General features: G+C 29.6%; 51 protein-coding genes, 2 rRNA genes and 2 pseudogenes (2 of these 55 cut by a window edge). 3 read left to right on the top strand and 52 right to left on the bottom strand.

Translation table 4 applies throughout. The annotated features are described in order from the left end of the window. The 19 genes from infB to ptsP form a co-directional block, all read right to left on the bottom strand. Window positions 1-135: the 5' end (the start) of a translation initiation factor IF-2 gene (gene infB, locus NMG77_RS00475; RefSeq protein ID WP_255045880.1), read on the bottom strand. It extends 1,713 nt beyond the left edge of the window; only the first 135 of its 1,848 coding nucleotides appear in the window; it begins with the start codon at window positions 133-135; its stop codon lies beyond the left edge, outside the window. Beyond that, window positions 128-397 (bottom strand): YlxR family protein, encoded by a 270-nt coding sequence (locus NMG77_RS00470; protein ID WP_255045879.1) that lies wholly within the window; start codon window positions 395-397, stop codon window positions 128-130. The genes infB and NMG77_RS00470 overlap by 8 nt, the downstream gene beginning before the upstream one ends. Before the next feature lie 13 nt (window positions 398-410). Beyond that, window positions 411-2,291 (bottom strand): transcription termination factor NusA, encoded by a 1,881-nt coding sequence (gene nusA / locus NMG77_RS00465; RefSeq protein WP_255034756.1) that lies wholly within the window; start codon window positions 2,289-2,291, stop codon window positions 411-413. A gap of 98 nt (window positions 2,292-2,389) precedes the next feature. Continuing rightward, window positions 2,390-5,782 carry an AAA domain-containing protein gene (locus NMG77_RS00460; RefSeq protein ID WP_255034755.1) on the bottom strand — a complete coding sequence of 1,131 codons (3,393 nt, stop codon included), beginning with the start codon at window positions 5,780-5,782 and terminating at the stop codon, window positions 2,390-2,392. Window positions 5,783-5,803: 21 nt separating this feature from the next. Continuing rightward, window positions 5,804-10,312 carry a PolC-type DNA polymerase III gene (locus NMG77_RS00455; protein ID WP_255045877.1) on the bottom strand — a complete coding sequence of 1,503 codons (4,509 nt, stop codon included), beginning with the start codon at window positions 10,310-10,312 and terminating at the stop codon, window positions 5,804-5,806. 17 nt (window positions 10,313-10,329) lie between these two features. Further along, window positions 10,330-11,148 carry a site-2 protease family protein gene (locus tag NMG77_RS00450; protein WP_255045876.1) on the bottom strand — a complete coding sequence of 273 codons (819 nt, stop codon included), beginning with the start codon at window positions 11,146-11,148 and terminating at the stop codon, window positions 10,330-10,332. A gap of 3 nt (window positions 11,149-11,151) precedes the next feature. Beyond that, complete coding sequence (locus tag NMG77_RS00445) at window positions 11,152-12,258, bottom strand: NAD-dependent epimerase/dehydratase family protein (RefSeq protein WP_255034752.1); 1,107 nt, start codon at window positions 12,256-12,258, stop codon at window positions 11,152-11,154. 19 nt (window positions 12,259-12,277) lie between these two features. Beyond that, window positions 12,278-13,429 carry a phosphatidate cytidylyltransferase gene (locus NMG77_RS00440; RefSeq protein WP_303623526.1) on the bottom strand — a complete coding sequence of 384 codons (1,152 nt, stop codon included), beginning with the start codon at window positions 13,427-13,429 and terminating at the stop codon, window positions 12,278-12,280. Further along, a complete protein-coding gene (gene frr, locus NMG77_RS00435; protein WP_255045875.1) occupies window positions 13,429-13,980 on the bottom strand; it encodes a ribosome recycling factor in 552 nt (183 codons plus the stop codon). Before frr ends, NMG77_RS00440 begins: the two co-directional genes overlap by 1 nt. A 9-nt stretch (window positions 13,981-13,989) precedes the next feature. After that, window positions 13,990-14,700 (bottom strand): UMP kinase, encoded by a 711-nt coding sequence (pyrH, locus tag NMG77_RS00430; RefSeq protein ID WP_255045874.1) that lies wholly within the window; start codon window positions 14,698-14,700, stop codon window positions 13,990-13,992. Between the two features lie 20 nt (window positions 14,701-14,720). Next, window positions 14,721-15,599, bottom strand: coding sequence for a translation elongation factor Ts (gene tsf / locus NMG77_RS00425; protein WP_255034749.1), 879 nt, complete (start codon window positions 15,597-15,599; stop codon window positions 14,721-14,723). A gap of 48 nt (window positions 15,600-15,647) precedes the next feature. Continuing rightward, a complete protein-coding gene (gene uvrA, locus NMG77_RS00420) occupies window positions 15,648-18,497 on the bottom strand; it encodes an excinuclease ABC subunit UvrA (RefSeq protein WP_255034748.1) in 2,850 nt (949 codons plus the stop codon). Continuing rightward, window positions 18,497-21,112, bottom strand: a complete 2,616-nt coding sequence (locus NMG77_RS00415) for a hypothetical protein (protein WP_255034747.1) — start codon at window positions 21,110-21,112, stop codon at window positions 18,497-18,499. Before NMG77_RS00415 ends, uvrA begins: the two co-directional genes overlap by 1 nt. An 8-nt stretch (window positions 21,113-21,120) precedes the next feature. Further along, the gene (locus tag NMG77_RS00410) at window positions 21,121-21,450 is read right to left on the bottom strand and encodes a thioredoxin family protein (protein ID WP_255034746.1); all 330 of its coding nucleotides are present in this window, start codon (window positions 21,448-21,450) and stop codon (window positions 21,121-21,123) included. Continuing rightward, window positions 21,437-23,398 carry an FtsK/SpoIIIE domain-containing protein gene (locus NMG77_RS00405; RefSeq protein WP_255045873.1) on the bottom strand — a complete coding sequence of 654 codons (1,962 nt, stop codon included), beginning with the start codon at window positions 23,396-23,398 and terminating at the stop codon, window positions 21,437-21,439. Before NMG77_RS00405 ends, NMG77_RS00410 begins: the two co-directional genes overlap by 14 nt. Window positions 23,399-23,415: 17 nt before the next feature. Next, window positions 23,416-25,143, bottom strand: a complete 1,728-nt coding sequence (locus tag NMG77_RS00400) for a ribonuclease J (RefSeq protein ID WP_255045872.1) — start codon at window positions 25,141-25,143, stop codon at window positions 23,416-23,418. Between the two features lie 79 nt (window positions 25,144-25,222). Continuing rightward, complete coding sequence (rpsO, locus tag NMG77_RS00395) at window positions 25,223-25,495, bottom strand: 30S ribosomal protein S15 (RefSeq protein WP_255034743.1); 273 nt, start codon at window positions 25,493-25,495, stop codon at window positions 25,223-25,225. 435 nt (window positions 25,496-25,930) lie between these two features. Beyond that, window positions 25,931-26,476: a sigma-70 RNA polymerase sigma factor region 4 domain-containing protein gene (locus NMG77_RS00390; protein WP_255034742.1), complete on the bottom strand. Its 546-nt coding sequence runs from the start codon at window positions 26,474-26,476 to the stop codon at window positions 25,931-25,933. Between the two features lie 81 nt (window positions 26,477-26,557). Then, on the bottom strand, window positions 26,558-28,294 hold the full coding sequence (gene ptsP / locus NMG77_RS00385) for a phosphoenolpyruvate--protein phosphotransferase (protein ID WP_255045871.1): 1,737 nt from the start codon (window positions 28,292-28,294) through the stop codon (window positions 26,558-26,560). 79 nt (window positions 28,295-28,373) lie between these two features. On the opposite strand from ptsP, the gene NMG77_RS00380 reads away from it, so the two are divergent. Continuing rightward, entirely contained in the window at window positions 28,374-29,189 is an 816-nt protein-coding gene (locus tag NMG77_RS00380) for a hypothetical protein (protein ID WP_255045870.1), read from the top strand. On the opposite strand, the gene NMG77_RS00375 is transcribed toward NMG77_RS00380, so the two are convergent. The 4 genes from NMG77_RS00375 to lysS form a co-directional block, all read right to left on the bottom strand. Then, on the bottom strand, window positions 29,145-30,200 hold the full coding sequence (locus NMG77_RS00375) for a hypothetical protein (protein ID WP_255045869.1): 1,056 nt from the start codon (window positions 30,198-30,200) through the stop codon (window positions 29,145-29,147). The two genes, NMG77_RS00380 and NMG77_RS00375, sit on opposite strands and share 45 nt — an antisense overlap. Window positions 30,201-30,308: 108 nt before the next feature. Beyond that, a complete protein-coding gene (locus tag NMG77_RS00370; protein WP_255045868.1) occupies window positions 30,309-31,058 on the bottom strand; it encodes a DUF2470 domain-containing protein in 750 nt (249 codons plus the stop codon). Window positions 31,059-31,069: 11 nt separating this feature from the next. Then, a complete protein-coding gene (locus NMG77_RS00365; RefSeq protein WP_255045866.1) occupies window positions 31,070-32,203 on the bottom strand; it encodes a J domain-containing protein in 1,134 nt (377 codons plus the stop codon). A gap of 83 nt (window positions 32,204-32,286) precedes the next feature. Then, complete coding sequence (gene lysS / locus NMG77_RS00360) at window positions 32,287-33,765, bottom strand: lysine--tRNA ligase (RefSeq protein ID WP_255034736.1); 1,479 nt, start codon at window positions 33,763-33,765, stop codon at window positions 32,287-32,289. A 94-nt stretch (window positions 33,766-33,859) separates the two neighbouring features. Here lysS and NMG77_RS00355 point away from each other — a divergent pair, with 94 nt between their 5' ends. Continuing rightward, complete coding sequence (locus tag NMG77_RS00355; RefSeq protein ID WP_255045865.1) at window positions 33,860-37,336, top strand: hypothetical protein; 3,477 nt, start codon at window positions 33,860-33,862, stop codon at window positions 37,334-37,336. 41 nt (window positions 37,337-37,377) lie between these two features. Here the strand turns inward: NMG77_RS00355 and rrf are convergent. The 26 genes and pseudogenes from rrf to rpsJ all read right to left on the bottom strand — a co-directional run bounded on the left by rrf (window position 37,378) and on the right by rpsJ (window position 54,469). Continuing rightward, window positions 37,378-37,482: ribosomal RNA gene (rrf, locus tag NMG77_RS00350) — 5S ribosomal RNA — on the bottom strand. Between the two features lie 67 nt (window positions 37,483-37,549). Continuing rightward, window positions 37,550-40,456: ribosomal RNA gene (locus tag NMG77_RS00345) — 23S ribosomal RNA — on the bottom strand. Window positions 40,457-40,852: 396 nt separating this feature from the next. Beyond that, window positions 40,853-41,818 (bottom strand): L-lactate dehydrogenase, encoded by a 966-nt coding sequence (locus NMG77_RS00340; protein WP_255034734.1) that lies wholly within the window; start codon window positions 41,816-41,818, stop codon window positions 40,853-40,855. Window positions 41,819-41,983: 165 nt separating this feature from the next. Then, complete coding sequence (map, locus tag NMG77_RS00335; RefSeq protein ID WP_255034733.1) at window positions 41,984-42,736, bottom strand: type I methionyl aminopeptidase; 753 nt, start codon at window positions 42,734-42,736, stop codon at window positions 41,984-41,986. 4 nt (window positions 42,737-42,740) lie between these two features. Then, window positions 42,741-43,388: a nucleoside monophosphate kinase gene (locus NMG77_RS00330; protein WP_255034731.1), complete on the bottom strand. Its 648-nt coding sequence runs from the start codon at window positions 43,386-43,388 to the stop codon at window positions 42,741-42,743. Beyond that, window positions 43,382-44,866, bottom strand: a complete 1,485-nt coding sequence (gene secY, locus NMG77_RS00325) for a preprotein translocase subunit SecY (protein WP_255034730.1) — start codon at window positions 44,864-44,866, stop codon at window positions 43,382-43,384. The genes NMG77_RS00330 and secY overlap by 7 nt, the downstream gene beginning before the upstream one ends. An 11-nt stretch (window positions 44,867-44,877) precedes the next feature. Continuing rightward, entirely contained in the window at window positions 44,878-45,321 is a 444-nt protein-coding gene (rplO, locus tag NMG77_RS00320) for a 50S ribosomal protein L15 (RefSeq protein WP_255034729.1), read from the bottom strand. A gap of 15 nt (window positions 45,322-45,336) precedes the next feature. Beyond that, entirely contained in the window at window positions 45,337-45,993 is a 657-nt protein-coding gene (gene rpsE / locus NMG77_RS00315; protein WP_255034728.1) for a 30S ribosomal protein S5, read from the bottom strand. A gap of 13 nt (window positions 45,994-46,006) precedes the next feature. Next, window positions 46,007-46,366, bottom strand: coding sequence for a 50S ribosomal protein L18 (gene rplR / locus NMG77_RS00310; RefSeq protein ID WP_255034727.1), 360 nt, complete (start codon window positions 46,364-46,366; stop codon window positions 46,007-46,009). A 6-nt stretch (window positions 46,367-46,372) separates the two neighbouring features. Then, entirely contained in the window at window positions 46,373-46,924 is a 552-nt protein-coding gene (gene rplF, locus NMG77_RS00305) for a 50S ribosomal protein L6 (RefSeq protein ID WP_255034726.1), read from the bottom strand. Between the two features lie 18 nt (window positions 46,925-46,942). Further along, a complete protein-coding gene (rpsH, locus tag NMG77_RS00300) occupies window positions 46,943-47,344 on the bottom strand; it encodes a 30S ribosomal protein S8 (protein ID WP_255034725.1) in 402 nt (133 codons plus the stop codon). Window positions 47,345-47,365: 21 nt separating this feature from the next. Further along, a complete protein-coding gene (locus NMG77_RS00295; protein ID WP_255034724.1) occupies window positions 47,366-47,551 on the bottom strand; it encodes a type Z 30S ribosomal protein S14 in 186 nt (61 codons plus the stop codon). Further along, the gene (gene rplE, locus NMG77_RS00290; protein ID WP_255034723.1) at window positions 47,544-48,101 is read right to left on the bottom strand and encodes a 50S ribosomal protein L5; all 558 of its coding nucleotides are present in this window, start codon (window positions 48,099-48,101) and stop codon (window positions 47,544-47,546) included. The genes NMG77_RS00295 and rplE overlap by 8 nt, the downstream gene beginning before the upstream one ends. Next, a complete protein-coding gene (gene rplX / locus NMG77_RS00285) occupies window positions 48,101-48,430 on the bottom strand; it encodes a 50S ribosomal protein L24 (protein ID WP_255034721.1) in 330 nt (109 codons plus the stop codon). Before rplX ends, rplE begins: the two co-directional genes overlap by 1 nt. 9 nt (window positions 48,431-48,439) lie before the next feature. Beyond that, window positions 48,440-48,814: a 50S ribosomal protein L14 gene (gene rplN, locus NMG77_RS00280; RefSeq protein ID WP_255034720.1), complete on the bottom strand. Its 375-nt coding sequence runs from the start codon at window positions 48,812-48,814 to the stop codon at window positions 48,440-48,442. Between the two features lie 26 nt (window positions 48,815-48,840). Then, entirely contained in the window at window positions 48,841-49,098 is a 258-nt protein-coding gene (gene rpsQ / locus NMG77_RS00275) for a 30S ribosomal protein S17 (protein WP_255034719.1), read from the bottom strand. 5 nt (window positions 49,099-49,103) lie between these two features. Further along, complete coding sequence (gene rpmC / locus NMG77_RS00270) at window positions 49,104-49,556, bottom strand: 50S ribosomal protein L29 (protein WP_255034718.1); 453 nt, start codon at window positions 49,554-49,556, stop codon at window positions 49,104-49,106. After that, window positions 49,549-49,971: a 50S ribosomal protein L16 gene (rplP, locus tag NMG77_RS00265; RefSeq protein WP_255034717.1), complete on the bottom strand. Its 423-nt coding sequence runs from the start codon at window positions 49,969-49,971 to the stop codon at window positions 49,549-49,551. The genes rpmC and rplP overlap by 8 nt, the downstream gene beginning before the upstream one ends. A 105-nt stretch (window positions 49,972-50,076) precedes the next feature. After that, window positions 50,077-50,754: pseudogene (gene rpsC / locus NMG77_RS00260) on the bottom strand (30S ribosomal protein S3); the annotation flags it as partial. Between the two features lie 107 nt (window positions 50,755-50,861). Next, window positions 50,862-51,191, bottom strand: a pseudogene (gene rplV / locus NMG77_RS00255) (50S ribosomal protein L22); the annotation flags it as partial. Window positions 51,192-51,201: 10 nt separating this feature from the next. Further along, window positions 51,202-51,465: a 30S ribosomal protein S19 gene (rpsS, locus tag NMG77_RS00250; RefSeq protein WP_255034714.1), complete on the bottom strand. Its 264-nt coding sequence runs from the start codon at window positions 51,463-51,465 to the stop codon at window positions 51,202-51,204. Window positions 51,466-51,487: 22 nt separating this feature from the next. Further along, a complete protein-coding gene (gene rplB, locus NMG77_RS00245) occupies window positions 51,488-52,339 on the bottom strand; it encodes a 50S ribosomal protein L2 (protein ID WP_255034713.1) in 852 nt (283 codons plus the stop codon). 45 nt (window positions 52,340-52,384) lie between these two features. Further along, the gene (locus tag NMG77_RS00240) at window positions 52,385-52,708 is read right to left on the bottom strand and encodes a 50S ribosomal protein L23 (RefSeq protein ID WP_255034712.1); all 324 of its coding nucleotides are present in this window, start codon (window positions 52,706-52,708) and stop codon (window positions 52,385-52,387) included. A gap of 2 nt (window positions 52,709-52,710) precedes the next feature. Beyond that, a complete protein-coding gene (gene rplD, locus NMG77_RS00235; protein WP_255034711.1) occupies window positions 52,711-53,340 on the bottom strand; it encodes a 50S ribosomal protein L4 in 630 nt (209 codons plus the stop codon). Window positions 53,341-53,378: 38 nt separating this feature from the next. Further along, on the bottom strand, window positions 53,379-54,077 hold the full coding sequence (gene rplC / locus NMG77_RS00230) for a 50S ribosomal protein L3 (RefSeq protein WP_255034710.1): 699 nt from the start codon (window positions 54,075-54,077) through the stop codon (window positions 53,379-53,381). A gap of 26 nt (window positions 54,078-54,103) precedes the next feature. Continuing rightward, a complete protein-coding gene (gene rpsJ, locus NMG77_RS00225; RefSeq protein WP_255034709.1) occupies window positions 54,104-54,469 on the bottom strand; it encodes a 30S ribosomal protein S10 in 366 nt (121 codons plus the stop codon). Between the two features lie 244 nt (window positions 54,470-54,713). On the opposite strand from rpsJ, the gene NMG77_RS00220 reads away from it, so the two are divergent. After that, window positions 54,714-55,610: a DUF5378 family protein gene (locus NMG77_RS00220; protein ID WP_255034708.1), complete on the top strand. Its 897-nt coding sequence runs from the start codon at window positions 54,714-54,716 to the stop codon at window positions 55,608-55,610. Window positions 55,611-55,642: 32 nt separating this feature from the next. Here the strand turns inward: NMG77_RS00220 and NMG77_RS00215 are convergent, their stop codons facing one another. The 3 genes in view from NMG77_RS00215 to pstA are tightly spaced (at most 6 nt apart) and all read right to left on the bottom strand, a layout consistent with a single transcriptional unit that may run on beyond the window. Next, window positions 55,643-56,329 carry a PhoU domain-containing protein gene (locus NMG77_RS00215; RefSeq protein ID WP_255034707.1) on the bottom strand — a complete coding sequence of 229 codons (687 nt, stop codon included), beginning with the start codon at window positions 56,327-56,329 and terminating at the stop codon, window positions 55,643-55,645. Between the two features lie 6 nt (window positions 56,330-56,335). After that, a complete protein-coding gene (gene pstB, locus NMG77_RS00210; RefSeq protein WP_255045863.1) occupies window positions 56,336-57,313 on the bottom strand; it encodes a phosphate ABC transporter ATP-binding protein PstB in 978 nt (325 codons plus the stop codon). Next, window positions 57,306-57,671, bottom strand: partial view of a phosphate ABC transporter permease PstA gene (gene pstA, locus NMG77_RS00205; protein WP_255045862.1) — the 3' portion only. The gene runs 1,590 nt beyond the window's last position; only the last 366 of its 1,956 coding nucleotides appear in the window; its start codon lies off the right edge, out of view; it ends in the stop codon at window positions 57,306-57,308. Before pstA ends, pstB begins: the two co-directional genes overlap by 8 nt.

Here is a 57,671-nt window from a genome sequence, read left to right as displayed (position 1 = left end):
ATCGATACTTAAAGGGTCTGTATAAATAAAAACTCCATCTTGAACACCAACCTTAACTTCTTTTAAGTAAGATTTGATATTGATCTTAGATCTCTTATCAAATGGTTTTTTATTTTTTGCCGGTTTCTTATTCATATTGACCTCGTTTCTCTAATGCGTTACTAAGATTTTCAAATTGTTCTTCTGATATCTTAGTTTTAAAGCTTCTTTGTATTAAAGCTTTGATCTTTTTATCGATTTTGAATTCATTGTCTTTTTTAAAATACACGCCACGAGCTTTAATTTTGTTTTCTTGATCAATGATTAATTGATTGTTATAAAAAACGATTCGAAACAATTGATTTTTTGGAAATTGTTTTTTACTTATCAAATCAAGTCGTAGGCTAATGTTTTTCATTTCGTGCTAAATATTATAGATCATCGAAGCTGTCCAAGCTTTGACGTTGGCTCTTCTTCTTTTTCTTATCCTTGTCTTTTTCTTTTTTATCATCTACAAGGAGAACTTTTTTGATTTCTTTTTTTGGTGTTGCTGTTACATCGATTTCGCGAATTAATTCGGTAATTGATGTATTGTCATTTTTCACGTTATCATATGCTGATTCATCAACAGCAACAAACTCAACAGATTCTTGAATCTCTTCTTTTTGTTTTTTAGACTTCTTAGAAGCTTTAGTTTCTTTTTGTTCTTGTTGAGTATTATTAGGTTCTTCTAATAATTGATCTAAATCTATATTTGCAAGTTGTTCTGAAATATCATCAGATTGTTTTTTAATAGGTTGTTCTTGAACAACATCAACTTGATTCTCTTCTTCGTTGATTAATTCTTCGTTATTTTCTTGTTCAATAACTGAAGGATCAAATTCTTCGAATTGTTTAATTTCATCGAAGCTTTCAATAGGCAAGTTCTCATCTAATACTTCGTCTGAAATTGGTTTTGGTTGATATTTACTAACGTCAATCATTTCATAACGTTGTTCTTGTGGTTCAGTGTAAATACTATCAATATCAACTTTAATATCGGCATCTGATTCAACTGCTGTTGAGTAAGCAACCAATGGAGTTTGAATTTTTTCAACTTTCTTGAATGGTTGTTTTGATGCAATTCTTGATCTTCTGTTGTTGAATTTAAATTGGTCAGCTAATACTGAATTATTAATTGGCGAATAGTTTAATGGAACGATGTTAATACCATCTTCGATAGCAACTGAGTGAGCTTTAAAATCAATTGATCAACCAGTTATGTAAGATAATAATCTAACATTGATACCAGCTCTACCAATTAAGTAAGGTAAATATTGATCTTCTACAATAATATCAACACTTTTATCTCTTTCAGAATCTTCTAAAACATCGATCCCGATGATATCAACTGGATAACAAGCATTAGCAATTAATTTAAATACATCATCATTTCAGTGGAAGATATCAATAACTTCATTACTAAACTTAACTCCAGCTGAGTGTTCAATTAGGTTTGCTGCAATTGTTTTAATTCGCATCCCGCCATCACCTAAAATTAATGTAACAGGATCAATATCAGGATTATTTGATGAAACTGCAACTTTAGTTTTTTGTCCAGCTACTCTTTGAATCGCTTTAATTTCAACAATTCCTTCTTTAATCTCAGGAATGTTTTCAGTTAGTATATGTTGTACATATTTAGCGTCTGAACGCGATACTACAAGTGGTCAACTCTTAGATTGTTCTTTGATTTGAGTTAATACAAAATCATATTCAACATCTGGTTTTAACTCTTCGTTAGGAACTCAATCTTTTTTGTAATAATAAGCATAAATACCGCCTAAATTAACTAATAAAATGTTTTGGTTGTTTTCATCTCTTTCAACAGTTCCACGAACAATTTTATTAAGTTTAGGAGTTCATTCAGATACAGCTTGTTTGTTAACTAATTCTGATAACTTTTGACGGAAATATTGCGAAATATTAGTAGCTACTACTCTTGATAAATCACTAATGCTAAGCGATCTTAAAAAATCATCGCCAACCTGAATTGTTGGGTTAGTTTTTAAAGCGTCACTTAAATGAATTTCGTTAATTTCATCAAATTCTTCTTCGCTAATAGAATTTTCAACTACTTTATATAGTTTAAAAATCTTTAATAAACCAGAATCAAAATCAATCATTACATCAATTCTTTGATCTGGATCTTCTTTAGCGCAAGCTCTAATAATTGCATCTTTTAAAATTGAACTTATTTCTTGTTTAGAAATATTTTTAGATAGAGCAACCGTCTCGATTGCTTCTAAGAAACTTTTATTATCAACACTCATGAATTAATTTAAAAAAGAAGCGACAACCTCGGGTTGTCGCTATTCATAATTCTTATCTTAATTATACAAGAAAATATTTTTATCTTAAAAGATAATTATTAATTTTCATTTTCTTTTCGAATTGATCTAGTTCCTTTATCGAGAATATCTTTAATCTCTAATAAGATTTTTTTCATATTAAGTTTTCATTCGGTAGATCAGATTGTGTAGTGTTCTCATCCACGATTTTTTAAGAAGATTTTGCGATAAACAAAGTTTTCGCTAAAATCAGCCATTCCTTTGAATTCTTTGATATCTAAATCAATTACTAGTATCGGAATATCGTCATAATAAATAACGAAATCAAAGTTGTATGATCCGTTATCAACATTTCTCTTAACTGTGAAATATTGACCAAACATTTTTTCAAGAGTTTGTTTAACTTCTTCAAAAATATCAGGCTTTTGTTTTAGTTTATCTTCAATCTCGATTGTTTGTCGATCAAATGTTGGCAAGTTATCGTTTTTAGCGGTCTTTTCGCAATAATCTAAATATTCTACGAATAATCTAGAACCTGGTGAAGACGAACCTCAACCATTATATTCGCTAGCTTTAGATGACTTGAATATTTCAATGCGATCTTTGGCTCTGGTGATTGCTACATTTAATCGATTAATTCCATTTGTGGTGCTACTAATCGGTCCATAACTAACTACTGATTTGTCATAAGCAATTGAGAAGATGATAATATCACGTTCATCCCCTTGAACGTTTTCAACCGACTTAACAAATAATCCGGTGTATTCACCATTATCATTCGTACGTTCTCTTCATTCATTGATTAATGGATCATTCAATTTATCAAGCATTAACTCAATAAGGGTTGCTTGATTTTTATTAAAAGCAACGATACCTAAAGTTTTTTTGTAATCTTCAGTTTTAGTTAAACGTTGAACGCGTGATACGATTTCTTGAGCCTCAGCAACGTTCTTACGATCTTTTCATTTACCATTAATAACATCATGAACGATAAAAGAATTCTTTTGTTTGATCGCTTTGTTCATAAAGATCAATTCACTATCATAGATATGATCATTAGTAAAAGCGATTAAATCACCAAAATTCGAACGGTAGTGATACTTTAACATCACATTAATTCTGCTTCTTTCTTTCAAGAAATGAATTAAACTGATTGCATTAACTGATTCTTCAACTTCAATTAACTCTTCATCAGGAATATGATCAAGTGCTACTTCATCATATTCTGAACGAGATGAGAAGAAACTACTTGGTTGTAATTGCTTGGTATCACCTGCAATAATATAATTCTTAGCACGATAAAGCGATGGTAATGCTCTTTCTAAAAACACTTGGCTAGCTTCATCAACTATTACATAATCATACAAGTCCTTGCGGTTTTCAAGTAAAATTGATGCTGTTTCAAATGACATTATGTGAATTTTAAACATCCGCATAATGTTTTCACGGTTAAGATTGAATCATCAATTTATATTCTTAAAAATCTTATTACGTCCTTGACGACAAATTTCTAACAATGTCTTCTTATCTTCTTTGTAAAGATCATAAAAGTTTTTAATAATCTTAGCTTTAAGATTACGTTTACACGATTGAATATAAACATCAACATCAGAGGTATAGTTTTCTTGAAGACCATCTAAAGCATTTTGTGCTCAATTTAATTTACTTAAAAAAACGCCTGAATGATTTTGCACATATCAAGAATTAAAATATTCTTTTTGACGTTTCTTAATATTAATTTCAATATTCTTTAGAATAGTTCTTTTAGTTGTTTCAGATTTATATGGTTCTAATTCAATAAACCTATTAATCTGTTGAGTTACCAACTTGCAAGATTCAATCAGTTTTTCATATGGTTTGAATAAAAAAGGAACACGGTAATGTTCTTTAACAATTCCTTTTTTAGCATATAGATGAATAGCATACATCAGTGTTCTGATGTCATCTGGATCATTTTGATAAATCTTAAGAAATGTAGAAAAAGTACTAGCTTTTCATTTGGTATCAATTTCGTTATATAAAGCAATATACTCGCGATGTTTTTCCATTCACTCTTCGCTTGTATAAGTTCTCACTCAATCATTAAATCGAACAAAATCATCGATTTTAATATGTTCAACATCCAATGGTTCAAAACCTAAAATCAAACTCAAGAAAGAATAACTATAATCACCTGAGCTGATTTCGTAGTTATATATTTTTTGGATTATGTTCGACATTTCATAATACTGTTTTAAGTAGTTTTTATCGAACTTTGCAGGTGGTGTGTTTAAAACATTATCATAATAGTTTTCCACAAAGTATTTTTCGTAATTAGAAAACTGACTATAAAATTTACCTGCTTCTTTGTTTAAATTTGGGATGTATAATGCCAGGTTTTTAAACTTTCCTAAACGGTTATATACAACTTCCATTGCTGTCGCTTTTTCTGTAACAAACAATGCAGTTTTATTTCTAAGAGCAATATTAATTAAAATATTCAGGATCGTCTCAGACTTCCCTGTGCCAGGAGGACCTTCGATAACAACATCACCTTCAAGAGCATGTTTAACAGCTAATTGTTGATAAAAATCTAAATGCGATACTAAATAAATATCACTTAATGAATATTCATTAGCAAACTTTTCGTGGTTGAATAAAAGGTCTTTTTTATTATTAAAAGTTTCATCAATAGCACCTGGATCATTAACCAATATTTCTGTAAAATCTTTTAATAATTTATCGCCTTTTACGTCAAAAACACCTAAAACAACATTATTTAAAATATTGTTTACAGCGCCATTTTCACTTCATTTTTGAACGAACTCTTTTTTAGTTATATTTTGAAAACGATAAAGTTCGTTCGTTGGCATTTTTTTAAATCCAATATCTAAGGATCTAAAGATCTCAATTGCTTGATCAACATCTAATTTCGATTGATCATAATTGTTTTCAAACAAGATTCCTCGCTTATTTGTTTCAACAGCAAGTATTGTTGTGTTAATTAAGAATTCTGACCTATTGATTGATAAAATAATTTTTTGATACTGATTAACTTGTTTTAATTCAACTTCTGCGTATAATAACGGCGCTTTATAGCTATCACCTCATTGGTTACAACCTTCAATAATTGGCAAACCAATAAATAATGAAGCATCACCTGTTTCTCTTTGTTGTTTCTTAATTTTTTTATGCAACTTACTAAATTCATTTGTATAGTACTTATACAATTCTCTAGAATTATCAAATTCAAAAAGTCGCATCGCATCTTCATCAGATAATTCTTTTAGTTTTTTTAAATCTAATTCTAAATGATCGTTGCTATTAAGATATGTAATGATCCCTTTTATTGAGAGATCAAAGATATTAGAAGTAGCCTTTAGTAATTCTGCAATATCCATTATAGAACTACTAGTAGAACCAATTCAAAAGCTCTTTGATTTAGTTTTATCGTTAATAAGTCGATTCTTTAATCAAGTTCAATCAGAAGCCATAAATTTTTATTATTATATATTTTAGTATAACCGAATTTTTTCATCCGGCTTCAAGTCGCCAAATACTTTGTACTCAGTGAAATAATCCCAGATTTTTTTTGATAATTTACATCTTGTTTTTAAATCTGCTTGAGATTTAAAAGCGCTTTCGTTACGACTTTTAACAATCAGTTTAGCAATTTCTTCACCTAGTCCTGGTATTACATTAAATGGTGGATAAATTTTGTTATTTTTAACGACAAAATTTAATGCATCTGAATGTTCTAAACTTACTTGTTCTAATTTAATATTACGTTGCAACATTTCAATATACACTTCATAAGTTGATAAAAGATCTTTTTCTTTTTCGGTAACTTTGAAAGCGGCATTAGTATTATTTCGTCGTGATTTTTCAATTCGTGTTGATATATCTTTATACAAGCGCATAACTTCATTAATGCCACCAGTAACACAAGGAAGAATATCATGTTCTTTGATTTTAAATGAAAAGATTGCGGCATAAAAAGCTGAGGGATGATGCACTTTAAATCACGCAATTTTTCACGCCATTAAAACATAAGCTGTTGCATGGGCTTTAGGGAACATATACTTAATTTTGTTACAAGAATCAATGTAGTCTTCAGATACCTTAAATTCTCGCATGATTTCTTCGTATTGAGGTTTTAACTTCTTACCCTTACGCACATCTTCCATAATGCTAAATGCGATTTTTTTATCGATACCAATCGAACTTAAATAAGTCATAATATCATCACGACAAGCAATAACTTCATTAAGCTTATAGTTCTTTTCAAGAATTAGATCAGCAGCATTGCCAGCTCAAACATCTGTTCCGTGACTTAAACCAGAAACTCTAATTAAATCAGCAAAAGAAGCTGGTTTAGCTATCTTTAAAATGTCTCTTGTAATTTTAGTACCAAACTCCGGAATACCTAAAGCACCTGTCGCATTCGCTAAAATGTCGTTACCACTAAAATCTAAACAATGTTCTAAATTAAATAATGATAAAACATCTTTATCATTATTAGGAATATCTTCTGCTTTAACATTAGTTACATCATATAAAAACTTAAGAATTGTCGGGTCTTCTTGAGATAAAATATCTAGTTTTAATAAAGTATCATGAAGGTATTCATATTTAAAGTGAGAAGTTTTTCAATTAGAACTTTTATCATCTGCAGGATAGTTAATTGGACAAAAATCTTCAATTTCCATATCCTTAGGAAAAACTAAAATACCTCCAGGGTGTTGTCCTGTTGTTCTTTTGATTTCAGTTATTTCGCTAGCATACCAATCAGTTAAACGATCGATATCTTCAGGTCGATTTAGTTTTTCGAAATAATCGTACACGAATTTGCGTGCAGTTTTTTCTTGCATGGTTGAAATCGTACCACTTCTAGCTGTGTGCGATTCACCAAACATTTCCTTAACATAATCATGAGCTTTTAATTGGTAAAGACTTGAAAAGTTTAAATCAATATCAGGAATCTTTTCTCCATTGAACCCCATAAACGAGGCAAACGGAATATTGTGCCCTTCACCTTTCATTTCCCCATCGCAAGAAGGATTAATACAAGGTTTATTAACAAGATCGTATCCGTCATCAATATCATTAATAAACTCGGTTTTTTTACACTTTTTGCAATAATAATATGGTTCTAATGGATTAACTTCTGAGATACCAGCTAATAACGCTACAATTGATGATCCTACTGAACCTCTCGAACCAACAATATAACCATCATCGTTAGATTTTTTAACTAGTAAATGTGCTAATCAATAAACAATTCCATAACCATTACCAATAATTGCATTTAATTCATATTCAATTCTCGATTTAATGATTGGATCAATTTGTTGACCAAATAATTCATCAGCTTTATCCCATACTAATTTTTGTAGTTTTTCATCAGATCCTTCAATCTTTGGTGGATGTAATTTTTGAGGGTATGGCAATAATTTATCGTCATCAAATAATTGCGAGATTTTCGCTCCATTTTGATGAATTAGTTTAGCTAAAATATTTGGTTCCTTGATGAAGTTAAAATCATTATAAACTTCCATTTTCTTACGTATATGTAAGTATGGTGTAATTAGTTCTCTTCTATTTTTATCTTCTAGTTCACGATCATAGAAATGGTGCAATCTTTTACCGGCCATCTCTGTGGTAATTAAGCAGTCATAAAATTTCTTCTGTTCTTTTCTTAAATAATGCGCTAAAGAACTAAATGTATATAAGATGTTTTCTTGTTCGCAGATCTTAATAATTCTATTAATAAGATCATAAACATGTTCTTGTTCAATATTACCTTTTGAAATTTCTTTTCTAAATAAAGAAGGTAAGGGAATCTGAACAAAATTATGATTTTTAATGATTTTTACAAGATTTTCTTCTGTGTCATATTTAGCAGCATGCACAATGTGACCATTAAGCGGATGAGATGAAACCAAAATATCGTCTTCGTATTTTTTAATATCAGATCAAAATAATTTAGGGGTTCCATAAAATTGATCTGTTGATGCTAAACTAACAAGTTTATATAATGCTTTCAAACCTTTTTGGTTCTTTGCGTATAATAATGCCTTTCTAGCCCGAATACGGTTAAATAAATTTTCATTTAATAAAGAATTAGATTCTTCTTGATCGTTTGAATCTGTTTTTTTGTTAACTTTTAAATTAGCAATATCATTAACTAATTTTTGTTTATCGTTTAAATCTAATAATGATCTTCAATTCTTAGCATAAACATTACTAAGCATAGCTATCAAACATTTAGATAAAACTTCGGTATCGTAATTAGCTCTGTGAGCTGCTTCCTTGTCATATTCGACATCTAGTTTTTTTGATAAGTTTTCTAGACTATATCTTTGATAACGGTATAGTTGATATGCTAATCTTAGGGTATCAAGCATTGGGTTATCAAGCTTGCCTAAATTGTATTTATCAAGTTTAGTATTAACTCAAATAAAGTCGAAATCAATACCGTTGTGAGCAACTAAAACATCGTTTTTTTGGATGAAATTCATGAACTGGTTAAGAACAGTTTTTTCATCTTCAGCATCAGCTAGATCGCTATCTTTTATCTTAGTCAAGTTTGTAGTTAATTCTGATAACGGTTTTTCATTTTTAATGAATTTTTCAAACTTATCTAGGACAGTAAATTCTAGTTGATTATTTGTTTTGTTAAGCGATGTTTTAATTCTTGTTGCACCGATTTCAATAATTTGCTCATAATAAGCATTTAAACCAGTTGTTTCAATATCATAAACAACAAAAGTAAGATCTTCAAGATTAAGATCTTTGTTGTTTTTTACAATAAATTCCGTATCATCAAAGACATCAATTTCCAATCCATAATGAACTTTGATTTCAGGGCTTAATTTAGTTTTTCATGACACTAAATCAGGGAAGGATTGTACTACACCAGTATCAGTAATTGCGATGTCTTTAATTTGATTTTCTTCGCAGAATTTTTTCAAATCATTAACATCGTTAAGTCCGTCATGAGCACTCATTTTAGTGTGAAAGAAAAATTCATGACGGTCAGTATAATCTTCTGGCGTTGGTTTTAATCATTCAGGTACATCAGCTTTTTCTAAACGTTCAATATATGTATATAATTTTTGATCGCGAGAACTTCGAACTCTTACTTGAATTTTTACTCAATCACCAACTTTAAATTGATTAATATAATCGCTAGATAAATAATTAGCATTTCATAAAGAATCAAAAATTAAAATCGCACTATCTCTATCAGCTAGTCCGATTTTAATTCTTCTAAAATTTGGATTTTCGACATAATTAATCTGATAAATTTTAGCTCATAATGTTGTTAATGAAGTTGGTTCATTTTGATCAAATTCTATTATTGGCGTAATCTCAGAACTGTCAGGAATTTTATTGTATTCAATACATTCTTCTAGACTTGGGTATTTTGGTTTTTCTTTGCTAGTAATTTTTCTTGCTTGCGTCATCACTAATTCTTTTTGTTTTTCTTTTAGTTGTTTTTTATTAGCTAATTCAAGATCAAAACGAGATGTTAGTTTAATATCATGAAAACCTAATTTATCAAGGTAATCTACTATGTCATTATTTGATTCATCAAACATTGCTTTCATGTTTTGATTAGCAAAGACAATTTCATGCGTCCTATCATCAATACATTCGATTTTTTCCAAGAAAAAAGCAGGCTTGTTTTTATAACGACATATATCCTGAATACAGTTTTGTATTAATTCAGGAGTTCATAATGATTGTTTAATAGCAAAGTTAATGAATAGATAATATTCATTATTGGTATTTGTGTATAAGTTTGTTAAGCGAACTGCTTCTTCGTATAATTCTGGTGTTAATGGTTTTTTTAAAAAAAAGACCAATTCTATGGTCCTTTTAGACTTAGAAAGAGTGTGAATTGATTCTTCTGCGTTTAGTCTTAAATAATTAAGTAGTTGCTCAGATACAGAAAAGAATTTATTAAGTCAATTGATAGTGGAATGAATATCATGAACTTTGCTTTCGGTTTTATTCATTTTATTTATCCCCTTCTCTATCCGACTATTATTAAATTAATTATACTTCCCAGCGAAACTCAGATAACTAAAACAACACCAATCATTGTTGTTCAAGTTCATACTTTTTCATTCATTTCTTTTTTAGCAATTCTTTGATAAGTATATTGAAGAATCTTTGATCCATCTAATGGCGCGATTGGTATAAAGTTGAATACAGCAGTAGCTCCATTGATCGAAATCAATGTTGTTAATAATTCTTGGTATGATGCTGTTCTTGATGAGAATTTAATAACATCACCAGCGCCACCCATAGATCCGCCTCCTGTGTTTAATCTAGGTTTTCATGCTTCATATAAAACAAATCCTTTACCAATATTAATAAAAATATCTTTAAAGAATTTTGCTATCGCTAAACTCTGACCTTTAAATATTGTTTCAAATATCGCTAAGAAAAAACCAAAGGCAAAAAAATTAAAGATAATTCCACCAACCATTATTAATATTTGTTTTCAATAAGCAACTTTTTCTAATGAATAAGTACCTTTAGGTCTAGGCATTAAATAAAAGTTGTAATTCCTAGCATTCGGATCATCAATATAGGCTTGTTTAAGTTTATCGCTTTCAAGCATGACAAAAGCTCCAGCTAAAATCATTCGAAAACTAAAAATCATCTTCTTTTTACGAAGATAAAAAGAAAATAATACAGGACCTATGCCGATTGAGAATTCTTTAATATGCACTTTAAATATTTTAGCAAAAACATAGTGCCCTAGTTCGTGAATTGTTAAAGTCACTATGATCGAAAATATTAGTATAAGAATTAGCAGAGCTAAATTTGCGTAATATGAAATCATCTTTTATTTGCTTAAATGGGAGTATTTAGTTGATATCTCTTCTTTAATTTTAAATATTAAATCGTTTATTTGCCAAATATCATCAATTTTTTTATGTTTGTAGTTTCAATAAAAATCGATAATCAATTCAGATATTTGTAAAAAATTGATTTTGTTGTTTCTAAATAAGTTTAAAGCGAATTCATTGATACAAACTAAAACAGCACCTCTTGTAGTGCTTGGATTTTTTAATATATCATAAGCAATTTTAAATACAGGATATTGTTCAAAATCAATTTTTTCAAATTTAATCTGTTTTTGATAAATATCTAACTCTCTTACAATATTATTTTTATTGTTAAATTGAGTTAGTGCTGATTGAATTGATCAACGCATATCATTTGTACTAGCGTGTAAATGAATCGAATTATCTTGATAAATAACTCCCGCATGGATTGTCGATGTTTTTTCTACTACTGGAGTAATTTTAGCGATTTGAAACAAATGATACGCTTCAACAATTTCATAAACTTTATTGATAAAAGTAGCTGAATTTATCGAAATTTCTTCACCCATATTTCAATTTGGATGATTGATTGCATCTTGATATGTAATCTTTTTTAACTCAGATTTAGGTAAATTAAAATACCTTGAACCAGATGCAGTAATAATCAATTCTTTGATCTGTTTTTTATTTGTATTTTTAATTAAATCGTACAACGAAGTATGTTCAGAATCAATTGGAAAAATATTAGTTTTAGCGTTCTTTTTGATTAAGTTTAATTGTTTACCAGCGATTATTAAAGATTCTTTATTTGCTAGTAATAAATCTTTTTTCTTGCTAAGAGTAATTAATGAAGCTTCAATTCCCGCCGAACCATTAATTGCGTTAATAACAACTTTTGGTTTAGATTTATCAATTAATTCAATTAAGTCACTTTTTATGTTTTTGTTATGTTTATTATCACTATGACATAAAACATAGCCTGGATTTAATTGATTAATAATATTTTTTGCTTCAGAATGGTTTTTATAATAAGAAAAACCAACAAGCTCATAATTCAATCGACAAATAACATCAATTGCTTGTTTTCCAATTGAACCTGTAGCTCCAAGTACTAATACTTTCATATGATTATATTTATATTAATTAACTTACAAATATTCTAAAAATCATGAAAGCAATAAACACAAAACAAACACTATCAAAACGATCTAAGATGCCACCATGACCTTTTAGTATTGTTGAATAATCCTTTATTTGGTATTGTCTTTTCACATAAGAAAAATATAAATCACCAAGAATTGAAACAATTGATAAAAAGAAAATCATTAAAGCTACAAAGAATCATCAGAATCAAACAAATCTTTGGCTTTGTCAGTAAGTTGTTAAATAATAAATGTTAGCTATTAAATTATTTGGATCAACTTTATCAAGTGTAGTTTGTGATTCAGCTGCATTTTTTATAAATATAGGAATATTATATAGCGCTGTAACAAACAACATTATTAATAATGTTGTAATTAATCCATAAATTGCTCCACCTCAAGTTTTATTAGGACTTATGTTGGGAACCATTTTGGTTTTACCAAATCTTTTACCAAATGCATAAGCAAAAGAGTCGTTCATACTTACTAATAATAGTAAGTATAAGAATGTAGTTCAACCATTATTTAATACTGTATAGGTAATTCCATAAATTCCGCAAGAGAAAAAGATTCATAATCCAAATGCGTTTATTATGTCTTTTTTGTTGAAGCGATTAACTTTTTTTAACAAGTATAAGATTAATACAAAGTGGGTTATTACCATCAACCCCATTAATCCTAAAAAACTAAAATCAACCGATCCACGGTAATTATTAAGTCATTCTAAAGATACATGAATCTTACTTGGTATATTATCAAGATCTTGATAGATATTATGAAATTGTGTAATCGCAATGTTTGTAAATGTAATAACTAAATAAAATACTGAATTTACACCGATAAACCAATAAATAATTTTCTTATTAGTCCTGTAAAAAACATCGCCAATTTCTTTAATTCCCAAAAAGAAAGCAAGGAAAATAATTAAAGTACTAAAAACACTAAATGTTGTTCTTATCAATGCATTTTTAAGACTATCAACCAGGACGCCATTTTGTATAACAGGATAAAATGGAGATCAATCGTTATTATAATCAGCTAAAGCGCTAAAAAGCATCAATAAAATATAAAAACAAACAATAACAATAGCAATCATTATTCTACTGTTCTTGTTTGTTGTTCGGTTTTTAGTTTCTTGAATTCCTACATTCATTATAGGCTTAGTAAATCTTTTTCTTTTTTAGTTAAAATTGCACCAATTTGATCAATATATTTCTTGGTAATCTTTTCGATTTCACCCTCGAAAAACTTGTTCAAATCTTTATCAGCTATCTTGTCTGATTTAAGTTTATTAAGCGTATCTCTACGAACAAATCTAACTTCTTGTTTCGCTTTTTCACCAATCGCTTTAGCTTTTTTAACGTTTTCTTTTCTATTCTCTTCAGTTAGTTGAGGTAATTTAATGCGAATCTTATCACCATCAACAACCGGAGTTAAGTTTAAATTAGCTTTTAATAAAGCAGATTGAATTGGATTTACTTGAGATTTTTCGTATGGTTTAATTAAAATTTCTCTTGGTTCAGGAATTGATAAGTTAGCCATTTCAATTAATGGTGTTAATTCGCCATAATATTCAGCTTTAACATCATCAAGAATTTTAAGGTTAGCTCTTCCTGAACGAATTTTTGATAATTCACTTTCTAGTCAAGAAATTTTAGCATCAGCTTCTTTTTCAAAAAAATCAGAATAAATTTTAAATTCCATGTTTAAAAGTTAGTTTGTAATTGTTGTGTGTTTGTTTTTATTATCAATTGTTTTAATAATCGATTGATCAGCTTCGATATTAAAGATTAATAATTTTAAATTATGATCCATAGCCAAACTAAAAGCAGTTAGGTCCATGATTCTTAATTCTTTAGCTAACGCATCTTTATAAGATATTTTCTCAATAAATGTTGCGTTCTTGTCAATCTTAGGATCAGCAGTATAAACCCCATCAACACCATCCTTGCCAATCAGCACCATATCTGCATTAATTTGAATTGCTCTTAATACAGTTGCGGTATCAGTTGTGAAATGCGAGTTACCTGTTCCACCTGAGAAGAAGGCGATTTCACAATCGTTAAATATCTCAGATAAGCTTTTTGGGTTTATTTCTTTAGTTAAACCTTTAACTTCTAAAGCTGATAAAACTTTTGTTTTTAAACCTAATGATTGTAATTTAGATTCTAAAAGCGATGAATTAATAACAGTAGCCAACATACCGATATAATCAGCCTTGTTTATTTCAACACCAAAATCCTTCGCTAATTTTCCACGAAAGATATTACCACCACCTACAATCAATCCAATATTGTATTTTGATGATAAAGTTTTTAATTGGTTAGCCAAACTATTAATCTTGTCATAAGAGTAACAATCACTGCTGTTTTTATCTTGAAGCGAAGCTCCACTAATTTTAATAATTATGTTTGGCTTTTTCATCGTCTCTTTAAACCTCAATCTTATTTCATTTGAGCTTTAACTTCGTCCGCGAAGTTGCTAGCAGCTTTTTCGATACCTTCACCAACTTCAAATCTAACAAAGCTTAATAATTGAATATTTTTAGCTTTTGCAGCTTCTAAAACAGTTTGTTCTTGGTTTATTAAGAATTTTTGGTTTACTAAACAAACTTCTTCAAGGATTTTTTGAATTCTACCTTCAACAATTTTTTCTATGAAGTTAGCTGGTTTACCTTCTGCTAAAGCTTGTGATTTAGCGATTTCTTTTTCTTTTTCGATGAAATCAGCAGCTACATCATCTTTAGAAAGGAATTTTGGATTAGATGCGGCAATATGCATAGCTACATGTTTTAAGAATTCTTTATCATCAGTTTTAGAAGTTTCAATAATTACACCAATGCGATTGTTTGAGTGTAAGTAGATACCCAATGAACTGTTAGATTGTTCTTTGATGATTTGAACTCTTCTTAAAGAAATCTTTTCACCAATAATAGCTGTTAAATGAATTTGAGTTTCAGCAACAGTTGAACCACTTGCTAATTTTAATTTTTCAATTTCAGCAACATCTGTTATTCCTGTTTCGTGAATTAAATCAATTAATTCATTAGAAAATGCGATAAATTGATCATTTTTAGTAACGAAGTCAGTTTGCGAATTGATTTCTAAAACAGTTGCTTTTTGATCAGCTAATTTTAATTTAATTACACCTTCAGATGCAACATTATCAACCTTTTTAGCTGCTTTAGCAATTCCGTTTTCTCTTAATCATTTGATTGCTTGATCGATATCATTATTAGTAGCTTCTAGAGCTTTTTTGCAATCCATAAAACCAGCTTGAGTGCTAGCTCTTAATTGTTTAATTAATTCTGTAATTGATGCCATAATTTCACTAGTACATATTATAACATTTTAATAAAAATGAACTATCTGTTAATTTTTCATAATTTTAGCTAAATATTTAGCTGTATAAGATGAATCAGTATATTTATCCACTAACTCTTGCGGCGTACCTGTACATACAACATAACCACCTTCATCCCCGCCATTAGGCCCTAGATCAATCACATGATCAGCTACCTTAATTAAATCTAAGTTATGTTCAATAACAATCACTGAATCACCATTTTCAACCAAACGATTTAAAACGATTAATAATTTTTTAATGTCGTGAGAATGAAGACCGGTTGTCGGTTCATCTAATACATAAATTGTTTTGCCAGTTGCTTTTCTTTGGAGATGTTTAGCTAATTTAATTCTTTGCGCTTCGCCACCTGATAATTCTGTGGCATTTGTTGATAATTTTAAATATCCAAGACCAACATCACACATCAATTGCAGCTTACGATAAATTGATGGAGTCGATTTAAAGAATTCCAAAGCTTCTTCACAAGACATTTCTAAAACATCGTAAATTGATTTGTTTTTATATTTAATTTCAAGAGTTGCTTCATTGTATTTCTTACCATTACAACTAGTACATTTAACATAAACATTTGGTAAAAAATGCATTTCAATACATTTAACACCATCACCTTGACAATCATCGCATCGTCCACCAGAAACATTAAATGAAAATCTTGATTTTGTATAACCTCGAGTTTTAGCTTCAATAACATTAGCAAACACTTCTCTAATGTCATCAAACACACTGACATAAGTAGCCGGATTTGAACGAGGAGTTCTACCAATTGGATCTTGAGATACTTTTACAATCTTATCAATTGAATTAATACCAATTAATGATTTATATTTGCCTACTTCAACATGCTTATTAAATAAAGCTTTTTCAATTCCGTTAACTAAAGTTTGATTAACTAAAGTTGATTTACCACTACCAGAAACCCCAGTAACCACAACAAACTTATTTAAAGGGAATTCAACATTAATATTTTTTAGATTATTAGCACTAGCACCTTTTATAATAATTTTTTGACCGTTGCCTGAATGAAGTTTTTTAGGTATTTCTATAGTTTGTTTTTTAGATAAATATTGACCAGTTAATGAATCAGGATTTTGTTTAACTTCATCAACTGTTCCAGCTGCCACAATCTTACCACCATAAATACCAGCACCAGGACCGATATCAATAAGATAATCAGCAGCTAGCATTGTATCTTCATCATGTTCAACAATAATCAAACTGTTACCTAAATTCTTCATAGAAATTAAAGTATCAATTAGTTTATCATTATCTTTTTGGTGTAAACCGATTGATGGTTCATCTAATACATACAAAACTCCAGATAGTCTAGAACCTATTTGAGTTGCCAATCTAATTCTTTGAGATTCACCACCTGAAAGCGTTGCAGCATTTCTTGATAATGTTAGATATTCTAAACCAACATTAATCAAGAAATGTAGTCGATCTAAAATTTCTTTTAGAACGAATTTGGCAATCTTAGCTCTTTCTTCATTGAATTCTAAACCTAAGATAAAATCTAATTCCTTTTTAATGTTTAGATCTGTAAATTCAACAATATCTAAACCACCTATTTTTACGCTTAATGCTGCTGGCGATAATTTTTTACCATCACAAGTTTTGCACTTTTGTTGTGATGTATATTTTGAATAATAATCACGAGCCATTGAGCTATTAGTTTCTAGATGTCTTCTCTGAATTAATTTAGCAATTCCTTCAACATAATCAAGTTTTGAACTAACACCATTTTTAGATTCAATTATGATTTCGATCGGTTCGTCTGAACCCTCTAATAAATAATTAATCTCTTTTTTGGTTAGATTTTTAATTGGTGTATCTGGATCGATATCGTAGTGTTTTATTATCGAAGAAAAACGTTGTCAATCTTGCGATGAAGTATTAACTGTATTCTTGAAATAATCAATACCACCTTCGTTAATTGATAAATTTTTATCAGGGATAATTTTATCAACATCAGGTTCAAAAGTGAAACCTAACCCCTTACAGTAATCACAAGCACCAACAGGGCTATTAAAAGAAAATAATCTAGGTTCAAACTCAGGAATATTAAACCCGCATTGATCGCAAGAATGGTTTAAAGAAAATTCATATTTGCTGTCATCTGTAATGATATGAATTAAACCATTACTTACATTTAGAGCGGTTTCAATAGCATCAGTTATTCTTAATTTTGTTTGGTTATCTTTATTTAAAACAATCCGATCGATAATAATACTAATATTATGTTTTTGGTTTTTGTCTAATTCAATTTTGTCATCAAGACTATAAACTTGACCATCAACCAAAACACGCATAAAACCTTGCTTGTGATATTTTTCGAATTCGTTTTTAAAAGTACCTTTTTGCAGTTTAACAACAGGCGCTAAAATTTGAAGTCTAGTATTTTCTTCTAAATCTAGAACTTGGTCAATAATTTGTTTAATTGTTGTGGTTTTAATTTTACCGTGACCATTGACACAATAAGCATCACCAACTCTTGATCATAATAATCTTAAAAAATCATATATTTCAGTAACCGTACCAACTGTTGATCTTGGGTTATGAGAGGTTGATTTTTGATCAATAGATATTGATGGTGATAATCCTTCAATTGAATCAACATCTGGTTTATCATTGTTACCTAAAAATTGTCTTGCATAAGGTGATAATGATTCTAGATATCTTCTTTGACCTTCAGCATAAATTGTTTTGAATGCTAAAGAAGATTTACCACTACCTGATAAACCAGTAACTACAACTAATTGATTTTTGGGGATATCAATGTTGATATTTTTTAGATTGTTTTCTCTAGCACCAACGATGCTTATATAGTTAGATGTATTTTTCTTAGTTTTTTGCATTAGAACTCTTTAGTCCCTAAGTCATTCATTAATTGGATATCAGAATCATTTAGAATAATTGCTGTTTGCGATTGATTTTGATATTTAAGTAATAATCCTTTAAACACATTGTACTCATGTTTGGTATTCAATTTAAAATTATGAACAAATAGAAGCCTTGGTAATTTTACAAATTTTGATAATAAATAAACTGTGATTGCGTCTGAACTAGATAAAAAAGAAAGGTAACTATAGTTAATTTCTTCGCTAATTCCAACATCTTTATAAGAACGGTAAAGATATAATTCAGTTAGAATTTTACGCAATTTTTTTGAATGATATTTTGTCGGTTTTCAATCAATAAATATATTGTAAATGTATTGTCATCGATTAATAATAGCTAAGTAATAATTCAACTTTGAACTAATCGTTTTAATATCAATTGCATTCTTAGTTTTTAAAAGTTTCTTTTTATATAAAACACGGTTTACTAATCGAACATTTTTATACAAGGTTTTAATCGTATTTCTTAACTTATTAAAACGATCAAAGTTCTCTCTTTTTTCATTAATTAAATTATTCGATAAATACTCTTTTTTATATTCCTCTTTTCGAACTTTATTAACTTTAATTAATTCTTTAATTGAATTGATTTTTTCTTCGATTTCTTTTTTATATTCATCTAAATTTAGTTTGATATGAGTGTTTGACTCTAAATCAGATTTAATATCTAAAAAATTTTGAACAATGTAGTTTTCATATCTGTTAGCAATAGCTGAATTAATCTTATTATTACTATCCAAATAATCTTTATATTCTTGTTTGAATTTTTCTTTTAACGTTTGACTATAACTCTTAACATCGAAATTAATCTTAGGGAAATTAGTTAAGCTATCTGTTTCAATTTCAATCTCGTCAATGAACTTTTTAATTTGACTTCAAATTAATCTTGTAGCCCAACGAATATTAATTAAATTACTATAAGAACTTACCAACGGACTCATTTGGTAAGACTTCATAAAATCTAATGTTAATTTAAAACCAAAAGCGTTAATGTAAAAAATTGTAGCTTGAATATCGTCGCGCGAAGTATTAGATAAATTTAAATAATAGCGATAAAGTTTTTTATAGCTATCAATCGAAATTTTGTAGATTGGATTTAAAACATTTTTCTTAAATTTAGAACTTCAATTACTTGAATAAACTGCTGATTGAAATTTATTGTTAAATAGGTTAAAGAAATCATTGCAATCAGGTTGTAATTTATAAAGTTTAATCGATTCTTTTAAGTTAAGTTTTAATCTTCAAAGATATAGATTTTTATGAAAAAAATCATCAAGGTATCTACCAAAATTTAAGTTGTTTTCTTCAACCAATTCAACAATTAAATTATTAATATCTTGATCACTTTTATGAAGTGATATTTTAGCAATTTTTTTAAGTCGATATCTTAAGTCTGAATATAAAAAAGCAATTTGTTTTTTAGGAACTAAATCAATTAATTTATTTGAGTCTTCAATACTATCTGCCTTTTTATTAATAATTTTTTTGGCATTATTGATAAAGTTGTTGATAATATTGATATCAAGGTGCTTAATTCATTTAATTTTTTTAATTACTTTAGATAATTCATGAGCTTTAAACCATTCAATTAAGTAGTAAATTTTATCTGTATAACTAGATTCAATAAACATTTTTGACTGGTTAAATGAACATTGTTTTTTTAAACCTTTGACGTAATTATTTAAGATATTTTTAATATCGTTTTGTTGTTTTCTTTTATTGCTTTTTAAAGTTTTTATTTCCAACTTAACGCGTTTAATTTCATTAAGTTGCTCAACTGAATATGGACCATATTTTTTATTAATTTTCAAATTAATAATGCGTTGCTTTAAATTTTTAATTTGATCATCTAAAAAATATATTTGTGAAATCTTTTCAGATGTTTTTTTAGAATTTAGCAATTGATGGTTTTTTTCATTAATCGCTTTGAAATCCTCATCATAGTTCCTTAATGAATCAACTAATTCGGTATAATTTCTTTTCAATAAATTAAAGTGACTTAAATTAATATCTCTAGCATTGTAAAACTGATCATTATATAACTTTATACTTTTTTCTAAATCAAGAAATTTATTATTATTTTCATCAAAAGTATTGAGCAATCTTTGAGCAATTACTTTTTTATGAAAACCAAATTTCGATCTTCAATAATTTAAAAACTTTTCTTTAATGTCTTTAATTAATAAACCGTTGTAAAAATTAGAAAACAAAGTAGTAATAATATTTTTATTACTAGTTAGTATTTCTTCATAATCTTTTTGATTAACATTAAGTACTAAAAGTTTAGCTTTTTTCTTAGAAAAAACTGATCGGTTAGATAAATATTTTTGGTTATCTAAATAAACTTCACCAACTAGCGGTTTGTTTGTTTTATTGAGAATTAAAAAGAGTTGATATCACGAATTGGCATGGGATGGTTTAATTTGAATTTTGTCATAATTACAAAATTTTATTTGATTAATTTCTTCTAATTTTTTTAAACCATCTTTGGTTCATGTGTAATAAAAAAGATAATGGATTTCAAAGAAAACCGGCTCGTGTTCTAAACTAAAAAATCCATTCATTAAGTCCATTTAATTACCTATATATGCTTATCTAATTCACTATTTAGTTTATCTTCAGCAATAAAATTTACGTGTTCGAATTTTTTCTCGCCGTTTTTAAATACCATATAAACTGGCACTACTTTAATTGCTCATTTATTGTCAGGATCATCTTCTGCTCAAATTTGTTCTTTATCAACATCAATTTCATAGCAATCGTATTGATCTTGTCTTTGTTCACATACTTTGTTAATGATTGGTGCGTTCATCTTACAAACACCACAATCTTCCCATGTAAATTTGACAAAAATTGGCTTTTTATTTGTTGAAATTATGTTTTCTAATTCTTTTAAACTAATGCTTTTCATAATTTGATGAGTAATGTCTCTTAATATCTTCTAATAAATAATCTTCTACAAAACAAGACAACCCTCTAGTTATCATCTCTTTAGATTTAGGATCAATAATGTAAAGATCGCCATTTTTATGTAATTTATATAAATCTTTTTTGTTGATTAATAGTTCTGATTCTTCATGCGTATCAAGTTTTAGACTGATAATTTTTCCATAACATTTGATCAGCTCTTCATCAACTAAATTAGCACCAACCTTATTAGTTACTAAAATTAAGAAAATATTGATCTTATTAGCTACTTTATAAATATACGAAATGATTTTAAAAATGTATGAAAAATCATGGTTTAAGAAATCATTAATATCGTTTATACAAATCACCATGTCTTTAATTTTTTTATCGGGATTTGTTTTGTTGTATTCATCAATTGATTCAACTTGGTTAGCTTCCAAAATCTTATTACGAAATTTAACTTCAGTCATAATTTTTTCAAAAAACTGACTGCTACCTTCAACTGAGTTAATTGTTGAATTTATTAAGTGTGGTAAATTGTTTAGTTTAGATAATTTTGAATTCGGAGAATCAACTATACATAGTTGTAAATCGTTTGGTGATTTATTAACTAATAAAGATGTGATGACCGAAAAAGTACATGCTAATTTACCTGAACCTAATCCTCCGACAATCAATAAATTTTTTTCTTTTTTAAGATCAAAATTAATTGGGTTGTAGTTATCATCAATACCGATCGCACAGTTTAATTCCGAATTATCAAAATCCCGCTTTAACATAACATCAGTTATTGATATTTTACTTTCATTAAATGCTCTAGTACTAAAGCAAACGCTGTTTCCTTTTTGATTAATGCTAACCACATTAGTTTCAAAAATATCAACTAATTCTTTATCTAAGTTTTTAATCTGTTTAATTTGTTTTCGATCAGCAAAATCAAAAGTTAAACTAACTTCAGTTGGACCACATTTTTTAACTGCTAATTCAGCTTTAATATTTTTTTCTTTAAATAACTTCTCTAGCTTGGTTACAATAATATCTAAAAAAGCTTGGTTAGCTTTTCTTTCATTGATTGATTCTTGTTTAATTTCTAAAGGTTTAATTTCTTTATAAACAGTATTATTGGCTTCTGAAAAAGAAAGTTCTTTAACATTTAGATTAGAATTTTCATAATACAGATCGTCGATCTGCTTTTCTTTAACAAAAGTTTCTTTAACAGGAGTTTCTACATTAATCGAATTAGATGTTTTTCATTTTTCATACATCGGTATGAAGTCATTGTTAATTACTCCACCTAAACTTCTAATTAATTTATTTTTTATTTTGACAAAGCCTTTTAGGTTGTAATAGAATCCAATGAAGAAAATAATGATAACAAGAAAAGTTATAGCAAGCCCAATGAAAATAATAATTGGGTATCTAACATTAATTACAACAAACAATGTATTGATTAATCCACCAGATATTAATAAAGGATTTTTAGTATTTCTGTTTCATAATCACTCACCATTTAATCCTAATGTTTTAGATCATTCAGCAAAATAAAAATCAGAAAAATACTTATCCAATCCGTTAATTTCGGCAATTTTTTTTGAATATAAAACTGCATGAATCAAACCAAGAATTATTAACACAAAGATATCAACAAATAGAATAAACAATCAAAGTCTTTTAGATCTATATGTTATTGGTGTTATTCTGGTTTTGCGAAACATTAAAGCAATAAAAGTACCAAAAAATACTAAATAAACGATGTATTTTCCTGTTCCGAAAAACAATAGATCAAAGATTGCGCCATCAATAAACTCACCAAAATATGGCGCTCTTAAGAAAACTAAAAACAGAACAATCATTAGAAACGATGCAACCGTTATTCTAACAATATGACTTTTTTTAGAATCTGATCAGGTTTTAAGTTTAGTTAGCTTTTCTGTTACTTTAGCTTTCATATCGCTAATAATTATCCTTATTGTTCTAATTCAACAACACTAGTTATTACAGCTGCGTTTTTATATAAATTTTTCTCAAAAATCTTACCAACAACCTTGCGAATTGTTTTTTTGAAATCGTTATAATCACTTACTGAAATACGCTTTTTAGGAGTTTTTTTCATTTTATCTTTCATTTCCGAAATAAATGTTGTTTGAATTGTTCGGATCTGAGTTTTGCATTTATCAATCACTTCAGTTAGCTTTTGAGCTTCCTCGCTAACTCCATAAGTTTCAATATCAATAGGATCTAAGAATTCCATCTTCTTAGGTGACATGTACATTGATAAGGTTACAACTCCGTTACAACCCATTTGAAAACGTTCAGATAAAATTGTTGATTTAACATCTTGAACACCTGCGGTATCAATACATTTAGAATTTAAATGTAATTCTTCATGTTTATTACTTAACTTACCGTTGTTAAAACTTAATATTTCACCATTATATAAGAGAATTGGTCTTTGGTATTCTTTGAAATTTCCTGTTTGATTGACAACTTCTAAATATTTAACGAATTCTTTATATAATCCTTGAATCGGAATAGCAAATTGAGGTCTTAGCAAGTTTACTAAGAACTTATGATCTTCATTAGAAGCTTTAATAGGTAATACTTCTGAACTTAAACGTTTGTAAGTTACATCACATCTAGCAATTTCATCTAAAATTTTAGCTTCGTAACTTTCAAACCCTGCAATCTTAGGAGTTAATAAGATAAATCGATCTTCTTTTTCTAAAGTAAGACGTTTATCTTCACCAGTAGCAATTTTAGCTAATTGGTTATATAAGTTATGAGGAGTACCACTAACTACAATAATTGCTTCTTTCTCGTTATTCATTTCGCTGATTGGCATCGTTTGCAAATCACGAGAACTAAACATATTTTTCTTAATGATCGTGTTAAATAAGTTTATTGAAGCTTGGCTATATACTATGAAAGGTTTTTGTTGTTTTCTTGCAATTGTTGCAGCCGTAAAAATAGCATAAACATTATCATCATAACAAGCAATAATGCTACGCCCTTTAGAATCGTTAATGAATTTCTCAATTGCTTGCTTAGAGCGATGGTTTGGACTGGTATTACTAATATTTTTACCAACCTGACCAGCCCCAACGATTAATAAAAGCACTTTTTTATTAATCATCATCTTCAGATCCATTAAATCTGAACTGAAAGTCTTATTCTTATCATTAACAAGAATGAAATCATCGATATAAACGATTAAACCATCTTGAGTATTGATGCAAAAACCATAACTATATGGAATAGAAGAAAATACTCTGAAAGGTGTAACCTTTACATTTTCATTAATTTCGAATTCTTTTAAAGGATTTAATACAACGATATTAACTGATTTTTTAAATGGTTCAAAATCTCGTTGTTTTTCCATAATACTTTCAATAATTGTTTTACCAACTAAAGAGGTATAAATGTTAAGGGTTACAGGTTTTATTGATTTTAGTAAATATAATAATGATCCTAAGTTAGATTGAGAAGGGTAACCAATAAATAACCCCTTAACTTTCTTTTTGTTAATAGCTATATATGAATAATCAGGTATTAATTGCTCTACACCTAGTAAACTATTGATCGGTACTAAGCTACCTGTATTAAATAAATAGATATCATCATTAACTTCAAGTACTGAACAGTTCTTTCCTTGTTCGTCTTGTCCGCCTAGGGTGAAAAAATTAATTTTAGCCATATCTTTGAATTAATATGAATATATCAATAAAAATAAAAAAGGCACACAATTTTGTGTGCTCCATTTACTTTTTTACGAATTAAGAATGTCTTAATTCTAGTTCTGAAATCAAGTTTCTGTAAGCATTCAAATCGTTTTCTTTTAAGTAATTTAATAAAGTCTTACGTTTTGAAACTTTTGTATAAAGACCGCGTTTAGAAATGAAGTCTTTTTTGTTTTTTAACAAGTGTTCTGTTAATAACTTAATTTCTTCTGTTAAAACAGCTACTTGTACAAAAACACTGCCAACATCTGCGTCATTTTTTTGGAATTTCTTGATGATTTCAGTCTTTTTATCTTTTGATAATGCCATTTAATACTCCGAAAAAATTAGTGTGATATTGAGAACATCATTAAAATTATATCATATTTATTACTTTTTCTAATTAACATTAATGCATTTAGAAAAGAAAAATAAGAGCAACAAGCTCTTATTTTTGAATTAGTTGTTTTTAAATAATCCTGTTTGATTAAAGACCCCGGATTCTATGATCACTCAAGATAACCCACATACTCACTACCAACATTAATTCTTGCATGCTAATGAGCTTTTATTGTTTATAGATTAGCCTTATAATTAACTATTAGCTAATTAGCAATTACGCAAAAACTGTTTTTAGTAAATTTGAGTGCTTACTAAAAAACATAATAATAACTATTGATTAATAAATAATTTTATTACTCATTAGTTCGCAAAAAACTCAATGTTTTCGTTTTCAATAGATCTTATTTATTTTAATCTAGTTTTTTAATAATTTAAGCTACTCTTTATTAAATCATTATTAATGATTTCATTTTTAAATTTGTTAATAGCATAACTTACGCGGTGTTTATCGAGTTTATGTTCTTTAACAATATCACAAATCCTGCTACCTTGTAAAAACTCAACAATAATCTTGCGTTGATTAGGTTTGAATTTCTTAAGTATAATCCTTATTTCTTGTCTAACTTCATCTAACCTTAAATAATATTCAGGGCTTTTATGACAAACAGGCGGAACGTCTTCTTTATCTGATATGTAGTTAAGTATCTTTCTTTTGTTGGTCGTTTCTTTTTTAAAAATACTAATGATATATAAAGAAACATACTTACGTATATAAGCATCAAAATTATCATTTTTTGATGGATCAAAACGTTTAGATCCATCAATTATCGCAAGCGCTGATATCTGATGTAAATCTGATGATTCAAACGGTAAAGATGAGTAGTAGTTATAAAAAATTTTACTAGCTACTTTAAATGCGTATCAATAATATTTATCGATCGCTTTATTAATGTCTATTATGTTATTCATAATTAATCCATTTTTTTGTTTAATGAATTAATTATGATTGATATTAGAATTTTAGATTATCTATTTTTTCCCTATTTTTTACTAAGAAATTTCTAAATTATTTTTTGCTAAAAATTCCTTAACTTTATCAGAAACTTCTTGTTGATTTTTCAGATTTATTACTTGATCAACTAGTTCTTTGCAATCAGAATACTTTAAATTATTAATTAATTCTTTAGCTTTTAACATTGATGAAGCAGACATTGAAAACTCTTTTAATCCCATACCTAAAAGGATCGGAATTGCTAGTGGTTCTCCAGCCATTTCGCCACACATACCAGTTCAAACATTAGATTTTAAACCACCATCAATAGTCATCTTAACGATTCTTAATAATGCAGGGTTAAGTGGTTGATATAAATAGTTAACATTCTTAGACATACGATCTACTGCAAATGAGTATTGAATCATATCATTTGTACCAATAGAGAAGAAATCAACATATTGAGCTAATATATCACTCATAATAGCGGCTGATGGAATCTCAATCATGATACCAACTAACGGTTTACCGTATTCTATTTTTCTTTCATCTAATTCTTTTTTAGCTTCTTCAAGAATTTCTTTAGCTTTTAATAATTCTTCAAGGTTAGCAATCATCGGGAACATAATTCCTAGACTACCAAATTTTGATGCTCTTAATAACGCTCTTAATTGAGTTTTAAAAATTTCAGGATTGTCATTAGTAAAACGAATTGCACGGTAACCTAAGAAAGGATTCATTTCTTCAGCAAACTTGTAATAACTTAAGTTTTTATCACCACCAATATCTAATGTTCTAATAATTACTGTTTCATTATTAGAATAATCAAGAGATTGTTTGTAAGATTTAAATTGTGTTTCTTCATCAGGTCAATTAGCTGAATCCATGTATAAGAATTCTGTACGGAATAACCCAACACCTTTAGCTCCGTATTCATTACCTTTTAGAACATCGCTTGGTTTTCCAATATTAGCAGCTACGATAACTTCATGACCATCTAAAGTAATTGCTTTAGGTGGTAAGTATTTTTTTAATTTTTCTTTGTTTTCTTCGTATTTTTCTTTTTCTTTACGAAGATTGCTAATATCAGCATCGCTTAGTTCGTTATAAACAATCCCTTTAACACCATCAATTGAAATCATATCACCATGATTAATTGTTTCAGTGATTGTTTTAAGACCTAATACAGCAGGAATTTCTAATGTTCTAGCCATGATAGCAGAATGAGATGTTCTACCACCGATGTTAGTAGCAAAACCTTTGATATATTCTTTATTTAATAAAGATGTTTCAGAAGGAGTTAAATCATCAGCTATCAAAATGACTTCGTGGTTAATTGATAATAAATCTGGTAAATCAACACCTAATAAATTAGATAAAATTCTTTTTTTAACATCACCGATATCAGATGCTCTTTCTTTTAAATAAGCATCATCAATAGCTTCAAACATCGCTTTAGTTTGATCATAAATTTTAGATAATGCTGTTGGAGCATTAGCTAAATTTTCTTTAATTTCATTTTGAATTTGATCAAACAACATTGGGTCATTAACAATATTTATGTGACCATCAAAAACGATAGCGATTTCTTCCCCTAACTTTTTAAGAGCAATTTCTTTAATTTCTTTTAATTGTTGCGAACTTTTTTCAAAAGCATTTTTAATAGATTGGATTGTTTCATCTATTTCAGATGCTGATATTTTTTTATCACTAAAGTTAAAAACCGGATTTTTAAGCACGTACGCTTGCGCTATTGCTATCCCGTTTGAAGCGCCTATACCATCGTATTTCTTCATATCAAAAATTTAATTAACAAATTAATTATATTTATTATTATATTTTTAAGCTAAAATATCAGAAATAATAAGCTCATAAATGAAGCTATCATTTGTTTTATATTTACGTAATTGTGCAAACAATTTGCAACAAACATTAGATTTATTAAAAAATGAAGAAACCATCATTTTACTCGATGAATCTGTTGATTTAACTGACCAAATACTTGAAAATAATAATATCGATAAAACGATTATTCACAAAGAAAAATTCAGAAATATTAATAACGCACTAAATTATTTATTTGAAAAATCATTAATTAAAACAGATTTTTATTATATTGTGGATGTTCGTAATATGATTAATGTTCATCTAGTTAAATCAATAAAAGACAGTTTAGTAGATAAATGTGTGTATTTCTGAAATTTAAAACGTTATCAAAACACTTATAAGCCGGTTATATTTAAGAAATTGTTTTGTGAAAATTTAGATTTTATTAATACCGTATTTTATAAAAAAGATATTCAAAAATTAGCCACAACTTCTAGTAATGAAATGACTTATTTTGAATTGTTATTTCAACACCTAGATGAAGAATTCAATTACAAATATTTAGAGCATTTTTGTTCAACAAACGAACCTGAATTATTCGATATGAAATTGCGTAAATATAATGCGGGTATTGAAGATCAATTAATAGCATTTTTAAACAAAATGATCGAGAAAAATCAACAAGAATATCTTTTACATTTTTTCGAAAATAATATAGATTTCCTTAAAAATATAACAAAGAGACATCTACGTTTTGAAATCAATCGTAAGATGTCTCTTTGGAAAATTGCTAATTGAAACTTGTGGAATTCTTATCAACTAATAACTAAGTATAAACCGTTGTTTAAGCTTGTTAAAAAGTAACGGATCACTTAACACTGCTTTCGTTTGATTAGATAGATATGAACTTGTTGTTTCATGAGTGTGTTCATGGAAAGATAAGATCAAGATTGCGATAACTAAACCTAAAGCAAACGAAATTAAAACTTTGTATCAATCGGCTGTTTTCATTGATTTGTTATGAATAAATTCTGGAACTAATTCAATGATTGCCATAAAGGTGATAATTACACCTCCACTAGCATTAACAATCGGTAATATCCAACCAACTTGTCTTAGTAATGGATTAACATAAGCCCCTATTAACATAATAGGAATGATCAATATTGTTGTGTAGAAGTTATGCAATGCAGCTCTAAATTTCTTTTCACCAAATTGAATTTGTCGATAATGAATAATGATAACTTCAATTAAAATGTGAATATTAAAAGAAACAATAAATCCAATGTTGATTTGACTAGGATCTAGAGTTAATAAAGAAACTGTACCACCTAAAACAAAGCCATCGATTGTTCTGTGTGATAACAACAGAATAATTACCAACCATGCAGCTTTGATATTCGGCTTATGTTCTTTCATCTTATGTTGGTAATCTTCATGTTCATTGGTAATATGTAATGAGTGGTTGTGTGAATGATTACAATGATCTTGCTTAGTAAAATGAATGTATAAAAATCTAAACGAGATAACTACTGTAAGACCAATAACAGCTCCACCAACAAGCATTCCTATCTTTATGAGGTTTTTATAAACCGTCTCGTAATGAATCAATGATTGCTCTACATAAACATTAGCACTTTCTGTAGCCTCAAACAATAATCCTAGCATTCCAATACTTATTAATAAAGCAGATGAAAATGCATAAAGATTTAGTTGTTGGTTTTGAGATAATTTTGGCTTTAGAAAAGTTAAACCAAAAATTAAGATTGTAGGAACGGTTAATAAAAAAGCGACATAAATAAGAAGGTTTACAAATGTAGCTAAATATTGATTACCATCAAAATAACTTGGTGTTAAGAAAATACTGTTATTCATTTAATTAATATTGATTAATCTTATCAGGTAAATTATACAAATTTTTTAAAGTTATTTATAAAAATTTTAAATAATTTTCTTAACTATTTTTAATTAACCTAAGGAAGGTTATTTTTTCATTATATGATCTTCTTCCATCTTAATTGGTATAAGCTTATGATTAACTACATCATAAGCCTTACCGAATCCAAATTTAGCTCTTCCTGTTTTTAAAATAATTTTAAACAATACAAATCCTTCGAATTTTTTAAGCATTTTTGCAACTTTTTCTTCAACAGGATTTTTCTCTAATTCATCAAGTAGTTCTTGAGCTAGATTAGGATTATTTACTTCTTCTAAATCCGCAACATATTGAACTGAATTTCTTAAAAACTCAGTTTTATCATCTTGTGAATTTTCTATTAATAAAACACCTAGGTTTTTGTTGTTATATTTTATGTTTTGATAATGTTGTGCAACCTTAGCTAAATATACATAAAAATCATCGTTTTTTCTAAACAAAACAGTCGAGCTGCAAAGCAATTCCTTTTCTTTATTTTGTGTTGCCAAATAAACACTTCTATGATTTTGTTTTAAAAAATCATTATATTCTTTTTGTACTGGTTCTAGATCGATTAAATATTGAGCATTCTGATGCATGCCAATAAGAATATACTTAATCTCACTCAAATTATTAGCTTTCTTATCATATGGAATTGTAAATTCCTTATTATTAACTTCAATTTTAAGCGATTCTAAGTCTAAATCGAGCAATTTAATTGATTGAATTTCTTCGTTTTTTACGTAGTGTTTGTAAATAATTTTTATCGTATCTAAATGATCAACATTCACGTGATCAATAATATCTTGTTTATTCATAATCTTCATAATTAGTTAGTTAAACCAATTTTAGTAATCACAACTATAATAATGATTATTAAAATAGAAGCAATAAAGGTACCTGCTATTACCGAACTTAAAATTGGGTGTTTGTTTCTAAATCTAGTCAAGAAACTCTCTTTCTTAACTTGAACAGTTTGATGATGTGAACTGTTATTTTTATTTTCTTCTTTTTTTGTTAAAGTTTTACGGAAGAAATCAACATCTTGATCTGAATGAACTACATTAGTAATGTATTGATCTAAATTAATATCAAATTCTTGCGGTCGTTGTTCATATTGTTTAGGGAATTCTTGTGTCGATCTGTTGATTGTTCGAGGTGTTTTTTGGTTATGAAAAACAGTTCTGTGTATGTGTTCTTTTTTATGATGAATCTTACGTGTTGTTGAAGCGGTAGTTGTCGTGCTGGCTTTAGCTTTCTTAGTTTGATTTTGTAGCCCTTTTAAATGGACTTCGCGCGAAAATACGCCTCCAAGATGGATAACACCTTCAAAGACAAAAACACTTGTATTATCATATTTCTTTTTATCAACATGGCTTGATAAAACTGTGTAAGCACATTTAATTTCTTTTGCTGTTCAAGCAATTGTTTCTATAGGAGAATTCTCAGGATATTTTTGTTTTAAAAGATTGTATTTTTTAGTTATTTCTTCTTCAGAAGTTTTCTTGGTTACATCCAGTATCTCATATAAAGTTTTTGGAGTATATGGATCTTTTTTAGATGCTTTAGTAGTTGTCTGTCCAGCTGCTTTTTCTTGGTTATTGGAGGAAGTATATTGTTTTTTTTGTTGATTTTGTGAAGCGGATTTATCAGTTTTCTTATTATTTTTGTTACCAAAAATAATACTAATAGTATCTGAATAGTCTTTAGTATCTTCTAAATCATTTTCATCCTCATCATCATAATCATAACCGTTTAAATCATAATCATAATTGCTTCGTGCTTCTTCATCACTTAAAACTTCATATGCTTGATTTATTTTTTGAAAACGTTCAACTGATTTTGGATCAGGATTTACATCGGGGTGATATTTTTTAGCGAGTTTTCTAAACGCTTTCTTTATTTCGGATGTGGTAGCGTTTTCACTTACTCCTAATATCTCATAATAATTTTGTTCTTCCACTCAAAACCTCAGTGTTTTGATTTATTGGCTAATAAATTATAAATAACAAAATTAAATATTTTAAATAATATAAATATATTTAATTATTCTTCTCTTAAATGCGGGAATATCAAGATATCTCTTATTGATGCAGTGCCTGTTAGCATCATTACTAAACGGTCAATGCCGATACCTAATCCTCCTGTAGGAGGTAGCCCATTTTCAAGAGCTTCTAAGAAGTCTTCGTCCATTTCAGAAGCTTCGTCATTGCCTTTTTGTTTTTCCTCTAATTGTTTTTCAAATCTTTGTCTTTGATCAATCGGATCATTTAACTCACTAAACGCATTAGCTATCTCTCGACCAAAAATAAATAGTTCGAAACGTTCTGTATATCTTACATCTGAATAATCTAATTTAGATAAAGGCGAAATTTCTACTGGATGATGAGTAACAAAAGTTGGTTCAATTAACTTCTTTTCACAGAATTCTTCAAAGAATAAACTAGTGATATGACCAATTGTTTTTTCATGTTCTTTAACATGAATTTTATGTTTATTAGCCAGTTCTAAAGCTTCTTCTAATGATTTAACATGCGTAAAATCAATGCCAGTTTCTTGTTTGATCAAATCAGTCATTTTAATGCGTTTGAATGCTTTAGTTCAATCAACAGTTTGATCATTAAATGTAGTTTGTTTAACATCAACTGCGTTTGCTACATATTTAATAATAGACTCAGTCAACTCCATCATATAAACATAGTCAGCATAAGCAACATATGTTTCCATACTTGTAAATTCCGGATTATGCGTTGAGTCCATCCCTTCATTTCTAAAGCATTTACCGATTTCAAAAATCTTATCGAAACCACCAACGATAATCTTTTTAAGAGGCAGTTCAGGAGCAATTCTTAAATAATAATCACGATCTAAAGCATTATAGTGAGTAATAAATGGTCTGGCAGCAGCACCACCGATTTGCGAATGCAAGAAAGGTGTTTCTACTTCAAGAAAACCTTTTTCATTAAAGAATTGTCTCATCGCAGTGATAATTTTAGAACGATAGATAAAACGTTTTCTAGATTCTTCATTGTGAATTAAATCTAAATAGCGTTTTCTTGATCTAATTTCTTCATCTGCAATTCCGTGAAATTTTTCTGGAGGAATTCTTAATGATTTAGAGATAATCTTTAATGAATCGATGTCCAATGAAAGTTCATTAGTATTAGTTTTCATTGGTTTACCGGTAGCTGTAACGATATCTCCTAAATCTAAATATTCTTCAAAATACTTAAATACATCAGGTTGTTTGTTTTTGTTAATATAAAGTTGAAATTCAGAGTAAAAGTCTTGAATCAAGATAAATGTTCTTCTTATTCCCATTACTCTTCCGCTAACAGTAATTGGCTTATCCAAATTTATTTCAGCCAATTCTTCTTTAGTATATTTATCAAATTGTTCTTTTAAAGTTTTACTGTTGTGAGTGTTATCAACTTTCGTTACTTCGTATGGATTTTGTTTTGATTCGATTAATCGATTTAATTTACCTAAACGGACTAATTCCTGATCGTTAAGTTTTCTAGACATAATTCTTTATTATAATGCTTTATTTTTATTATATATAAATTATTTATCATATTTTTTAGCTTTTTACATTTTTTTCTACATATATTGATTAGAGATGAAAAAAGCTTATAAATTATTAAATATCTTAACTATGCTATCTACAGTTTTTCTTGGTAGTTTTAGTTTTATAGATAATAACAAGATTAGTATTAGCGATCTTGATGAACGGATATCAGCTGATCATGGTGCAAAAATTATCCTAAGAGCAAATAATGGAGATAATGCTAGCATTGTTTTGGATCGTGATCGGACAAAAAATACCGTTGAAAGTGTAAAGAAAAAATTGTTAGATGCAGTTGATTACCAATTCCAAAAATACTACAAAAAAGTGGAGGGTTGGGTTCAAGAATTTGATGATTTTTTTAAAGATCTATATCGCATAGAAGAGGTTCAATATGTAAGAACTAGAAATTCTCCTTATTACGATAAAAATCTTACGTTGCAGGAATATATTGATAAAAGCTCGCTTGATTGAGCAAGTGAAAGTAAAAGCTCTTACGAGAAATTAGGCTTACTTAAGCCTATTACAGATTTTGGTTATTACAATAGGCCTTATAATGTTGATTTGAATTTTGAAGCCAAATATATACCTAAAATAGGATACACTTACGAGTTTACTAATAATTACAGTAGAGTAAAAACGCCATATGAAGTGCCTAAATATGAACAAACCACAATTCCTCTAGAAAATAAAATTTTAGAACATGGATTTGTTCCATATAAAAAAGACACTTCTTTAAATGGGGTCTTTAGCAAGATTTCTGGCACTGAAAACGAATATTACGCTTTAACTAATTTAAATTATAGTAGTGACGAAATAACTATTAGAGAGCATTATTATAGAAAATGACAACCCACTTTTGCTGACTTAGATAAAAATAATTTTGATAAGAAAAATATTAAAGAATTAAGATTCTTTAGATGAAAAATTCGACCAATTAAGGCATATACGCATAAAAAGTTTACTAATATCGAAACAGACGATTTTTTTCCTAAAAATAGCAATGGAAGTTTTAGTAGAAAAAGACTTTTATTTTTTTGAAAAGATCCAACTATAGATAAATGAAGAATTATAAATAATAGCGAATTAAAAGCAATCTCAACTAGATGATCTGAAACAAAGTCTAATTACAAAAACATATTAGAAAGAGAAAACTTTTTTGATTATTTTTACGGGCAAAAATATGAACCCAAAACTATAAGTGTAGATATAAATCATTCAAGGAAAAATGTAAGTCCAAAATATAACATTTTTGCCGACTATTTTACATTTCCTTATTATATTTATTACAAAGGAATACATTATCAATTCTATAAACAAAAAGTATATAATGGTTGAGAAAATTTAGTCAATTTATTTGTCAATAATTTAAAAATAAATACTAATAATCTTAAGTTAAAAGATAATTATGTTTTCTCTAGAATTGATCAAAATTTAAAATTTGGTTTTTCGTATAATGACAGGTTTTTAAAACTCATTGATCATCTTAGAAAAATAGGAAAGTATAAAGTAAGTTCATGAAAAAATAAATTTAAAAATCTAGCAATTGATTATGCTGATTTAAATTCTATAAAAGCTAATCCAAATACGAATTATTTCGATACTTTAATCGAAACAAAAGGATTAAATTATGTAAGTCAATTTCAAAAAGAATTATTTAGTTTTTTAGGTATTACCGTAAGTGAAATTGATGATACTCAATACGATTTTTTAATGAAGTTACCTGAACTATTTGACTTCTTCAATAATAGTGCGAAATTGATAGGAGATGTTTATGTAGGATCTAATAAGATATCAGATAGAGTTCTAATGTCAGATGGAAATACTATTGATATAAACCTTAATAGTTCAGAAATTACTAACATTATTCCACCATCTGATTTAAATAGAAATTTTGTTCAAATCAAGATTAATAATTTACGTATTCAAAGCTCAAAAATTAGCGAATTTAACGGTAAATCTGTAGATTTTTCAACTATTGAAAATGATAATAGGTATTTCAAAATCGATGATGTTTCACTCAGGTTTTCATTGAATTATCGCTATGATTTTTTGAATATAAATTTCAAAAATTCCATTAAAGAATTAAATGATTTTAATGTTAGAACTTATGAATCATTATATGCTGAAGATTTCGATAAAAAAGTTGCTGTTGAACGATCTATCGATACTAATGATATTTTAATTGATGTTTATAAGTCGGCATATCAGAATTCAAATAGTATTTATATTAATCAAGACGGTGTTTATTCCCCTAGACAGAATATTTGAACTAAGGATGAATTGAATTTAATAACAAAACTTGCTAACAAATACAATTTCAATTTATTACCTAACAACATCACAGGAGAATTCTGATTAATAATAAGAGTTTTAAATGGTAATGATTTTACAATCCATGGAAGCGAGAAATATCCTGAACTTATACCTAATAAGCTTTACTTTTTAAAAAATGATGAAAATATCAAATCAAAGTTTTATTTGGTTAAATTTAAAGCTCATAATAAATTAATTGATATAAATAAATCACAAGTTAGTTTTGAAAATGATGATATTTCTAAAATCAAATTGAGTTATTTAAATAATGACTTTGTTATCAATCTTCAAACAGATTATGAAAATAATCTTGTTTCAGATCAGACAATTAACTTAAAAATAAATGATGAGTTTTCAATTAAAGTAGATGATAGTATTAAGTTGATCAGATTAATTGAACCGCTTCTTGCTTCTAAAGGATTAAAGATATTAAATAATTCAATTCAAACAAGCGAAAATAATAGAAATATAAGTTTTACGCTATACTTACTAGATAAAATTCAAAAAACAGCTTTTAATCCGATAACTAACTTCGATATTGTATTTGAAAAAGAAAATAACAATATTTTTAAAATTAAAGGTAAGTATGACAATAACACTATTTTTAATGTAGATTATAAAGTTAGTATTAATCCCGAAAAGGTATCATTATATTTAGTAGATCCTAAAGTCTTTGAATCAACTCCGGTGTCTGTTTCTAAAGATAAAATTACTGAATTGATTAAAACAGAGATAAATAAATTTGATTTCATTATTAAGTCATGAGATGGTTTTGATGCATCAAAAAATTACAATGAATTATTGTTAATTAATCCCTCAAGCGATTCAAATGGAGAAACTGAAGATGAATCAGGAGATATATCAAGGGATGAAATTTTTAGAAACGATCGTAATATCAGTAATGAAAACCAAACTGATAATCAAACCAGATCTCAAACAAATTCTAATAATCAATCTAATAACGAAATCAAAACATTAAATAAATCTAATAAAAATAACAGTAATGAAAATTTTTTAACTAATAACAATGGCAATCATGATATAGACAAAAAAGCAGGTTCTATAATCTTTGATTTAAGCGATAAAAAAACTTTAATTATCTTTATTGTCAGTATTTCATTAATATCATTAAGTTTTGTTAGCGGTCTAGTTTATGGGATTATTAAATTAAAAAGAAAAAACAAATTAAAAAGAAATAAAACTAATAAAAATTAATAAAAAAACACCACTTATAGTGGCGTTTTAATTTTTGGTTTGCGTGATATTTTCCTATTCTCACCTAAGCTACCTTCGGCTCCATGATGCTTAACTTCTGGGTTCGGAATGGGACCAGGTGTTTCCATCACGATATCGATATCACACACATCGCTCTTTGAAAAACTAAATACAACAAATCATAATGATTAAAACAACTAATGTTTTATGATCAAATCTAAGTCCTCGAATTATTAGTACTAATCAGCTAAATACCTCACGGCACTTACACATTTAGCCTATCAACGTCGTAGTCTACAACGATTCTTACTCCATTGCTGGAAGGGAAGATTAATCTTAAAGTCGGTTTCACACTTAGATGCTTTCAGCGTTTATCCGTTCGACACGTTGCTACCCAGCGGTGCAGTTGGCACTACAACTGGAGCACAAGAGGTGTCTTCACTCCGGTCCTCTCGTACTAAGAGTAAATCTTTTCAATCTTCCTGCGGGCACAATAGATAGGGACCAACCTGTCTCGCGACGGTTTGAACCCAACTCACGTATCTCTTTAATCGGCGAACAGCCGAACCCTTCGAACCTGCTTCAGCTCGAGGATGAGATGAGTCGACATCGAGGTGCCAAACACTGCCGTCGATGTGAACTCTTGGGCAGTATCAGCCTGTTATCCCCAGAGTAGCTTTTATCCGTTGAGCGATGGCCATTCCATACTGAACCACCGGATCACTATGACCTAATTTCTTACCTGTTCGACTTGTAAGTCTCACAGTCAAGCACCCTTATACCATTACACTCTTAACACGATTTCCAACCGTGCTGAGGGTACCTTTGCACGCCTCCGTTACCTTTTAGGAGGCGACCGCCCCAGTCAAACTGCCCGCCTAACACTGTCCTATTGCTGGATAACAGCAACTAGTTAGAGAAGAATTTAAACAAAGGTGGTATTCCACTGGTGACTCCACAACTCCTAGCGAAGTTGCTTCAAAGTCTCCCACCTATACTCTATATGTCTAAACTCTGCCCAATATTAAGTTACAGTAAAGCTTCATGGGGTCTTTCCGTCCCGTTGCGCCTAACGGGTGTCTTCACCCGTACCTGGATTTCACCGAGTCTATAGCCGAGACAGTCAAGAGATGGTTACACCATTCAAGCGGGACGGAATTTACCCGACAAGGAATTTCGCTACCTTAGGACCGTTATAGTTACGGCCGCCGTTCACTGGGGCTTCAGTCGCGAGCTTTGATTGCTCTAACACGCTTCTTTAACCTTCCAGCACTGGGCAGGTGTCACCCCATATACATCATCTTGCGATTTAGCATAGAGCTGTGTTTTAGTTAAACAGTCCCCCCTCGTTCTTCACTGCGGCTCAACTTTTACATTGAGCATCCCTTCTTGCGAACTTACGGGATGAATTTGCAGAGTTCCTTAGCTATAGTTCACTCGCTAACCTTAGGATCTTCTCCTTGACCACGTGTGTTCGTTCTCGGTACTGGAAACAAATAGTTAACTCAGAAGCTTTTCTTGGAAGCGTGATGTATGCATCTTCGCTACTTGCAGAGCGTTCACTCGTATTCATAAGTTGTCCTTAGAAAGAGCGGATTTGCCAACTCTTAAGACTTCTTATTTAACCCCAAATCCAATAATGGGGATGCATTAACCTTCTCCGTCACTCCATCAGCTATTTGTTTGTACAGGAATATTAACCTGTTCTTCCATCGACTACGCATTTCTGCCTCGCCTTAGGTCCAGACTAACCCTGGAAGGACGACCCTCGTCCAGGAAACCTTAGTCAATCGGTTTGAGAGATTCTCACTCTCAAGCGTTACTTACACCGGCATTCTCACTTGTATACAGTCCACCAATCCTCACGGTTTGACTTCACCCCATATACAACGCTCGTCTACCACTATCTAAATAAATAGATAATCCATAAATTCGGTAATATGCTTAGCCCCGTTACATCTTCGGCGCAAAAACACTCGACAAGTGAGCTGTTACGCACTCTTTAAACGATGGCTGCTTCTAAGCCAACATCCTTGCTGTTTAAGTATTTTAACAACCTTTTCCACTTAGCATATTTTAGGGACCTTATTTAATGATCTGGGCTCTTCCCCTTGTGACAATGAAGCTTATCCCCCACTGTCTGACTGCAAGAGTAAATTAATTGGCATTCGGAGTTTAATTGTATTCAGTACACCAAGGCGGCGCCATCATACATTCAGTAGCTCTACCTCCAACTAATCATTATCTTACGCTAGTCTTAAAACTATTTCGACGAGAACCAGCTATCACGGATTTCGATTGGAATTTCACCCCTAGTCACAGGTCATCCGCTGTCGTTTCAACGAAAGTCGGTTCGGTCCTCCATTAGATGTTACTCTAACTTCAACCTGCCCATGACTAGCTCAACCCGTTTCGGGTCTATAATAACAAACATATGTGTCGCTCTATTCAAACTCGCTTTCGCTTTGGCTTCCCTTCTAAAGGTTAACCTGCTTGCTATCATAACTCGCCGGCTCATACTTCAAAACGCACGCCATCACACATTAATGTGCTCTGACACGTTGTAGGCATATGGTTTCAGAATCTATTTCACTCCCATCCCTGGGTTCTTTTCACCTTTCCCTCACGGTACTATACGCTATCGGTCACTAGTTAGTATTTAGGCTTGCCCAATGGTCTGGGCGAATTCCATCAAGATAACGTTTCTCGATGTACTCAGGATACTGTTAGGTATTGAACCAATTTAAGATACGGGGCTATAACCCTATATTGCGTAGCTTTTCAACTACTTCTCCTATCAATTCAAAGTCCATGTCACAGTCCTATAACCCCAAGATAAATCTTGGTTTGGCCTCTTCCGCTTTCGCTCGCCACTACACACGGAATCTCTTTCGATTTCTTTTCCTGTTGCTACTGAGATGTTTCACTTCACAACGTATCGCTTTTAGACCCTATGAATTCAGATCTAAATAATTAATATCTCTATTAATCAGGTTCCCCCATTCGGACATCTACGGATTATCGCTTCCAACCAGCTCCCCGTAGCTTTTCGCAGATTTGCACGTCCTTCATCGCCTTCTAGTGCCAAGGCATCCACCATAAGCCCTTAGTAACTTATGTATTTGATCCATTAGCTATTTTTTGAATCTATATTATTGAAATTTGATTTGATACTCTAATCAAATTTCGGACTAGAAAGATTTGTCGTATTCAGTTTTCAAAGAACAATGTAGCCGTTTAGCACGACTTAATAATTTTATCAAACTTTTTAAGAATTGTCTATATTATTTTTATTTTATTTCTGTTTTTTCTCTATTTCTTATCAAAAATGTCAGATTTTAAAATATAATTATATTTTAATTAGCTAATACCGATAAATGAAACAATATAAAAACACGCGAAGTTCTCGCGTGTTTTATTAACGTGTTTTATTAAAAGAAGTATAAAATGTATAGAGTTTTTGTCGAAATTAACTGTTAATTTGGTTAAAAATTAACTAACTGAAAGGCTTTGTTATTATTTACCAATAATTTCAAGAGCGTCTTTAGTAACTTTTTCAATATTCAATGCACTCTTATCAAACGCTTCTTGTTCTTCTTTAGATAATTTAACTTTAGAATGAAGTTTTCATCCATGAGCTCCAATAATAGCTGGAACTGTGAAGTAAATACCAGGAGCTACATATTCATTATCCAATTGAACACCAACACCTAAAATTGTATTCATATCATAGATGTAAGCTCTTGTAATTAATGACATTGATTGAGCAATGCCGTAGTAAGTAGCTTTTTTGTACTTAATAATTTCGAAAGCTTCTTTAACTACTCTAGGGAAGATCTCTTTAACGTATTCTTCAGTAAGTTTTCCTTCAGCTATTAATTGACTTACAGGAACATTACCAACTCGCATAACTGATCAAGGAACAATAGCACCAGAACCATGTTCACCTACTACATAACCTTCAACTGAATCAGTATTAACACCTAAAGCTTCAGAAAGCATTTTTCTTGTTCTCATTGTTTCTAATAAACAACCAGTTGAAATAACTTTATGTGGATCGAAACCAGTAATTTTTTGATAGACACCAGTCATAACATCACAAGGGTTAGTAGGAATAATACTTAATCCTTTGAAATTAACTTTTTTAAGTTCCATACCGATATCGTTAAGAATTTTAACGTTTGAAGTCATTAATTGTAAACGGTCAGTAAATACTTCACCTTTCTCATTTGGAACAGTTGGAATTGATGCTGTAATAGCTACTACATCCGCATCTTTTAAATCTTCGTATGTACCAACTTTGAAAGTGCTTCCATTTTGACTTTTTAATGCTTTAGCATCACGTAAGTCTCGAACATGCCCTTCAGCTAATTTTTCATTTTTATCAACAAGAATGTATTCAGCTTGAACGCCTTGTTCTAATAAATCAGAAATATATGTAGATCCAACAAATCCACATCCGATTACACCAATTTTTTTCATATATTATGCATCTCCTGTATTTAGGTACTATGACTTAATTCTATGAAAATATTTTTTTCAAAATGATATTTAATGAAAAATTATTAAAATAATTTAATGTAAATATTTAAAAAATAATCTTAGAAAATAAATAAATTTATTTTTTTTAGTTTATAAGAAGGAACATTAAAGAGTAATAATTTCTGCTTTATCTTCAGTAATTAAAACCATATGTTCTCAATGACAAACGAACTGATTTTTTTTGACAGGTTTAACTGATCATTGATCAATTGGATCAATATAATACTTGTTATCCCTTTCAAAAAACATCGGTTCAATACATATCACCATTCCAGGCGAAAGTTTTGTACCTTTGTTTAAAGATCCATAATTTAAAATCATTGGATCTTCATGAATCTTAATCCCACAACCATGACCTCCGAAATCACGAATAACGCTATATCCGTGTTTTTTGGCATATTGTTCAGTTCAATAACCTAAATCACCTGTAGTAGTTTGGTTGGGAATAATTTTTTTAACTACTTCTAAAATACAATTATATGTAACTTCAGAAAGTAATTTTTGTCTTGGATTTACATCAGGACCTAGCACTGTAAAAGCTGAATCGCAATAATAATTATTTAATTCAATCCCGATATCAATTGTAAGTTTATCTTTGCTAGTAAAAATCTGATCATTAGCTACCCCATGAATAATTGTTTCATTTAAGGATAGGCAATGATAACCCTTAAAACCTAAATAACCATGATAGCAATTGTTTGCGTTTTTGCTAACCACAAAATCTTTTAACATTAAATCGATTTCTTTTAAAGATTTATTTTTTAGTTCTTCATAATCGAACTTCTTAACAATTTGTTTATAAATATCAGCGGTTTTTTTAATATTTTCGATTTCAATCTGGTTCTTTAGGTAAATCATTTAACTATTTTTTATTAACAATATTTAAAACAAGTTCGTACAATTCTTTTAAATCGGCATTAGCATCAATTGTGTACAATAAATTCTTGTTTTTATAGTACTCAATAACCGGTTTAGTTTGTTCGTTATAAACTTCGATTCGTTTTTTAACAACAGAAGCATCATCATCTTTTCGATGCAATAATTCAATTTTACAAACATCGCATTGGTTATCGACTTTTGGTTTAAACTCTTCTGAACTAATGTTGTAAATTCTCTTACATTCAGGACAAGATCTGCGCGAACTTAATCGATTAATAATGTATTCTCAATCAGTTGGTTCAAGTAATATTGCATGCGTGATTTGAACTACATCATTTAAATAATCACATTGATTTAATGTTCTTGGATAACCATCAAAAATAATTTTCTCTTGATCCTTATTTTTATTGTAAAAATCTTTAACAGTTTTGTTAGTTAGATCATCTGGAACATAAATTCCGTTGTTAATACAGTTTTTAATTTCCTTACCTAATTCACTGCTTTCATCTTTAGCATAAAGGCGAAATAAATCGCCGCTTGATATGTGAAAGAAATTGTGATTTTCTTTTAAGTAAGATGAGATGGTTCCTTTACCAGTGCCAGGGGCACCTAGAAATAATAGTCTTATCATAGTTGGCTAACCTCTAATGGATCATTAGAATCTTTCTTAACTTCAGCTTGTTTAGTTTGATCATTTAATCCATATTGATCATGATGTAAGTTGGGTTTGTTTGCGTAATCGTTTAATGATAATTCATTTTCAATTTTATTAGCAATATCTTTACGCAATCTTTGATACGAAGTCGTTGTAGCAGCTGAACGTAATGAACGATAAAGTTCCATGCTAGCAGAAACCATAATAATAATTCCAGTACCACCAAGCGACAATGTTGTAGGAACATGTAGCACTAATGAAATTATATAAGGAATTACTGCAACAACTGCTAAAAATGGCGCACCAATAAAATTGATTCTCATTAAAACTTTAGTGATGTGTTTTTCAGTATCAAGACCAGGTCTAACCCCAGGAATGAACTTATGTGACTTGTTAAAGTTTTGCGCTATTTGTTCTGGGTTGATTTGAATATAGCTATAGAAGAATGTAAATATAATAATTAAGAACACATATAAACTAATTCCAACTGGAGTTCTTAGTGATAAATAGTCTTCTACAAATCATCGACCTTCAGATTGTGGTTGGAACTCAGCAATCGTAATCGGAATCGACATAATTGATGATGCAAAAATTACAGGAATAACCCCAGCAGCATTTAGTTTAATTGGTAAGAACGGTAATTTTTCAGTCCCTAAAATCATACCTTCTCCCGTTTGTTGAATCGGAATTTTTCTGGTTGATGAATTTACAAATGTTACTGCTAATAACAATACTAAGAAGGCAATAAAATATAAACTGAAATTGATAGCTGCTGTTAACATCGGAGTAGTTGTAATAATTACACCACCTAATACGCGGTACATTACGATGAATCCGTCTGGTAATCTAGCAAGAATACCTGAAAGAATTAATAATGTAATCCCATTACCTACACCTTTTTTAGAAATAATATCTCCAATAAAGATTGAGATGTAAGTACCAGCAGTCATCGTGATAATATAAAATGCTTGGTGAGCTATATCATCATTATCGAATTTAATTTGACCGTTCTGTTGATTTTTAATTAATGCGATAATCGCAAAAGCTTGAACCACAGCAAAAGGTAAAGTTACAAAACGAGTAATTAATTCAATTCTTCGTCTTCCTAATTCACCTGATTTCGCTAATTTACTAAGTGGCGGAATTAAATCAGTCGATAACAACTGCATAATTATTTGGGCTGAAATATATGGAGATATTCCTACTGCAAATAATGACAATTGACTTAAACCACCTCCACCTAATAAGTTGAATAGATCAAAGAAGTCACTAACACCTGAATTGTTGTTATTTTTATCCTGCGAAATTGTAATTCCAGGAAGCGGAATTACACTGATAACTCTAAATAACAAAATCAAGAATAATGTGACAAAAACAGAGATTACAAAATCTCTGTTTTTGCACAATTTAATGATTTTTTGACCTAAAAGATTTTTTGAGTTACTTTTTACCATCTTTTAATAGCCTAGATTAGTTCAAAACTACCGCCAGCAGCTTGAATTGCTTTTTTAGCACCTTCAGAAATTTTATTGATTTTTAAATCAATTTTTTTCGAAATTTTGTTACCGATTACCTTAACAGGTTCATTAGTTTTAGAACTAATGATACCGTGTTTAACTAATACTTCACGGTTGATAGTTGTTTCTTCAAGTTTAGCTAACACATCAAGAGAAATTGCTAAAGTTTGCTTTCTGAATCCAACTGTTTTAAACCCGAATTTAGGTAAACGTCTATATAAAGGAGTTTGACCTCCTTCAAATCCTGGACGAGTGTGACCTGATTTACGAGCCTTTTGACCTTTTTGACCACGACCAGAAGTTTTACCTAAACCAGAACCGTGACCACGCCCAACAACTTTCGCTTTATGATTTCTTGATTTGGGAGTACTTTTTAACTCATGTAATTTCATTAATTTAACTCCTTATTATAATTCTTTAATTGATTTGTTTCTTAATTTAGCGATTTGTTTAGGTGTAAATTGAGATTTAATACCAGCAATTGTCGCTCTCACCATGTTGATTGGTGTGTTTTTACCTAAGTTTTTAGTATAAACATCAGTATATCCAGCAAGTTCTAATACAGCACGGATAGCACCACCAGCAATAATTCCAGTACCTGGAGGCGCAGGTTTAATTAAAACTTTAGAAGCACCTGCTTTACCAATTACTTCATGGAATAGAGTTCCGTGTTTGTTGATTGGAACTTTTTGAAGATTGTTTTGAGCTAGTTTTAACGCTTTTTTAATAGCATTTGGAACTTCTAATGCTTTAGCTGTTGCAAAACCGATACTACCCTTACGGTCAGCAACTAAAGCTAAAGCGCTGAAACGCATTGTTCTACCACCCTTAGTAGTTTTAGAAATTCTAGAGATTTTTACGATTTTTTCTTCGTATTCGCTCTTAGTTCTCTTTTCGTTTTTTCTCTTATTTCTTTCGTCAGAGTGTCTTGAAGAAGCTTTCTTGTTGCCTTGGTTGTTAGATCTATTGCTATTAGCTTTGTTAGCTTGTTGGTTAGCATTAGGTTTTTTAGCTTCACCGCTATTGTTTTTATTTGGTTTTTTAGTTTGTTTAATATCTTCCATAATTTTAATTATCCTAGAATTTTAAACCAGCTTTTCTTGCAGCGTCAGCAAGTGAAGCGATTCTTCCGTGGTATTTAGAACCACCGTGGTCGAAAGCAATCTTTTCAATTTTTAGCTTGAGAAGTTTATTCGCAATGTCAGTACCAACAATAGCTGCATTTTCTTTATTTCCGTTCGCTAAGTCTAAGCTAACAGAAGAACTTGAAGCAATAATTTTGTTTGTAGTGAAATCTCATACTTGAGCTGAAATGTGAGCATTAGATTTCACAACGATCATAACCGGACGATCGTTATCAATTTCGCGAACCTTTTTAATCACTCGTTTATGACGCATTTGACGTCTTTGGCTTCGGTTCATATTAACTTGTTTCATAAGTTATTATTTTTTCCCTTCTGCGGTTTTACCAGCTTTACGAATAATTTGTTCGTCAAGGTATAGAACACCTTTACCTTTATAAGGTTCTGGTTCTCTTCATTTACGAACTTGGATCGCAAATTCACCTACTTTTTCTTTATCAACTCCAGAGATAGTAATTTCAGTGTTTTTTTGAACATCGACTTTTAAATCTTTAGGAATTTCGATATCAATTGGGTGAGAGTAACCTAATTGTAAATTTAATACATTACCTTTTAAAGTTGCCTTATAACCTACACCGATTAAACGCAATTCTTTTTTGAAACCAACTGTTACACCGGTTATAGCATTAGTAATTAATGCGTTGTATGTACCGTGTAACATCTTAGTTTGTTTAATTTCGTTAGCACGAGTTAATTTAATGTTACCGTCTTTAATTTCAATATTAATACCACTATTTTGTGCTAACTTAAGATCTAATTGACCTAATGGACCTTTAAATGTTAATAGTTCTTTAGTTTGGTTAATATTAACATTAGCTGGAACTGTAATTATTCTGTTACCAATTCTTGACATAATTTATATTAACCCTTTCTATCAAACGTAAGCAAGAACTTCTCCACCAATTTTTTTCATTCTTGCTGTTTTGTCAGTCATTAAACCTTCGTTAGTAGAAACGATAGCAATACCTAAACCATTTAATACTCTAGGTAGTTTGTCAGCTGATACATAAATTCTTAAACCAGGTTTAGAAATTTGTTTAATACCGTTTAATGAGCTAACTCTGTGTTCGTCAAATTTTAATTTGATTTTTAAAATTGACTTTGTTTTTTCTTTGTTATCATAGATTTCATAACCACGAATGTAACCTTCGTTAAGCAAGATGTTTAAGATTGCAACTTTCAGTTTTGAAGCTTCAGTTTGTAACTCAACAATCTTAGCGCGGTTAGCATTGTTTATTTTAGTTATGATATCTGCTACTGGATCAAAATGCATATTTTTACTTAACCCCTGTTCCTATCATGATGCTTTTTTTACACCTGGTAAGCTTCCATTGTAAGCAAGGTGTCTAAAGCATAAACGACAAATACCAAATTTTCTATAAACAGCGTGAGGACGGCCGCAGCGTTTGCATCTACTGTATGCTCTTACTTTAAATTTAGCAGGACGTGATTGTTTAACTTTTAGTGATGTTTTAGCCATTTGCTTGTTCCTTATTCTTAATTAAAGGCATTCCTAATTCTAATAATAATCTGTAGTTTTGTTTACTATCATTAGTTGAAATTACCAAGGTTACATCGAATCCACGAATTTTTTTAACATTATCATAGATAATTTCTGGAAAGATAATTTGTTCTTTAATTCCTAAAGTGTAATTACCTTGACTATCAAAAGCTTTATTCGATAAACCTCTGAAGTCCCTTACACGAGGAAGAGCGATGTTGATTAATTTTTCTAAGAAGTTTCACATTCTTTCACCTCTTAGTGTAACTTTACAACCGATCGCTTGACCTTGTCTAATTTTGAATGAAGCGTTAGAAGAATGAGCCTTAGTAACTATTGGTTTTTGTCCGCTGATTGCTTGTAATTCAGATTGAGCTAATTCTAATAATTTAGCATCCTTAGTAGCATCACCAACACCCATGTTAATTACAATCTTTTCAATCTTTGGAACTTGCATTACTGATGAAAGTCCAAATTCTTTTTGTAATAATGGAACGATTTCTTTCTTATATTTAGTTTTTAAATTCATTATTGACCACCTACAAGATTATTTGTTTTGCGAGATAAACGCACTTTTTGGTTAGTTTTTGGATCAGTTCCATATTTAACTTTGGTAGGTTTTACCTCTTTAGCTTTAAGATCTAATAAAGCTAAATTAGATAAATGGATTGGAGCTTCTTTTTCAATCACACCACCTTTTTGATTTTGGGCGTTTTCTTTTGTGTGACGTTTAATCATATTCACGCCTTCAACTATAGCTCGTTGTTCTTTAGTAAAAACTTGTAACACAATACCTGTTTTTTGTTTATGTTTACCAGAAATTACAACAACTTTATCACCTTTTTTAATACGTTGCATCTTTAACTCCTATAACACTTCACTCGCTAAAGAAACGATACGGTTGAATCCTTTTTCCCGTAACTCACGAGCTACCGGTCCAAAGATACGTGTTCCTCTCGGAGTAAAATCTTCACGGTTTTTAATGATGACACAAGCATTATCATCAAATGAAAGATGAGTTCCGTCTCTTCTTTGAGCACCTTTTTTAGTTCTAACAACAACAGCAAATAAAACTTGTCCTTTTTTTACTGTGCCAGATGGAATCGCGTCTTTTACTGATACAACAACGATATCACCAACAGAAGCATATCTTCTTTTAGAACCGTTTAATACTTTAATTACTCCAACTTCACGTGCGCCGGTGTTATCAGCCACGTTCATTCTCGTCATAAACTGAATCATTAGTTCAAATTCTCCTGTTAATAATATTATTTAGCGCGTTCTAGAATTTTAGAAATTCTTCAACGTTTAGTTGCTGATAAAGGACGCGTTTCCATAATTAAAACTTTATCTCCAACTCCAGCTGCATTTTCACCTTCTTCGTTATGAACGTGATATTTCTTATGAGAAATTACCAGCTTGTGATAAAAAGGGTGTCGGTTTTTTGATTCAACCTTAACTGTAACAGTTTTTTGCATTTTATCACTGACAACAACACCCATTAAAACTTTTCTTGAATTACGCATTTAAATTATCCTTTTTTACTTGTTTTAGCTTTAACAATTTTTTTATTAGAACTTTTAACTGTTTCTGATTTTTTAGGTGTTGTTTTAACTTTTTTAGCTTTAGGTTCTGGTTTTGGTGCTGCTTTAACTTTTTCAGCATTAGCTAAACGCTTTTCTTTATTCTTCTTATCTCTTGCTGCTTTAAGTTCTTTAACTTTTTTAACTGCTTCTTGGATTTCTTTTTGCTTAGCTTGTTCTTTTGCAAAACTTGAAACCATTTGATTGACATTAATTTTAACGTTTCTTTCAGTTAGAATAGTTAGCACTCTTGCTAAAGTTAATCTAGTTTCTTTAATAATGTGAGTTTTGTCTAATTCACCTTGAGCTAATTTAAAACGATATTCTAATAAACGACCTTTTAATTGAGTAACTAATTGAGTTAGTTCTTCAGTGGTCTTTGCTCTTAATTCTTTATTCATTCTTAGCACCTTCTCTAGGAACAATTTTTCATGTAACACCAAGCTTGTGACCAGCTCTTGTTAAAGCTTCTTTCATTTGCGCTTCTGGAATGTTAGCAACTTCAAACATAACAGTTCCTTTTTTTACAACAGCCACTCAGAATTCAGGGTTACCTTTACCTGAACCCATTCTCACTTCTAGTGGTTTTTTAGTTTTTGACATATGTGGAAAAATTCTAATTCACATTTTTCCAGTTTTACCAAGGTGTTTTGAAATCGCAATACGCGCACTTTCAATTTGTCGTGAATCAATTCAAGCACCGCTAGTAGCCATAATGCCGTATTCACCAAAAGCAACATAAGAATTACCTTTAGCTTTTCCCTCATAACTTACATTATGAGGCTTTCTATATTTAGTTCTTTTAGGTTGTAACATGTTACTTTACTCCTTAGCAGGTTGATTTTGTTGTGTTTTTGGTTGTCTATTTCTTTGGTCTTTAGACTTGTTGAAGTTTCTTCTTCCGTGATTGTATTCACTACCTTTTGGTTTAATGATGTGAATTTGTTTTTTATAGAAATCTTTACCAAAGATTTCACCACGATTAATTCAAACTTTAACACCGATAACACCATAAGACATTTGAGCTTCTTCTAGCGCATAGTCAATATCAGCTCTTAAAGTAGAAAGTGTAACATTACCTTCGATATACATTTTGTCACGAGCAATTTCTACTCCGTTTAAACGACCAGATACTAATACTTTGATACCTTTTGCTCCAGCTTTAAGAACTCTTTTAAGCGCTTGACGCATTGCAGTTCTTAATGGTGTTCTGTTTTGAATTGCATCAGCTAATTCACGTGCTACAATCTTAGCACTTAAAGAAGGATTACCAACTTCAAGAACATCAACATCAACTTTAACATTTCTACCAACAATTTTATTAATTGCTAATACGATAGTTTTGATGTTAGCAGCTTCTTTCCCTAAAACGATACCAGGTTGAGAAGCATAGATGAACACACGGATATTAGCTTGAGTTCTTTCGATTTCGATATTAGAAATGAAAGCGCTGTGGAATTTTTTTAATAAATAGTTTCTGATTTTTTCATCTTGAACAATTCAGTCACCTGTTTGTTCATTAGTTCTAGCTATTCAGCGAGATTGTCAGTTTTTATTAATTCCAAATCTTAAACCGTTCGAGTTAACTTTTTGACCCATATTTATTTTTTATCTCCACTTAGTGATTGCTTTCTCTTAATTTGACCAGCAACACGTTTTTTAAGTCTATTTTTAATTGCTTCTACTTCTAATTTTCTTTCGTTAATGTCGTCTGATAATTTGATTACAAAGTTTGTTGATCGTTTTCTAATCATATCAGCCGAACCTTTAGCTCTCGGTAAGTTTCTCTTAAGAGTTGGACCTTGATTTGCTACTATTTCATAAACATATAGTTTATCAGCTAACATAGCATGGTTGTTAGTGGCATTAGCGATTACTGAATTAAGTAATTTTAAGATAATACGAGCACCTTTTTTATCAGTATTAACTAGGATATTTTGAGCTTCAATAATTGATTTATTTTTAATCAATTGACAAACTAATCTAGCTTTTTGAGGTGATATTCTTACTCTGTTTTGTCTTGCAATTGCAATCATATTCTATCTCCTATCTATTAGAGCTGTGTCCTTTAAATGTTCTTGTAGGAGAAAATTCACCTAACTTATGACCGATCATATCTTCAGTTACATAAACATTAATGAATTTTTTACCATTATGAACAGCAAAAGTGTGACCAACAAAATCCGGAAAAATAGTACTTCTTCTAGATCAAGTCTTGATTATTTTCTTTTGTTTTTGAGCATTCAAATCTTGAACTTTCTTTAATAAACTAGGTTCAATGAATGCACCTTTCTTAGAACTTCTTGACATTAATTAATGACCTTTCATTTTCCTATTTTGAGTTACGTCTACGAATTATTAAGTTAGTAGACGATTTCTTATTATTTCTTGTTTTAACACCCATGTGTCTTTTACCTCAAGGTGTTCTTGGAGCGTCGCGACCAACTGGACTACGACCTTCACCCCCACCGTGTGGGTGATCGTTAGGGTTCATAGCAGAACCACGAACAGTAGGGCGAATACCTTTATGTCTAGATGTACCCGCTTTTCCTAAAAGCACTAAGTTGTGATCAACATTTGATGCGATACCAACCACTGCTCTACAGTTCTTAAGGAATTTTCTAACTTCTTTAGAACCTAATTTAAGGTTAATATATTTACCTGTATCATCTTTACCTAAGATTTGAGCATAAGCACCAGCACTTCTAGCTATTTGACCACCTTTACCAGGAGTCATTTCAATGTTATGAACCATTGTACCTTCTGGAATATATTCTAAAGGCATACAGTTACCAAGCTTAATGTCGATTTGTTGTGAAGATGAAACGATTTTATCACCTACTTTAATTCCTTCAGGAGCTAAGATATATGATCTATAACCATTTTCATAAGCCACTAAAGAAATGAATGCACTTCTATTTGGATCGTATTCAATTGATTTAACTACAGCAACTTTGTCATCGTGTAGATTTCTCTTAAAGTCAATGATTCTGTATTTTCTTTTAGAACCACCACCTTTGTGTCTTACAGTAATTTTACCTTGGTTGTTTCTACCTGAGTTTTTCTTTTTATTACTTACTAAAGATTTTAATGGGCTTTGACTTGTTAAAACCTTTTTGTAATCGATCGAGATCTTATGATGAATACCACTGTTAGATCTATTTATTATCTTTTTTACTGGCATAACTGCTTATTATTTTTTTTCCTTAAATGCTTTGCGCCTGTTTAATTATTTTGAATTTGTTGATTCGTTGTTTTCTGGTTTTTCACCAGTAATTGCCACCTCAACTCCATACGGAACTGTGATGATAGCGATTTTTTCTAAACGAGAATAACCTGGATTTTGACTTCCTGTACGGATTCTTGCTGGTTTTTTAATTTTTGTATTAACAGCAGTTGGGGTTACTCCATAGATTGCTTTAAAAGCTTGTTTAATGTAATTTTTGTTAGCTTTTGGATTTACTAGAAAAGTGTATTTTTTAGGTTCTGACATCATAATGCCATAACTCTTTTCAGTAAGTACAGGTTTAATAAGAACGTCTGTAATTTGCATGATTAATTCAGCCTTTCAACTCAGTTTTTAATTGCGCTCTTTTGAGCTAATACACAATTAGCATCAATTAAGTCTCTCACTGAAACTTGGTTTCATAATTTGTATGAAACATTCGGTAAGTTAGCGCTTGATTTTTCAAGGTTTTCATTCTTTTCAAAAGCAACAATTAATACTTTTTTATTAATATTTAGTTCTTTTAATAATTTAACAATTGCTTTTGTGCTCGGTTTTTCCTGTTTAATTGAATCAACTAAACCTAAGAATTCTTGGTTATTAACTTTAGAAGTAATTGCTGATTTAAACGCTAATTCACTTACTTTTTTATTAACCTTAATTTTGTAATTTCTATTTGGTTTAGGACCAAACGCAATACCACCGCCTACATAGTGAGGGTTACGAATCGAACCTTGTCTAGCACGACCAGTGTGTTTTTGTTGGTAAGGTTTTCTACCACCACCGCTAACTTCACCTTTTTTAAGAGTTGAATGAGTCCCTTGAATTTGTGATAGATTTTCAGCAAGAATTGCATCAAAAATTGCTTGTTTATGAACTTCATTTACAAGAAGTTTTTGGTTTAAGTCGATTTCTTCTTGAAGTTTACCAGATAAATCGAATAATTTTATTTTAGACATAGTTTTTAAATTTCCTTAAATTTAAATTATTCTTATATTTATTTTGCAGCTTGTTCGCTTGCAACTTTATTCATTATTAAATTGTAAGAAATAACTTTATTTGGGTTTTTCTTTGAAGTTGAAATTCTTACTTTAGCGTAGTTAGGACCAGGGATGGCACCTGAAATCATTACTGTATTAACTTCTGGTAAAAATCCAACGATTGATAAGTTTTGAATTGTAACAAGTTCGTGACCATAGTGACCAGACATCTTTTTACCTTTCATAACTCTTTGAGCTTGAGACCCTCCACGACCAGCTTGAACTGAACCTTGAAATCTGTGAGGATATCCAGCACCGTGACCTTTAGAACCGATCTTAAAATTTCAACGCTTAATAGCACCAGTGAAACCACGGCCTTTAGTTTTAGCTTGAACATCGATTACTTGACCTTGTTGGAATAATTCTTCAACTTTTAGTAAGTCGCCAACATTGTGACCAGTCATTCCACGAATTTCTTCTAAGTTTTTGTAATTTTTAGAATTAGCTTTTTTAAATTGCCCTAATTCTGGTTTGTTTAAGTTTTTTTCGTGTGTTTCATTAAAACCTAATTGGATAGCATCATAACCATCTTTTTCTTTAGTTTTAACGCTAATTACTTGGTTAGGTTCAACTTTAACTAAAGTAACAGGGATCAGACGTCCGTTTTCTTCGAAAACCTGAGTCATTCCAACTTTTGTTCCGAAAATTCCTTTCATATATTATTTAACTCCTATCAAATTGTTTATAAGTAGATACGTAATTCAACTCCAGAAGGAATTACAAAACGTTTAAGTTTTTGAATAGTTTCATTCTTTAGTTGTTTAATAATTATTAAACGTTTGTGAGTTCTTCTTTCGAATTGTTCTCTTGAAGACTTATCAACGTGCGGAGAACGAATGATTGTAAATACTTCTTTTTTAGTTGGTAATGGAATTGGACCGTGAAGTTCTGATCCTGTTTCTTTTACAATCTCAAAAATCTTTTTAACTGATTGATCTAATAATCTACTATCATAAGATTTTAGTTTGATTCTGATCTCTTTAATATCTTTTTGTTTTTTTGATTCTTCACTTGAAGATTCGTTAGATTTTTCTTTTAATTCTGCCATTTGTTGTCCTTATATTATTTAATACAACGCTTATAAAAAGTTACCTGATACTTGACAACGCTTTTTAGTGTATCAGCAATCTTTTCAAAAGCTTAACTTCTAAATTATATCAAATAATTATTTTTAATCCATTGGAATTTTGAGATATTTTGTAAAAAACCTTTATAATATTAATCATTAGCTGAGTTTAGTTCTATCTAAACTAGATATCATTCAAACTATATTGATATAAATATATAAGAAAATGAAATTAGGATCTATATTAATGATTGTGGTAACTCTATGATTTTTATTAATCATATTTACCTCAAGATTCTTTAAAAGATTTGAAAATAATCGTTGATTTTGGTTTATAATCGGCGGCTTCATGTTCTTTTACATGCTGATAGCCAGACAAGTACAGTTTATAATTCCTAGCTGAAACGCGTCTGATGACGGAAGCACAATTGCTGTTTCAATTAGGCACTCAAGGTTATTGTTATTAGATATTTGTCCGTTCTTCTCAATATTTGCTGGCTTATGCTTAATGTTTATAAAGAACAAAAAAATTGTTAGATCTCTAGCTCCCATAGCATTATTTGGGGGTTTAATTACTTTATATGGAGAATTATTTAGGTTAGCTAATAGATATTCTGGTTTAGATGTTTATAGATTTATCTTTATAGGGTTCGATAACGATCAAATTTATTTCATGCTCCATGTAATGACAACATCAGTAGCTTTGATGCTTTTATGTTGAACAACAGAATGAAGTCCAAGAGATATCTTAAACCAATATTTATTTATGGCGATTTATGTAAGTTATATAATTGCTTGTACACAATTAGATCGCAAAGTGTTGGCTAACTCAAACGGTATCATTCCTACTGATTGATATCCTGGCGGAGAATACCAATCAGTAGCCAATATACTAAAAGTTCCTTTCCCTCAAGTTATCCCTGTAGGTGTTATGATCGCTTTAGTATCAATCAACATTATCTGAGGTATTCGTTACGGAATTCAGGAACTTAACAGAAAGATAATTCAACCTAAACTAGCTAATAAAAAACAATTTAAATTAGATATCAAATTACTAGTTAAAAATTTAAAATACTCTTATTTAAATTGAAGAAAAAACAATAATAAAAAAAGCGTTATTTAAAACGCTTTTTTTATTATCCTTAAATCATCTTTTTATATCTTTTTATCGAAGAAAAACGATGATTCTTTAATATATACAAAGTATTCAACAATATTAACTAAATGATCATTAATTCTTTCAATATATTTAATCATAAGAATCATATCAATTAGTAAATTTAATTGTAGCTCATCATCTGAATTTAAATCATATTGTTTAAACATTCTTAAGTATCTTTTATATTTAGATTCAAATTCTTGTTGACGAATATCAGCAAACTTATAAGTATCTTCTGCCTCGTTTTGTTTTAAATGTTCGATAACATCTTTATAATTTTTAATTACATCTTGTTGCAAATCAATTACTATATCTAATTTTTTGTTTGATATATTGTCATTATTATTTAAGAATTTAGCGACATTATTAGCATAATCGCATATTCTTTCAATGTCGTTAGAAGATGAAATTATAGCAATAATAAATCTAAGATGTGATGCTTGTGGTTGTTCTTTAGATATAATCCAGGTTGAATCATCTAATAAATCAGCTTGCTTGATATTTGAAATCTTTTCCATCTTAAAGATTTCTTTAACAACTTCTTTGTAATCTTCACCGTTTCGATATTTATTTAAGGCTATTAATAATTTTTCGTGGATAGCTATACCATGATCGATATATTCATAGAACTTATTAATTAATTCTTGCTCTGAATACTTCAAAGATTTGTAATTTCTTGACATATAATCTTATCCAATCCTTCCATTAATATAGTCTTTTGTTTTATCGTTTTTAGGCTGTGTAAAAATTTGTTTTGTTGTTCCTTGTTCAAGAACATTACCCTCATAAAAAAAGATTGTTTCATCGCTAACTCTTTGCGCTTGAGCCATTGAGTGAGTTACGATAACAATTGAATAGCTTTTTTTAAGTTTATGAATCAACTGTTCAATTTTATTAGTTGCTATTGGATCTAACGCTGATGTCGGTTCATCCATTAATAAAACTTCTGGTTTTAAAGCGATAGCTCTAGCAATCGATAATCTTTGCTGTTGACCGCCCGATAAGCCGTGTGCTGATTGAGATAAAATATCCTTAACATCATCTCATAAAGCAGCACCTTCTAATGATTCTTTAACAATTTGATCGATTTCTTCTTTATTTTTTATTCCGTGTGATTTTAATGCGTAAGCAATATTTTCATAGATCGATAAAGAAAATGGCGTTGGTTTTTGAAAAACCATTCCTACATTAGATCTTAATTCTAATTCTGGTAATGTTTTTGAATATATGTTTTTAGATAAGAAAAAAATACTACCAGTTTTGATAACACCGTCAGTTAAATCATGCATTCTATTTAAAGAACGGATAAAACTAGATTTACCACATCCAGATGGTCCGATTAATGCTGTCACTTTGTTTTTCTTGATATTTAAATTAATATCTTTTAATGCATGTTTGCTACCATTTGAATATCAAAGATTATAGTTATCAACTTCAAATATATTATCAAAATTATAATCGTCTTTAAAGTGTATTAAATTAGGATCTTTATTTTTATATAAAATTTTATATTTTTTAATATTAGCGGTAATTTCGCTTAATTTTGAACGATCGTTTAGTTTTAATATTTCTTTTTTCTCTAAAATTAAAGACTTAATTTTTTCTTTGTATTGAACTTTCTTTTGAAGGTACAATTCTTTAGTTTTTAGATCTATTTTCTTACGCATTATTTAACCTTTTCTTATTCTTTTTCCTTGATTTTAAATTGTCTATTCAGATCATCAGTTTATATTTATTTTTAAAGATATAAGGAATGAGTAGATTGCTAATAATGATAAATATAAATATTAACAATATTGACATAAAGGCGGATTCAAACATAATATTTTGTGCATTAGCTTTTGTTGAAAATAGTTGACTATAAATTCTTACTGTTAATGTTTGCCCTCATAAACCTAAACTGAAGTGATTAGATGATGATAAACCTGCAGTTATATATAAAGGTGCGGTCTCTGCTAGTATTCTTGAAATAGTAAGAATTATGCTGCTTAATATATCTTCTGTTACTTGCGGAAGAATAATTTT

The organism is Mycoplasma bradburyae (genome assembly GCF_024339025.1).
Lineage (GTDB): Bacteria > Bacillota_I > Bacilli_A > Mycoplasmatales > Mycoplasmoidaceae > Mycoplasmoides > Mycoplasmoides bradburyae.
The sequence above is the reverse complement of the archived record's forward strand: the minus strand, read 5'-3'. Positions and strand labels throughout refer to the sequence as shown.